Genomic DNA, 57,671 nt, shown 5'->3' with positions numbered 1-57,671 from the left:
TCGTGTACGCCAACCATCTCTGGCTGCACCACCCAGACTGGAACCGGATCCGCGGCTGGAACCTGGAAGAGCCGTCGTGAGGCGCGCGCTCGCCTCACTTGCCACACGGTTGGCGACGCTTGCCGGCCTGCTCGGGCCGGCAGTGCCGGCCTTCGCCATCCCGCAGGTGGTGCTGGTGCAGAACTCGGGCTGGATGGAGCCCTTCTACAGCGATCCGGCGTCCGCCTTCAAGCCGCTGGTGACGGAACTCGTCGCCAGCGTGGTGCAGCCCGGCGACGCCCTGGTGCTGGCCGCCTTCAACCAGTCGCTGCCGGGCGCGCCATCGCCGAAAGGGTTGCTGTCCGAGCAGGCCGACCCGAAGACCCTGCATGCCCACGTAGAGGCGGCGCTGGCCGGTTTGCAGACCGCGCGCAAGCCAGGCGCGGGCAGGTCGGGTGGCGCGGCCCTCGCCGACACCGACCTCGGCGAAGCCGTCGACGCCGCCCTGAACCAGGTCCTGGGAGGCAAGCCCGGCCTGATCTGGCTGGTGACGAACAACCGCAACAGTCCCAACAACGACCAGGCGACCGCCGCGCGCAACCGCGAGTTCTATGCGCTGATCCACCGCGGCGCCGCGATCGACAAGGCGCTGGCCTTCCCGCTGCGCATGCCGGTCAAGGGCGAGCACTACAGCGCGAACGGCCTGATGGTCTACGTGTTCGCGGCCGGGAAGGAAGGCGCCCGGGCGCTCGATGCCCTGCTGGCGTCCGGCCGCGTGCAGCGCGTGATCACCGAACCGCCGGCGCGCCTGAAACCGCTGGACCGCGACACCGTGCGCCTGGTGCCGCGCCGCGTCGAGGGCGCGGCCGGCGTCGCGCTGGCGATGGATGCCGGCGGCCGCCTGCATGCCGACGTCGAACCGGACGCGGTGGCGCCGAGCACCCGCATCCAGTGGCAGCTGGAGAACACGATTTATCCCTACACGATCGCCGGCGCCACCATCAGCGCGCGCTCGATGCTGGCCGGCGAGAACCGCCCGATCGAGCTGGCACGCAGCAGGATCGACCAGCTGGCCCCCGGCAAGGCCGAGCCGCTGGCGTCCAGCATGCAGCTGCCGGTGGCCAGGCTGCCGGGCAAATGGTCGATGGAGGCGATCAGGTCGGCCGGCTCGGCCTATGTGCTGCCGGGACGGATCGAACTGCACCTGGCCGGCCAGAAGCTGGTGCTGTCGCAGGCTTTCCGCGAACGGATGGCGGCGCTGTTCCCCGGCGATCCGCTGCCCGAGATCTTCACGCCACCAAGCGAGATCCAGGCCTCGACCGCTACCTTGCCGCTCGAAGTAAGGGTGCACTACGGCTCGGGGCCGCTGGTGGCGCTGATCGGCGCGGCGCTGGCCCTGCTGGCGGCGGGCGCCGGCGCAGCGTACGCCTATGCCCGTCCGCGCCGCGTGCAGCTGACCGTGGAGGACGAGCTGCGCATCATGCACACGCGCGCCGGCGCCACCCAACCGATCTACGACAAGGCGGGCAGGGAAGTGGCCCGCCTGAAGACGACGCTGTTCGGCCACCAGCTGATCGACCTGCGCGAAGGCGCCCAGGTCAGGCTGGGGCGATAGAACGAGAACAACCCCGAGAGGACCCCATGCAAGATCAGAAAACAAGTCCAACGTCGACCGACCCCGGCTTCAAGCTGCCGGCCCAGACGACGCCCACCACGCCGCAGGACGGGATGCCGAAGACGGCGCCCGATACCGCCAGCCAGCCGGTCGAGATCGCGCCGGGAGGCGCCACCAACACCAGCGCGGCGCCGCTGCGCGACACCTCGGCGCGCGACCTGGCCATCGGCGGCGCGGTGTTCGTGGTGCTGCTGGCGATTTACTTCTTCGTGCGAAACGCCTACGTGCACCACCTGGTCGTCAGGCGCGTGGCGCCGTCCTCGGCCGGCAGCGCGGGCTGGCTGATGTTCGTGGGCCTGGCCTTCCTGTCCTTCGCCGCGGTGCTGGCGATCATCAACGCGGCCAAGTACCTGACCCTGGCGATCACGGGCCCGCTGGTCGTGATCGGCGTGCTGGCCCTGATAGCGGCTTTGCTCATCGGCCGTCGCTAAGTGTACAAAATAAGTAAGGAAGCATGACATGGCAGATTTTCCCGATCCCTCGGCCCTGAACACCACCGGTGCAGCCGGCCGGGCCGAACTCAAAGTCGACCTGCGCCCGACCCTGTTCATCGGCGCCGGCGGCACCGGCATGGAAGTCATGATGCGGATCCGCCGCCGCATCCTGTCGGCGGTCTGGAACCGCCAGCACCCGACCCGCGTGGAGTCGATCGCCGACTTCCCGGTGGCGCGCTTCCTGCACTTCGACCTCGACAACCAGGCCATCATCGACGAAGGCAAGTCGCAGCGCACCGACCCCTGGTTCGAGCTGGTCAAGCTGACCGACGAGGAGCGCCTGGTCGAGCCGCTCGACCTGCCGCAGTACCACGAGTCCGACGACAGCCTGGCGCGCTTCCCCTTGATTGAACAATGGATGCCGCTGCGGCCGAAGAAGCTGCGCTCGCTGGGCATCGACCCGTCCAAGGGCGCGGGCCAGATCCGCGCGCTGGCGCGGCTCTACCTGTTCGACAAATATCCCAAGCTGAGGGGACGCATCAAGGGCGCGCTGAACTTCCTGAGTTCGAACGCCGGCATCGAGCGCAAGGAGAATTACCAGCGCCTCGGCCTGCAGGTCGATACCAGCAAGTTCCGCATCGTCGTCATCGCCTCCAATGCCGGCGGCACCGGGGCCGGCAGCGCCATCGACCTGGGCTGGATCGCCAAGGCCATCGCAAGCCAGGAGGTATCAAGCAGCCAGGTCGACCTGGTGATGTTCCTGCCTTCGGGCTATGCGAAGGCCAACAAGGAGCGCACCGAGGCCAATGCCTACGCGACCCTGATGGAGCTGGAGACCAGCATGCGCGACATGAATGCGCGCGTGCAGTGGATGGATCCGGACAGCGTGGTCGGCCGCGGCGCGCCCTTCGACGACGTCTATTTCGTCGATACCGCCAACCTGGCCAACAAGGCGACCCAGGATATCAAGGACGTCTACCAGATGGTGGCGGACACCCTGTTCGAGGATTTCGCCTCGGCCGATTTCGCCAACCGCAAGCGCTCGGTGGCGGTCAACCAGCAGCAGCACAAGCTCGGACCCTACAATCCGCGCGTGCCGGAACAGCGCTTCGGCGACATGCGGCTGTCCTATTCGAAGGTGTACTCGGCCTTCGGCCAGGCCGTGCTCGACACCCAGCAAAGCTTGCGCGACGATATCCGCGCTTACGAGCTGGCGGCGCTGATGGTAAAGGCCTTCTTCGGTCTCGCCAGCACCGACGGAACGGCAGCGCGCCGCGCCACCGATGCGGAACGCGACAGCTTCATGCGCGAGCAGATGGGCATGGGGGAGCATCCCTTCTCGGAATTCCCGGACTTCCGCAAGGGCACGGTGGACGTCACGCCCTTCCAGGAATACGCACTCACCGACATGCTCCTGATGGACAAGGACCAGCGCTCGCTGCTGGAACGGGTCGAAAGCAAGGTGCAGCTCGAGATCGACCGCATCATGGCGTCCTACGACCTCAAATTGTGGCGCGAGAAGGTGGTCGAGCTGCTGCCGAACCTGGAGCGCGACGCCATCCGCGAAGCCGGCGCCACCGCCGAGACCAGCGAAGACCGGATCAAGCGCAAGACCGGAGAACTGCTCGGAGAACTGAGGTTGAACGTGCGCGGCCGCCTCTACATGCTGCTGGACGACCGCAAGCAGGGTGGGCTGGAATTCGTGCTGTCGCTGCTGGAGCAGGTGAAGGCGAGGCTGGCCCAGCGCGACCTCGCCAACGCCCAGCGCAACGGCAAGCGCTACCGCGACATCCGCGATGCCCTGCGCACCCGCCAGGTCGAGGAATCGCTGAACAACCTGTCGCAGGCCTCCGGCCGCCTGTTCGGCAAGGATGCCCAGTCGCGCGAGGTGATGAATCACCTGAAGCGCGACATCGCCGACTACCTGCGCTTCCATCTGCTGGCGGTGGCATCCGGCCAGACCATCGATGTCATGAACAGCATGTCCGCCTGGCTCGGCAACCCGCAGGGCACCGACGAGCAGGGGCAGGCGCAGTGGAGCGGCATCGCCGGCGAATTCCAGGACGGCCGGCGTTCGGTCCAGGCCATGCTGGCCGCCTGCGACCAGCGCATCGGCCAGTTGCGCGCCGACGCCCGCCAGGAACACGCCACCTACATCAAGCTGGCCAGCGACGTGCTGCCGCAGCCGGTCCGTCTCACCAGCGACGTCGGCGGCTGGGCCGAAGAAGTGCTGCTGGAATTCGGCGGCTCGGCCAAGCTGTTCCCGCAGCTGGGCGACGAGCGCCTGCGCGCCGATCTGCTGCTGAAGCTGTTCCGCCGCGCGCAGACCCAGCTGTCGACGATGCAGGCGGCCGGACTGGAGCCGGCGCAAAGCATCGATCCGCTGCTCGAGCGCCTGAACGCCATGTCGCCCCAGGAGCGCCACCGCGTGTTCAGCGAATGGATCAAGAGCAGCATGCCCTGGATTAACGCGCGCTTCTCGGCCGAGTTCACGCCCAGCGCCGACCAGTTCAAGTGCTTCATCGGCGTCGGCGACCCATCCGCCTGGCGCAAGCTGGAACCCGAGATCCGCGCCGCCGTGCCGACCGGCTTCCTGCACGGCGACGCGGTCGCCATCGTCAACACCGGCGAGCCGGGGAGGGCGGTCTGCTACATCGAACTGTCCGGTTACCCGATGACGGTGCTGCGCGGCCTGCCGACCTGGCGCGCTTCCTACCAGATCGAGAACCCGAAGATCCCGACCCACCTGCATTTCGACTCGACCCGCTTCCGCCATCCGATCTCGCCTTCGATGGACGAGCTGAACCGCCTGGCCGACGACTACGAATGGTTCCTCCAGGCGGTGGCGCTGGGCGTCATCCGCCGCAAGCAGGATGCGGGCGACCGCGAGGCCGCCTTCCAGCCGCGCGGGCAATACCTGTTCGAGGTCGAGCCGGGTTCCGGCGAATGGCTACAGATCGGCAACGAGTACGCGATCCGCTCGAACGGCCTGCCGCCCTACTACCGCGAGCAGGTGATCGCCGGCGTGCGCCAGCGCCTCGGCACGATGGGCCCCTGCCGGCTGGCGCTGCTGGCGGCGCTGATGCGCCACTACCAGCTGCGCGTCTACGAGCCCAAGCTGGAAGTCGACGAGACCGGCGCCCAGCTGCCTTCGCCCTCGCTGCCGACCATCACCGCACGGCGCCTGTACGACCAGTGGATGCGGCGCGCCGCGACCATCCAGCCGGAGCTGTCGCCGGCCCAGGTCGAGGCGGCGCTGGCCCAGCTCGACCTGTGGAGCGAGACGGTGCCGGATTCCGCCAGCGACGCCTACCAGTGGGAAGTCGAGCGCCCGAGCGACAAGCGGGTGGTCCGGCCGGAGTTCCTGGCCAGCGAGGCGCGCGCGCTGCAGGCGCTGGAGCGGCGCTCGTCGGCGCCGGCCGTGGGCGGCCTGGCGGCGATGGAGTTGGCACATGCGGCGCACGCGGCGCCTGCCGCCGCCACCATCGTCAGTCCCTCGATGCCGGCGGCGCCGGCGGCGGCCGGCGTGCATCCGGCCGGCCTCGGACCGGCGGCATTCGTCGTCGGCGCGACCCCGATGTCCGCGCGCTACAAGCTGTTCGTGAACGGCGCCCAGCGCGGCCCGTATGCGCTGGGAGAGGTGGCGCAGCAGCTGGCGCGCGGCGAGATCGACTCCGGCACGCGCATCTGGAACATGCAGTGGAACCCGCGCCTGGACAAGTGGAAGACGGTCGGCGAGATCCCGGAACTGGCGGACGGTATTGACGCCGCGATCCCCGATCCGGACGACGGGATCCCGGATCCGCAATAAGGGAGCGCCGTGCAAGACGAAGCGATCTACCGCTGTATCAACGAGACCTGCGGCCGGCCGGCGCCGCGGCCCGTGAACTACTGTCCCTGGTGCGGGACGGCGCAGGCGCACGCCGGTACGCGCACACCGTCGGCCGCGACCGGCTCCGCCGCCGCGGTCGCTGCGGCCGCAGGGGCGAGCGCGGCGGCATCGCTGTCCGGCTGGTCGGATGCGCCGCCGCCCGCCATCGCGCCGGAGATCAAGCCCGAAGCAAAGCCCGAGTTCAAGCCGCCCGTGCCGCCCACCCCGAGCGCGACCGCCTTCGGCCACAGCGCCAAGGGCGCTTCCACACCGCCGCCTCCGCCAACGCCACCGCCAGCGCCGCCGCGCCAGGAAGTCCCACGCCCGCCATTGGCCGCGCACCCGCCCCGGCGCAAGCCGATCCGACTGCGCTGGTGGGTGCTGGCGCTGGTCGTGCTGTGGGGCGTGTGGTTGATGGCCAAGCCGTCGACCAAGAAGATCGACCGCCGCATCGACGCCGCGATCGCCCTGGCGCGCGAGTGCAAGGGCAGCGATGCCCAGGCCGAGCTGATCGCCCTGCGCAAGACCCGCGCCACGCCGGAACAGCTGCAGCGCCTGCAGCAGGCGCTGAACGACGAAGCGGCCATTTGTACGAAGCGGCGCCAGCGCGCCAGGGCATGGAGCGAGACCAGCGCCGCGGTCGAATCGGCGCTGGCGGCGGCCGGCTGGGACAAGGCACTCGCTCGCCTGCAGGCGTTCACGAAGCGCTGGGGCGAGGACGAGGACACGCGCGCGATGAAGGAAGGCATCGAGGCCGCACGCCGCGACGCCGCCCACCCGCTGGCCGTGCCGCGCAGTGCCGCCGGTTCTTCGGGCGGCGGGGCGACCGGCGCCGGTGGCGGCGACAAAGCCCAGTCCGCGTACAATCTGATCCAGAGCGCGCAACGCGACATGGCGAACGGCAATTACGGTGCCGCGGCCGACAAGATGACGCTATGCCTGACCATGGTCGATGCCGGCAACCGCGAGTGCCGGGCACTGAAGACCCAGGCCGAGCAGCAGGCAAAGTTCCCGTAACCGGAAAGGAGGAGTAGCATGAATCGCATATCGACTACAGCCATTTTGCTCGCGGCCTTGCTGGCCGGCTGCAATCAATCGACGTCCGGCGACGGCATCGGCCCGGCCCAGAAGGCCGGCAAGGCGGTCGACGATGCCGGCGCCAAGGTGCAGAGCGCGGTCCAGGACCAGGTGGTCAAGGCCGATGCGGCCGCCGAGAGGGCGCGCGACAAGGCGAAGGAAGCGGCTGCGGAAGCGAGCCGCAACCTGGATCATGTGACGGCGAAAGTCGGAGAGAAGGTCGAGAAGGCGGGCGAGAAGATGCAGGAAGCGGCGCGCTGAACGCTCGGCTCAGGAAACCGCCCGCAGCTCCGGCCAGTTGCCCTGCACCACAGACAGCTCGACGCTGCCGGCGCGCCACGCAGCCTCGATGTCCTGCTCGATCTGCTCCATGCTCATGCCGGTCTCGTGGGCGAAGCCCTGCACGCCGTAGGCGCGGTTGCGGCCGTGGCCCTTGGCCAGGTAGAGCGCCATGTCGACCAGGTTGACGGCGCGTTCCCAGGACATCGACTTGCCGCCCGGCGCCAGCGGGAAGGGCGCGAAGCCGATCGAGACGTTCACCGACAGCTGGATGCCCTGGTAGTCGATGGTGCGGGCCGGGATGCCGCTCAGCAGGCGGCGCGCCACATCGTCCAGGCTGCCGCGTGGTACCGCCGGCAGGAAGGCCAGGAATTCCTCGCCGCCCCAGCGCACGATCATGTCGGTCTCGCGCAGGATCTCGCGCAGGGCGTCGGAAATCTCGCGCAGCACCGCATCGCCGGCACCGTGGCCGTAGGTGTCGTTGATGTGCTTGAAGTGGTCGACGTCCATCAGGTACATCGCGCTGACCATCTCGTCGTTCGCGGAGGACGGGGCAATCTCCTGCTGGCCGCGCATGAATTCCTGGAAGTGGCGGCGGTTGTACAGGGCGGTCAGCGGATCGCGTGCGCTCTGCTGCTTGAGTTCCAGGTTCTTTTCTTCGAGCTGGGCGTTGGCCTGGCGTACCTTGCGGTAGAAGAAGTAGACGATCACCGAGGACAGCGCGAATACCAGCGCCAGCAGCCACCACACGCGCTGCTGCAGGCGGCGGTTGTCGATCTCGGTGGTCTTGACCTGGTTTTCCTGGCGCAGCAGCTCGATCTGGCGCTTGGCCTTGTCGGCCTCGTACTTTTCCTGCAGCTCCATCACCGCCTTCTGGCGCCGCTTTTCGAACAGCTCGTTCGACAGGGTGCGCTCGCGATGGTAGGCATTCAGGGCGCCGGGCAGGTCGCCGGCGCGCTCCAGCGCGTCGCCGTATTCGGCCAGCACGGATTGCAGCTGTGGCTTGTCGCCCGACTTCTCGTACCAGGCCATGCCTTCTTCGATGCTCTGCTTGCCTTCGGCCAGGCGGCCGAGGGCCAGGTAGGCCTGGCCGATGTTCACGCGCGCCGTCGCCATCGAGCTTTCTTTATTGATCAGGCGCGCCTGTTCCAGCGCCTGCTGGCCGTAGGAGAGGACATTACGATAATCCTTCTCCTTCAGGTAGAAGTCGGAGAGATTGACCAGTGCGGTCGCGACCATCGGGCCGGCGCCGATCTTGCGCTCCAGTTCCACCGCCTCCAGCAGGGCCTTCAGTCCGCGCCGGGTCTGGCCGGAGTCCATCGACAGCGCGTACTCGGTAATCTTGAGCGTCGCCAGGCGCCCCGGGGAGTCGATGCTCTCCGCGGCGCGGTAGGCCTCCTTTAGCGCGTCGAAGCCTTTTTCGTATTCGCGCATCTGGTCGTACAGATTGGCCAGCGAGTTGTAGGCGATCACCATCAGCATCGGCTGGCCGCTCTCGCGTGAGAGGTTGGCCGCAGCCTGCAGCCTGGTCAGCGCCATCGGGAAGTTGCCGTCCTCGCCGAAGGACTGGCCGGAAGAGATGGTGACGCGCACCCGCAGGTCCATGTCGCGGCTGCCGGCAGCCAGCTTTTCCGCCTGCCAGATCAACTGGTGGGACAGGGCCAGTTCGTTCATCGAGAACTGCACATAGCCCTTGGCCAGCAGGCCGCGCGCGGTGATCGTGTTGTCGGCATGCTGCTGGCCGAGCTGGATCAGCTCGTCGCACAGCCTGTCGGCGACGTCGTTCTGGCCCAGGCTGTTGTGCGTCTTGCAGGCAAGGTCGAGGAAGGCGGCTTTCTCGGCCAGCGGCGCGGCGCGGCTTTCCCGCTCCAGTTTCATCAGCTGCGGCAGGGCGCGCTGCGGAACGAAGCGGCCCACGTCCTGGAGCGCGGCAAGGCGCTGGGCCAGCGGCGCGGGAGCGTCGGCGAAGGCGAGGCTGGATGCCAGGAATAGCGCCGCCAGCAGCCCGAGGCTGCGCCGGTGATGCGATCCACGATGGTGGCCTGCCAACATAGTTCCTCAGGGCGTGACGGTCGTCCCGTGCGGGACTCAGCCGGTCATTGTACGCCGCTTGCTACAAAGAAATACATATTTTCCCGGGCATATGCGAAAAAGCTACATATGTATTCCATCGGCTCATGGGCTGTATAGACAGGCGCTATCCCCTTGTTCAAACCGCCAGCTGCTGCAGCAGGTAGAGGCGCTGGTACAGGCCGCCTTCGATGCGCATCAGCGCCTCATGGCTGCCGGCTTCGCTGATGCGGCCATGGTTCAGCACGATGATGCGGTCGGCGTCGCGGATGGTCGACAGGCGGTGCGCGATGGCGATCACGGTCACCTTGCCGCGCAGCCCGACCACGGCCTGCTGCACGATCTGCTCGGTCTGGCTGTCGATGCGCGAGGTCGCTTCGTCCAGCAGCAGGATGCGCGGCTTTCCGGCCAGGGCGCGCGCGATCGCGATCAGCTGCTTCTGGCCGGACGACAGGCGCGAGCCGCCTTCGCCCAGCGGCGTGTCGTAGCCCTGTTCGAGCGCCACGATGAAGTCGTGGGCATGGGCGGCGCGCGCCGCGGTCTCGATCGCCTCATTGGAGAGTCCGCGCCCCATGTCGATGTTCTCGCGCGCCGACGCCGCCAGCAGGAAGGGATCCTGCGGCACCAGCCCGACCTCGCTGCGGAAGCGTTCGTTGTCGATGGCGGCCAGCGGCTCGCCATGGATCTCGATGCTGCCGTTCCGTACCGGGTAGTAGCGCAGCAGCAGCGACAGCAGGGTCGACTTGCCGCTGCCGGTATGGCCGACGATGCCGAAGAAGGCGCCCTGCGGGATCTCGAGCGACAGGTGGTGCAGCACGGTCTGGCCTTCGACGTAGGCGAAGCTCAGGTCGCGCACCTGTACCGCCGGCGCATGCGGATCGATATTCGCCGGACCATCGGCCGGACGGCCGCCGCTGCCCGTACGCCTGCCGTGTTCGGGTGCGTTCGTCTCGTCCAGCAGGGCCGCCACGCGCGCGGTCGCCACCACCGCCTGCTGCAGGCCGCTGAACTGCATCGTGATCTGGATGAGCGGCTCGACCACCCGCGCGATATAGCTGATGAAGGCGTACAGCACCCCGACCTCGACCGCGCCCATGCTCTGGCGGCCGAAGCTGAAGATCACCACCGCCAGCAGGATCACGTTGAGGAAGTCGAGGGCGGGGCGCAGCAGGAAGGCATTGGCGCGCAGCTCGGCCACGCGCGCCGTGTAGTGCTGGTCGTTGGTGGCGGCGAAGCGCTCGCCGAAGCGGTGCTGGGCATTGTTCGCCTGCAGCACGCTCATGCCGCCGATCGATTCCGCCATCTGGGCGTTGATGTCGCTGCGCAGGGCGCGGGCGCGGGTGACGGCCGGCGCGGAAAGGCGCTGGTACAGCCAGATGATGCCCAGCACGGCCGGCAGCAGGGCCAGCACGATCAGCATCAGGTGCCAGTCGAGCCAGGCCATCGCGATCGAGGTCCCGACCAGCACGATGCTACTGTCGAGGATCACGAACAGCACCTGGATATACAGGGTCTTCACCGCCTCGGTGTCGTTGGTCACGCGGCTCACCAGCTGGCCGGTGATGGCGCGGTCGAAGAAGGCCATCGGCAGGCGCAGCACGTGGCCGTACACCCATTCGCGCAGGCGCTGCACCGAGCGCATCGCCAGGCCGGACAGGCGCACCAGCTGCAGGAAGCGGATCCAGGACGCGGCCCAGCCGGTGACCAGCACGCCGCCCAGCAGCAGTGCCATGCGGGTCCAGTCGAGATGATGGGGCAGAAGGTGTTCGTCGATCAGCTTCTTGCCCAGCAGGGGGCCGAGCACTTCGAGGCCGGCGGCCAGGATCAGCCAGCCGGTGGCCCAGACCAGGTGGGCGCGGTCCGGATGCGCGGCGCGGCGCAGCAGGCCGGCCGCCTGCTTCGCCTGGGTATTTTTATTGAACATCGAGGCTCGCCTCCAGTTGTTGATAGCGCCACTGGCTGGCGTACCAGCCGTCTTCGGCGAGCAAGGACTCGTGGGTGCCGGATTCGACGATGCGGCCATCCTTCAGCACGATGATGAGATCGGCCTTCACCACGGCCGACAGGCGGTGGCTGGCGATCACCGCCGACAGTTCCGGGCGATTCGCGCGCAGTTCGTCGAGGTGTTCGAGGATACGGGTCTCGGTGCCGGTGTCCACCGCCGACAGGGCATCGTCGAGCAGCAGCAGCGGGCTTTGCGCCAGCAGCGAGCGCGCGATCGCCACGCGCTGGCGCTGGCCGCCGGACAGGGTGATGCCTTTTTCGCCGACCGGGGTGTCGTAGCCGTCCGGGAAGCGCAGGATGTCGTCGTGGATGTCGGCCATCTTCGCCGCCTGCTCGATCGCGGCGCGCGAGGCGCTCGGACGTGCCAGTGCGATGTTCTCGGCGATGGAGGCCGAGAACAGGAAGGATTCCTGCGGCACCCAGCTGATCCCGGAACGCAGGGTGGCAAGCAGGTATTCGTCCAGCGCGTGGCCGCCCCAGGTGACCGTGCCGTGCTGGGGCTCGGCCTGGCGCAGCAGCACCCGCAGCAGGGTCGACTTGCCGGCGCCGGTGGGGCCGACCAGGCCCAGGGTCTGCCCCGGCGCCAGGCTGACCGACACCTGCTTCAGCGCCGGCTTCTCTTGTCCTGTGTAGGCAAAGCTCACATTGCGCAGCACCAGCGGCCCGCGCGCCAGCACGTCGACGGTGCCGTGGTCGTCGACCGTGAGCGGCGCATCCAGCAGCGGCTGCAGGCGCGCCAGGGCGGCGCGTCCGCGCTCGATCAGCGACAGCACCCAGCCGGCCGCGAACATCGGCCAGATCAGCTGGCCCAGGTACATCGTGAAGCTGGTCAGCGAACCGATGGTGAGCTGGTCGTTCCACACCAGGTAGCCGCCCAGGCCGAGGGTCAGGCCGGTGGCCGCGGTCAGGGTCAGGCCCACCGCCGGCTCGTAGGCCGCTTCCCATTTCTGGGCCGCCAGGCTGGCGTCGGCGGCGCGCGCGGCCAGTTCGCCGAACTGCTTTGCGCTGCGCTGTTCCAGGCCGAGGGCGCGCAGGGTGCGCACGCCGCTCAGGGTTTCCTGCACGTGGTCGTTGAGGGCGGAAAAGCGCTTCAGCGAATCGCTGGACGCGGTGTGGATGTGGCTCGAGATGCGCCAGAAGGCCAGCGCCATCAGCGGGAAGGGCAGCAGGGCGATCAGGGTCAGGCGCCAGTCTACGCCGAGGAACATGATCCCCAACACCATGACCAGGGTGAGGGTGCCGTCGAAGCCGGCCAGCATCGCCTCGCCGGCGGCCTGCTCGATGGCGTCGACGTCGTTGGTGGCGAGCGCCATCAGGTCGCCGGTGCGCTGGCGTTGGTAGAAGGCCGGGCCCTGTGCCGACAGCCGCGCATACAGCCTGGTGCGCAGCTCGACCCCGAGGCGGTAGGCGGCGGAGTACAGGCGCAGCCGCCAGGCCACGCGCAGGACGTAGATCGCCAGCCCGAGGCCGAGCAGCTGCAGCAGCTGGATCGTGAGTTCCTGTCCCTGGATGCGGTGCGCCGCCAGGGCGTCGATGGTGGCGCCGACCTTGCGCGGCACCAGCACCGAGCACAGGGCGACGCCGAACAGCATCACCGCCGACGACGCATACGAACGCCAGTGCCGGCGTACGAAGCCGCCGATCAGCCTTGCCAAACCCATTGCGTGTCCCGTTATTCGTTCTTGTTGCGAGGACCGCTACTGTACTATTTTTGGCAGGGGCCTGCCCTGGCTGCCTACTTCCTGCGCGAGTTGCGCGGCGGCCTGGCCGGGGCGATGCTTTCCGGCGGCGTCACCGGCGGCAGTTCGACCTTCGCTTGTGCTTCCAGCGGCACGGTGGAGGCGAGCGGATGCTCGGCGCCGGCCGGCATGGGCGAGACCTCGTGCAGTGCCTTGGCCAGCGGCTTCGGCTCGGCCGGCGGGAGGTCGTCGGCGATGGCGGTCTCGATGGCGGCTTCGGCCTGGGCCAGCCGGGCGTCGGCGGGCGCGGCTTTCGGCTGGGCGGCATCGAGCGCGGCTTCGGCATGCGCGGCGCCGATGTCCACGGCCGCGGCGGCGATCTCGCTGGTGATGGTGGCCGCATCGGCGGTGGCGATCGAGGCCTGTTCCATGATCTGCGAGTAGCTGGTCGGGACGTTGGCGGTCGGCGCCGGCGTGGCCAGCAGCGGGATGGTGGCCGGCAGCGCACGTGCGCCGACGGCGAGGCCGAACAGTTCGCGGCCGTAGGAGAACAGGGTATGCCATTGCCCTTGGGCGTCGGCGCCAAGGGCCATCAGGTCGCGCGGTTCGCGCGCTTCGAGCAGGTGCTTCACGGTGCCGGCCGCCTGTTCGATCGATGCGCGCGAGGTGCGCACGTTGAGCGCGGCGATCTGGCCGGCACTGTCGAGCGCACGGGCAGTAAGCTTGCGGAACAAGTCGAGCTGGGCTTCCCATTGAGCCTGGCGGACGGCGGACAACTGGTCGGAAAATGGAGTCATCTGGATCCCTTTTTATTCAGTTATGACGCACTGCAATAAAGCCTAGTGTAAAGCTGTTCGGTAGTGTTGGAAAGAAGTATTTTGTGTTGTTTTTGCAAGGAAATCTTGCGTCGCAGCATAGTTTCTTAATCCAGATCATTGACAGTACAATCAATTACCTCATCGGGAGACCGTATATGGACTTAGTTATCCGCAACGCCACCCTGGCCGATGGCCGCCATTCCATGGACATCGCCATCGACGGCGAACGCATCGCCGAGGTCGGCCCGCAACTGGCGCTGACAGGCAGGCGCGAGATCGACGCCGGCGGCGACCTGGTGAGCCCGCCCTTCGTCGACGCCCACTTCCACATGGACGCCACCCTCAGCTACGGCCTGCCGCGCGTGAACGAGTCCGGCACCCTGCTCGAAGGGATCGCGCTGTGGGGTGAACTGAAACCGCAACTGCTGCAGGAAGACCTGATCGAACGCGCGATGCGCTACTGCGACTGGGCGGTGGCGCGCGGCCTGCTGGCGATCCGCACCCACGTCGACGTCTGCGACGACCGGCTGCTGGCGGTCGAGGCCCTGCTCGAGGTGAAGCGGCGCGTGGCGCCTTACATCGACCTGCAGCTGGTCGCCTTCCCGCAGGACGGCCTGCTGCGCAGCCCCGGCGCCTTCGACAACCTGAAACGTGCGATCGCCATGGGCGTGGACGTGGTCGGCGGCATCCCGCACTTCGAGCGCACCATGGCGCAGGGCGCGGAATCGGTGCGCCTGCTGTGCGAGTTCGCAGCTAGGCAGGGGCTGATGGTCGACATGCACTGCGACGAGACCGACGATCCGCTGTCGCGCCACATCGAGACCCTGGCCTTCGAGACCCAGCGCCTGGGGCTGCAGGGCAGGGTGACCGGCTCCCACCTGACCTCGATGCATTCGATGGACAACTACTATGTCAGCAAGCTGCTGCCCCTGATTGCCGAATCCGGCGTGGCGGCGATCGCGAACCCGCTCATCAACATCACCCTGCAGGGCCGCCACGATACCTATCCGAAGCGGCGCGGCATGACCCGCGTGCCGGAGCTGCTGGCGGCCGGGGTGCCGGTTGCCTTCGGCCACGATTGCGTGATGGACCCCTGGTACGGCCTCGGTTCCGGCGACATGCTGGAGGTGGCCCACATGGGCCTGCACGTGGCCCAGATGACGGGCCAGGCCGCGATGCGCCAATGCTTCCAGGCGGTGACGGAAACGCCTGCGCGCATCCTCGGCCTGCGTGACTATGGTATCGCCCCCGGCTGCCACGCGGACCTGGTGCTGCTCGACGCCGGCAGCCCGGCCGAGGCGATCCGCCTGCGCGCTGCGCGCCGCCTGGTATTGCGCCGCGGACAGATCGTCAGCGAAGCGCCGCCGGCACACGCCAGCCTGCGCCTGCCGGGCCGGCCAGGCGTTGTAAATTTCCGTTTGACACGCAAGGAGTAAGAATGTTAGTCAACCATGTCTATACAAGGTAAACACAGGAGAAAATCGGTAAACACGGCGAACAAACATCCTAGAAATTCGGAAAAAGTTGCTTACTGTAATTCAGTTTCTTTGTGTAAATGCGGTTACATTTTTCCCTAGCCGTGCGGACAATTCCCGGTTTAGAATCTTGCGCTTTCGTTACATTCGAGCAGGCCTGCAGTGAGAGACATCCAGATTCGACCAGCACGCGACGCCGACTTCAGCGCCATGTGGACCATCTTCCAGGCGCATGTCGCCACCGGCGAGACATTCGCCCATGGTCCCGCCACCAGCCGTGAAGACAGTCACGACTACTGGTTCGCGCCCAGTGCGACGACCTTCGTGGCGGTGAAGGGCGGCGAGCGCATACTCGGGATGTACAAGCTGCAGCCCAACCATCTCGGACGCGGCGACCACGTGGCCAACGCCTCCTATATGGTCAGCCCGAACGCCCAGGGGGTGGGCATCGGCCGCATGTTGGGCGAGCACAGCATCGAGGAGGCGCGCCGCCAGCGCTACCTGGCGATGCAGTTCAATTACGTGGTCAGCACCAATTCGCCGGCCATCAATCTGTGGAAGCGGCTCGGCTTCTCGATCGTCGGCACCCTGCCCAAGGCTTACCGGCACCGCCGCCTGGGGTATGTCGACGCCTATGTGATGTACAAATTGCTGGAAGACCCGGCCCGCTGGGACCATCCGGAGGAAGACTGAACGCATGGAGATCGCTCGGACCGCGCGCCTGCGGCTGCGCACCGCAAACCTCGACGACACCGCCTTCTATTACACGCTGGTCAACGACCCGGCCTTCATCGAGCACATCGGCGACCGCGGCATCCGCAGCCTCGACGATGCGCGCCAGGCCCTGCTGGCCGGGCCGATCGCGATGCAGGAGACGCGCGGCCACTCGCTGTACATGGTCGAATTGAACGAAGAAGGGAGCCCGGACGGGCACGTCGCCATCGGCATGTGCGGCCTGATCAAGCGCGACACCCTGGACGAGATCGACATAGGCTACGCCTACCTGCCCGACTGGCGCGGCCAGGGCTATGCCTTCGAAGCGGCGCGCGCCGTGCTGGACTACGCGCCGACCATCGGCATCCGGCGCCTGCTGGCGATTACCTCACCGAACAACCTGGCGTCGAACGGCTTGCTGCGCAAGCTGGGGATGAATTTCGTGCACTTTACACATCTGGTGCCGGACGATGCGGGGAGTAATTTGTACAGCCTGGAACTATAACGTCGTTCCCGCGCTTAAACCCGTCGTCCCCGCGAAGGCGGGGATCCAAGTTTATGTGAGTACGTGCAAAGTTAAACGCTGGTGATACGCGACGAACTTGGGTCCCCGCCTCCGCGGGGACGACGTTTACATGGCGCGGGAACGACGTTGTAACGTTACTGCTTCGTGCTCCCCCAAGGGAAGAACCACGTAATCGGCTTCTCCACCCGCGCCGCCCAGGAAGCCTCGTTGTGCTTCCCGCCTTCGGCCTTGAAGAACATCAGGTCCTCGCTCTCCTTGTAGCCCTTGGCCCGCATGGCCTCGACCATCCTGGTCGTGTCGTCGAGGCCGTCGTCCCGGGTGCCGGCGTCGAGGTAGAACTTGACCGGCACGCGCGCCGGCAGCTTGGTGATGAGGGCGCCGTTGTTCCACCAGAAGGAGCTGGAGACGCCGCCCGCCTTCGAGAAGATGTCCGGATAGCGCTGCGCGATCGCGACCGAGGCGATGCCGCCCAGCGAGGAGCCCATGATCGCGGTATTCGCCTTGCCCGGCAGCGTGCGGTAGCTCCGGTCGATGTAGGGCTTGACGGTGTCGACGATGAAGGCGCCGTAGGCATCCAGCTTGCCGCCGCCGTATTTCGGGTCGCAGCAGGGCGTGTATTCGGGGATGCGATCCGGCGTGTTGTCGATGCCGACCACGATCACCTCGTCCACCGTGCCCATCGCCACCAGGCGATTCATGGTTTCGTCGACGCCCCATTCGACGCCGAAGGAGGCGGTCTTGGCGTCGAACAGGTTCTGGCCGTCGTGCATGTAGAGCACCGGGTAGCGCTTGGCCGGGTTCTCCGCATAGCTGGGCGGCAGGTAGACGCGCAGCGAGCGGCTGTTCTTCAGCTGGGGCGAGGCGAAGTCCTTCACGATCGTCACCTTGCCGAAGGGCGCGCCAAAGAAGGGATAGATGTCGACGGTGGCGCCGGCCGGCAGCTTGTAGGCGCCGCCGATCGAGACCTTGTCCGTGCCCAGCGTCGGCTTCATCTGCACCTCGCCCAGCTCGTCCGGCCAGGTATAGGTCCAGACGTTCAGCGGGCCCTCGGGCCGCTGGGCCGGCACGCTCTTCGACCAGCTCATCGCTCCCTTGTCGCCGATGATGTGGATCTCTTCCTTGCCGGCCGGGTAGTGCACCCGCACCGTGGTGGCGCCGGCCTGGGAGGCCGCCAGCGCCAGCAGCGCGGCCATTGCCGCCGCTGCCATCGTCTTCATGCTGATTCGTTTCATGGCTTTCCTGTTCAGCGCACGCGCAGCAGGCGCACGCCATAGATGTCGAAGCGGTTGGATGGGCCATCGAGGCCGCCGGCCGCGCTGAAGCTGCTGTTGCTCTGCAGGTAGCTCATATTGTAGAAGTCGCTCATCTCGACGCGGTAGGCGCCGTTCCCTTTCAGCTTCACCGCCAGCGGCGTCGAATACACCGTCGGCGTATGCGCCTTCTCGATGCGCGCGTGCGGCAGCTGCACCACGCCCTGCGCGACGATGGCGCCCGACTCATCCTTGACCGTCAGCCATTTTACGCCACCGCTGATGCCCAGGTTCACCTGGTTGGCGCCGTTGTGATAACGGACCTGCACGGCGTAGTCGCCGGCCGCCGGCACCTTGATGTCCCTGACGCTGAAGCGGTCCTGCGGCTTGCCCCAGCCGGCCAGGCGGGCTTCGTCGAAGCGGGCGTTCGGTGCAGCCAGCGCCACGTCCGCGCTCACGCGCTTGTCCGTGGCCGGGATCTCGACGCCGGCATCCATGCAGCGCGGCCGGCTGTGGTGGCTGCGGTTGCCCGAGCCCGTGAATTCCGCCTCGACGGCATAGCAGGCGGTGGCGGAGGCCTTGCCGTCGACCCAGGCGCCGGCCGGCAGCTTCGAGGCCACCAGCTTGCCGTCGCGGTAGACGTTGTAGCGCACATTGCCGGTGTCCTTTGCCTGGATGGTCAGCGCGGCATGGCCGGCGCCATCGCGCTTCAGGTCGGCGATGACCGGCTCGTGCGGGCCGAACACGGCCGGCGTCTCCACATAGGGATCGGCGTTCACGCGCCGGATCGCCTGCTCGCCGGTCTCCAGTTTGCCGAGCACGATCTCGATCCGGTTGTCCGCCGCCAGCGCGCCCCACGGGATGCTGCTGCCGGCCGGCTTGCCGTTCAGGAGGATGCGCTCGACGGTATATACGCCGTTCGCGCCGTTCGTGCCCGCCGCAGCGCGCGCGGGCAGGCGCAGGGTCACATCCAGCACATGGCCCTGCAGGCGCAGGTTGTTCAGCGAAGCCGCATCGCCGGCGGCGAACACCTTGGCGCCCAGCCTGGCCGTCACGAAGGGCTGCAGGGCGATGCCCTCATTGGTGGTCGAGACCCCGAACACGTTGCGCACCACCATGCCCAGGTAGGCGCCGACGGACCACAGCTGGCGCCGCGAGTTGATCACCGGCCCGATCAGGTTGGTATGGGCTTCGTCCAGCAGCAGCGGCTGGCCGGACAGCCACTCGAGGTTCTCCATGTTCGACATGTTCAGGGCCGCGCCGCGCATCAGCGAGTCGTAGGCGGCGTCGGCGACGGCCACGTTGCGGCCCGCTGCCGCGGCGCGCAGGCCATACGCCGTCACGAAGGGCCACATGGCGCGGTTGTGGTAGACCGGCATGTCGAGCTGCTGCGGCCAGATCACCGGCGCGCCCATCGGGCCGTGCGGATAGCTGGCCAGGATGCGGCGTGCGCGCTTGTCGTCGGCGATGCCGGTGAGGATGGCGAGCGATTGTCCCAGCCAGTCGAACTTGTGCATCGGCGCGCCGTCGAAATGGGCGGCGGTGAGGCTGCTGTACATGCCGGCGTCGTCCAGCCACAGGCGGGCGTTGACGGCGCGCTTCAGGTCTTTGGCCCAGCCTTCGTAGCGTGCCGCACGCGTCGGATCTCCCTGTTCGCGCGCCAGCCTGGCGGCCAAGCTCAGGGCCTTGTAGTGGCCGGCATTGGTCGACAGCGCCTTCGAACTCGCCATCGAGGCCAGGTCTTGCGGGATCCACGAAGCGTAGCTCTGGTCGCGCCAGTCGAGGAAGGATTCCTCGCCCGTGTACAAGCCGGTGGACTTGTCGAAGGCGGCGATGCGATCGTTGTCGATCGTGTTCGACAGGGCCTTCAAGGCGGTGGCCGCGAAGGCCTTGCGCTCGGCGGGCGGCAGCGACTTCAGCACTTCCTCGGCGGCGAAGGCCCAGGTAATGCGGTCGGTGCTGACCGGCCAGCTGCCGCCGCTGCCGGTGTCCTGCACGATCTGCAGGCCGTCCGGCGTGCCGGCGATATGCGGCGCCTTCGGCACGCCGTCGCGCCAGCCGGACAGCTTGAAGAGCAGGGAATTGCGCACCCGCTGCGGGTCGAGCATGGCCAGGCCGAGGTCGGCCGCATAGGACAGGTCGCGGGTCCAGACGTAGTGCCACTTTTCTCCGGTCTCGAAGCAGTCGCAGGGAATCGCGTTGTTGCCGTTGTAGTTACCGTCGCGGATCTCCTGCACGGAATCCTGGCGCATCTCGTGGGCGGCCAGGGCGAACAGGGCATCGAAGGCCAGGTTCCCGCTGCGCACGCGGGGAAGCAGCGGGTCTTCCCGATATGTCAGGTATTGCGGACCGGGATCGCGCAGCTGCATGGTGGTCGAGTGCGCGTAGCTGCGCAGCGGCGCCTGCGGATCCTTCACCGAGAAGCGCGCCGTCTCCTGTTTGCCGTCCCAGGTCGGGAAGCTGAGCGATGCGCTCGCGCCGGCGCCGGCGTGGGGATCGGCGGCCGGTCCGCTGGACGGCGTCTCGACGCGGCTGACGCTCAGCACCGGCCTGGCGGGATCGGAGGCGTCGACGCGGAAGCGGAAGGTCGCGGTCTGCCTGGTGAACAGATAGTCTTCGGGGCCGGCCTCGGTGGCGAGCGGATAGGCCTTGTCCGGCGCCACCGCCACGCTGGCCGACGGATTCGCGACCCACTCGGCGTTCCAGTCCTTGCTGCCGATCTTGAAGGCGTGGTTGCCGGGGCTGACCAGGATGTCGGTTTCGTAGATGCCCTTGCCCTGGTAGGCGAGCCGGTTGTCGGTGCCCCAGCCGTTGAAGGCGCCGCGGACGTAGATGTCGTAGCGCAGCGGCGGCGCTTCGGCGGCGATGGCGGGAAGGGTTTGCGCGGCGAAGGCCGCGGCGATGGCAAGAATGGTCGGCTTCATGGGTAGGGCGGGCACTACGTCAGAGTTCCAGGATGAGGGTCGATTTGGCCGGCAACCTGATCTCGTCCTTCAGGGAATAGGTCTTCCCGCTCAGGACATCCCGCCCGGACGCCACGCCCGACAGCATCTCGTGGAAGCGCCTCGCATCCAGCACGGTCTCCTTGTCGTTCGCATTGAAGGCCACCATCACCTTCTTGCTGTCGTCGTAGCGGAAGTAGACATAGGTATTGTTCTCCGGCCCATAGTGCATCAGCTTGCCGTGATGGATGACGGGGCTGTTCTTGCGCCAGTTGACCAGCTTCTTCACGAAGTCCTGGGCCTCGCGCTGGCGCGGCGTGAGGCCGGCGCCGGTGAAGGCGTTGACCTTGTCGCCGGCCCAGCCGCCGGGGAAATCGCGGCGGTAGCTGTTGTCGTCGCGTTCCTTGGTCGCGCTGGTCATCAGGATCTCGTCGCCGGTATAGAAGTGCGGGATGCGCGGCATCGTCATCACGAAGGCGATGTCCATCTTGTAGCGGTCGTAGTCTTCGCCCACGACGCTGTAGATGCGGGCCATGTCGTGGTTGGCCTCGAACAGCACCAGGCGGCTCGGGTCCGGATACAGGTAGTCGAGCGACAGGGTCTCGTAGACCTCGCTGAACCTGTTCCTGTTGTATTTGTTGTCGTCCGAAAGCGCGCTGCGCATGGCTTCCGTCAGCGGGAAGTCCATCATGCTCGGCATGTGGCTGACGTAGCCGTCGAAGTTCACCTTGCCGCGCTGCCAGTGCGAGACCACGGCCGGCAGCCTGCTCCATTCCTCGCCCACCATGTTCAGCTGCGGGTACTCGGCCATCAGGCGCTTCGTGTACTCGGTCAGGAAGGCGCCGTCGGAATAGCCGAAGGTGTCGATCCGCAGGCCGGAGAGGCCGGCGTATTCGATCCACCAGATATTGTTCTGGATGAGGTAATTGGCCACCAGCGGATTGGTCTGGTTCATGTCGGGCATGCCGGGGCTGAACCAGCCGGTGGTGAAGTTGCTGGCGTCTTCCTTCGAGGCGTAGGGATCCTGCACGGCGGTGCGGTGGTGCTGGGTCGCGACGAACTTGCCGGCATGGTTGATCCAGTCCGGCGTCGGCAGGTCCTTCATCCACCAGTGGTTCTTGCCGATGTGGGACAGCACCACGTCCTGGATCAGGCCGATGCCGTGCTTCTTCGCTTCCCTCGACAGGCGCAGGTAATCCTCGTTGCTGCCGTAGCGCGGGTCGATCTTGTAGTGGTCGGTGGCGGCATAGCCGTGGTAGGAGGCGGCCGGCATGTCGTTCTCCACCAGCGGCGTCGGCCACAGCTGGGTGAAGCCCATGCCGGCGATGTAGTCGAGGTGGTCGATGATGCCCTGGATGTCGCCGCCGTGGCGGCCGTGGCCCAGCTTGCGGTCCAGTTTGTCGGCCATGCCGGCCACGCTGTCGTTGGAGGGATCGCCGTTGGCGAAGCGGTCCGGCATGATCTGGTAGATCGCATCCTTGGTATCGAAGCCCTTGCGCTGGGCGGAGCCGTTCTCGCGCGCCAGCAGGCGGTAGTCATACGAGGTGCTGCGCGCCGCCGCGTCGCCCTTGCCGCGCAAGTCGATGCGCAGGCTGCCCGGCACGGCTTTGCTATCGACGACCAGGTCGATGAACAGGTAGTTGCGGTTGGCGACCCGCGTCACCTGGGCGATGCGCACGCCCGCATAGTCGAGCGCCGGCTCGAGGTCGGCGATGGCCGGACCGTGGATCATCAACTGCAGGCGCTGGTCGTGCATGCCGGTCCACCAGAAGGGCGGGTCGACGTGGTCGATGGCGGGCGCCTGGGCCCGCGCGGCGCCGCTGGCGAGGAAGGCGGTACCGATGAGGAAGCTGACGAGGGTGCGGCGGATGGTGGCGGGCATGAAAGGTCTCCGTAAGTAGCGCAACTACATCGGCTGGCGGACGCAAGCGTCCTGGAAAGTGTGCCGGCATTGCATTATTGCCCAGAGAATACACCAGCAAAGATGTGTCTTCAACGACAGTGATTATTTGAACCTCTAGTTTTGCTACACCATTTCTAAGGCATACATACGTGTCGCCGAGCACCTGTCTTGACATAGGCTGAAAATCTACTACGGAAATTTGCACCAAATTGGTGCGAAATCAAACATTCTTGGTGCAAAGTAATGTGTTTGTAGTACGACTACATCGTCTGTATGCGTGCTTTGTAGCTCGAATACAACGATATATGGCCTCACTCTAAGAAAAGCGCGTAAAAAATCGACATTCGCGTAGTCGAAGGCAAGTTCCGTTGACAGTGCATCTAGTTTTAGTACAGAATCGTTAGCAGAACGTCTAAGAACGTTTGCTTCTGGCTCCCGTAGTGATGGCTCTCCGGCTAGTGTTTTCGGGAAAAAACATAGATTTGAACGATTTGAGGGGACAAATGAACCTTATCAATAAGCGCGCGGCGCGCACTGTGCCGGGCAGCATTGCATTCAAGCTCAGCCCGGTTGCAGCAGGCTGCGCCGTCTTCATGGCCCTGAGCGGTCATGCCGCGCTCGCGCAGGAGACCAGCAGCCAGGACGCTGCCGCTACCGGCGCCACCAATTCCGGCATCTCGACCGTGACCGTGACGGGTATCCGCCGCGGCATCGAGGCTGCCATCTCCGTCAAGAAGAACAACGACTCGATCGTCGAAGCGATTTCGGCCGAAGACATCGGCAAGCTGCCGGACCAGTCGATCGCCGAGTCGATCGCCCGCCTGCCTGGCGTGACCGCCCAGCGCGACGCCCACGGCAACGCATCCGTCATCTCGATCCGCGGCATGTCCCCGGACTTCTCGACCGGCCTGCTGAACGGCCGCGAGCAAGTCTCGACCGGCGACTCGCGCGGCGTCGAATTCGACCAGTACCCGTCCGAGCTGCTGTCGGGCGTGGTGATCTACAAGACCCCGGACGGCGCCCTCGTCGGCCAGGGCCTGTCGGGCACCGTCGACCTGCAGACCGTGCGCCCGCTGGACTTCAACAAGCGCGTCATGGCGGTCAACTACCGCCGCGACAAGACCGGCCTGGGCATGGATAACGAAAAGGGCCACGGCAACCGCTTCACCTTCTCGTACATCGACCAGTTCATGAACCGCCAGATCGGCGTGGCCTTCGGCTTCGCTCGCCTGCAGGGCAAGAGCGGCGATACCACCCGCTTCGAAGGCTGGGGCAACGGCACCACCACCTACAACGGCCAGACCGTCAACGTCCCGTACAACGGCTTCAACTCCTGGACCGACAAGTACGAGCAGGACCGCAACGGCTTCATGGGCGTCGTGCAGTACCGTCCGAGCAAGGACTTCACCAGCACCGTCGACCTGTTCTACACCAAGTACAACAAGGACACCCGCACCCACGGCATCCAGATGCCGCTGTTCGACAATCCGGGCAATCCGCTGTACGACCGCCCGGGCCAGCTGGTCAACGCGACCCTGTCGGGCAACAACGTCACCGCCGGCACCGTCAACAATGTGCGCGCCGTCGTCCGCAACGACGCCGTGGCATGGAGCGACACCAGCAAGTCGATCGGCTGGAACAACAAGCTGCGCCTGAACCAGGACTGGACCGCGAGCCTCGACCTGTCGTTCAACTCGGCGGAGCGCACCGGCACCAACATCGAAACCTATGGCAGCTCGGCCGCGACCAACCTGGCCAGCGTCCAGTTCACCGCCGGCAGCCACACCTTCGTGCCGAACCTGAACTACGCCGACACCAATGTCGTCAAGCTGACCGACCCGCAGGGCTGGGGCGGCTCCGACATCCAGGCCGGCTACGTCAAGTTCCCGCATAACTACGACAAGATCAACGCGATCCGCCTGGACGCTACGCGCGACCTGCCGGAAGGTATGTTCTTCAGCAAGCTGACCACCGGCGTCAACGTGTCGAGCCGTTCGAAGACCCGCGAGTACACCGAGAACCTGATGTCCGTGAAGGGCGGCGCCGGCAATCCCTACGCCAGCATCGCGTTCCCGTCGGGCAGCGGTGCGGCCATGGCCGGCGACAGCGGCATCAACGTGCTGACCTTCGACCCGGTCGCCAACATCGGCAACCTGTATGACCTGAAGCGCAAGGATCACCCGGACATCTGGAACAAGGACTGGATCGTCAACGAGAAAGTCGCGACCGCCTTCGCCAAGCTGGGTATCGACTCGCAAGTCGGTTCGATCCCGCTGCGTGGCGCCCTCGGCCTGCAGATGATCCACACCAAGCAGGATTCGACCGCGTACTCGGTCGACAAGAACGGCGGCACCAGCGATGCCAATCGTCCGACCGCACCGGTTTCCGACGGCACCAGCTACAACGACTTCCTGCCGAGCCTGAACCTGATCGGCGACCTGGGCAACCAGCAAAGCCTGCGCTTCGGCCTGGCCAAGATCATGGCCCGTCCGACCCTGAACGACATGCGCGCCAGCGGCAGCTTCGGCCTCGACGCGACCCGCGGCATCTACAGCGGCAGCGGCGGCAATCCGAAGCTGGATCCGTTCCGCGCCAAGGGTGTCGACCTGTCGTACGAGAAGTACTGGGACAGCAAGGCCTACGTCAGCGCCGCGGTGTTCTACAAGAAGCTCGATACCTATGTCGTGAACGTTGCCCGCACCGTGGACTTCACGCCCTTCCTGCTGCCGAGCACCGTCAAGGCGCCGACCAATATCGGCCTGTTCACCTCGCCGGTGAACGGCAACGGCGGCAACCTGAAGGGTATCGAACTGGCCGCATCGCTGCCGCTGAACACCCTGACCCGTTCCCTGGACGGTTTCGGCGTGGTGGCCAACGCTTCGCAGAACGCCAGCGCCGTCAACCTGCCGGACATCGCCCAGGGCGGTTCGGGCACGATGGGCCTGCCGGGCCTGTCCAAGCGCGTCGCCAGCCTGACCCTGTACTACGAGAAGAACGGCTTCTCGGCACGTGCGGCTGAGCGCTACCGCTCGGACTTCATCGGCGAAGTCTCCAACAACACCGGCGACCGCGAACTGAGCTACATCCAGGGCGAGAAGGTGCTGGACCTGCAGTTCGGCTACGAGTTCCAGAGTGGTCCGATGAAGGGTCTGTCCCTGCTGCTGGAGATGAACAACCTCAACGACGCGCACTACATCCGCTATCGCAAGACCAAGGATAACGTCATCGAGGACACCCGCTTCGGCCGTACCGTGCTGTTCGGTCTGAACTACAAGCTGTAATCCTGTGTTGGCGTGAGCCGATAGGTCGTATATAAAGCCTCTTGCCCGGCGTCGCCGCGCAAGAGGCTTTTTCCATATGCTGGCAGAACAATGAAAACCGAGACCCCCCTGAAGAACATCGTCATCGTCGGCGGCGGCACCGCCGGCTGGATGACGGCCGCCTCGCTGTCGCATCTCCTGCGCGGCAAGTACGCGATCCGCCTGATCGAATCGGACGAGATCTCCACCGTCGGCGTCGGCGAATCGACGATCCCGATGATCCGCCTGTTCAATACCACCCTCGGCATCAACGAGGATGAATTCATGCGCGAGACGAAGGCCACCTTCAAGCTCGGCATCGAGTTCGCCGACTGGGGCAGGGCGGGCGAGCGCTACATGCACGGCTTCGGCGTCCTCGGCCAGCCCTTGTGGACACTCGAATTCTTCCAGTACTGGCTGCGCGCCTGGCAGGCCGGCAAGGCGCCCGACCTCGAGCATTACTCGCTCAACCGCATGGCGGCCAGGGCCGGCAAGTTCATGCGGCCGCAGCCCGAGATGCCGAATTCGCCGCTGGCCGACATTCCCTACGCCTTCCACCTGGATGCGGGCTTGTACGCGCGCTACCTGCGCAAGTTTGCCGAGAGCCGCGGCGTGGTACGGTCCGAGGGCAAGGTGGTCGAGGTGCGCCAGCACGACAATGGCTTCATCGAATCGGTGGTGATGGAGAACGGCCTGGCGATCGGCGGCGACCTGTTCATCGACTGCTCGGGCTTCCGCGGCCTGCTGATCGAACAGACCTTGAAGACCGGCTTCGAGGACTGGAGCCACTGGCTGCCCTGCGACCGTGCCTGGGCCGTGCCCTGCGAGTCGAACGGGAAGCTGCAGCCCTATACGCGCGCCACCGCGCGCCCGGCCGGCTGGCAATGGCGCATCGGCCTGCAGCACCGCACCGGCAACGGCCACGTGTACGCGAGCCGCTTCATGAGCGACGACGAAGCCGCTTCCATCCTGATGAAGAACCTGGACGGCAAGGCCCTGGCCGAGCCGCGGATGCTGCGCTTCACGGCCGGCAAGCGCAAGCAGGTGTGGAACAAGAACGTGGTCGCGGTGGGCCTTTCGTCCGGCTTCCTGGAGCCGCTGGAATCCACGTCCATTCACCTGATCCAGTCGACCGTCTCGCGCCTGCTGAACTTCTTCCCGGACACCGGCTTCGACCAGGCCGACATCGACGAATTCAACCGCCAGTGCGAATTCGAGGTCGAGCGCATCCGCGACTTCATCATCCTGCACTACCACGCGACCGAACGCGGCGACACGCCGTTCTGGGACCATTGCCGTACCATGGACATCCCGGACACCCTGCGCCGCAAGCTGGAGCTGTACAAGTCGAACGGCCGCGTGATCCGCGAGAACAACGAGCTGTTCACGGAAGTCGGCTGGCAGCAGGTATTCCACGGCCAGGGCGTGCGCCCGCGCGGCCACCATCCGCTGGCCGGCCTGCTGGACGAGAAGGACCTGCTCGGCTTCCTCGGGAATATCGAGCAGGTGATCGGCAAGTGCGTCGACGTGATGCCGACGCACGACGATTTCATCGCCGCTATCGTTGCGGCGGCCCCGCCAGATACTGCTCGTCGCTGACCTTCTCCAGCCACACCACGTTCACGCCGTCCAGCGCCTCCTGGATGGCGATGTGCGTCATCGAGGTAGTCGTCGATGCGCCATGCCAGTGCTTGTGGCCGGGCGGACACCAGACCATGTCGCCGGCGCGGATCTCGACGATGTCCTCTCCCTCGCACTGGGTCCAGCCGCAGCCGGCGGTCACCACCAGGGTCTGGCCCAGCGGATGCGTGTGCCAGGCCGAGCGCGCGCCCGGTTCGAAGGTGACGCTGGCGCAGGACACCCGCGAGGGTTCGGGCGCGCTGTTGAGCGGGTCGATGCGGACGGTGCCGGTGAAGTACTGTTCCGGGCCCTTCATCGAGGGCTGGGAACCGACGCGTTTGAGATGCATGATCATTCCTTTCGTTTTGCGAAGACGTCCTTGAAGACCGGCATGGCCGAGAACACGTTCGGCCAGCCGGCATAGAAGGCGAGCTGGGTCAGCGCCTCGGACGCCTGCGCCTCGAGCAGGCCGTTGTCCATGGCGCGGTTGAGGTGGTAGGTGACCTGGGCGACCTGGCCGTTGGCGACCAGCGCGCTGACCGTGACCAGGCTGCGGTCGCGCGGCGCCAGGCCGGGACGCAGCCACAAGTCGCGGAACAGGGCTTCGGTCGTGTACTGCACGACACCCGGCGCCACCTTGCCGAAGTTTTCCTCGACGCCCCTGGCGCGCGCCGCCTCCGCCTTTTCGTCGAGCGGCAGCGGTGCAGGCCTGGCCGGCGGCAGCTGGGCCATGTCGATCTTCCGCTCCGCGAACACGGCGCGGGCGGCGGCATCGGCGGCGGTGGCGTTGGCCCAGCCCGAATAAAAGGCCAGGTGGGCGATCAGTTCGGCGATCTCGCCCGGCTCGAGGCCGCTGTCGAGCGCGCGGTTCAGGTAGAAGGGCAGTTCGTGGGCCTGGTTCTTCGCGACCAGCACCGACAGGGTGACGATGCTGCGGTCGCGCGCCGACAGGCCGGGGCGCCGCCACAGGTCGCCGAGTAGCAGGTGCCGGGTATAGTGGTCGAGTGCGGGTGTCATCGTGGATTTCTCCTTCTTGATCGGCGCGGCATGCCCGTCGGGCTGCATGAGGGCGCAGCAGAGCAGGGCCGCCAGGGCGATGCTGTTTGCCGTCATGAGCGGCTCCTGGCTGAAAATGCCACTATAGCCAGCGCCGACTCATGAGAGTAGTCGCTACTTATTCAATAGCGATATGAAGAAATTTCACTAATCCGCCCGATAACGCAGTGCGTCGACCACCAGCGCAAAGGCCGGCGACGCTTGCCGCCGGCTCGGATAGTAGAGGTGGTAGCCGGGATAGGTGGGACACCAGTCTTCCAGCACGCGCACCAGGCGGCCGGCGGCGACGTGTTCGAGCACCATGTCGTCCGGCAGCGTGGCCAGGCCGGCGCCGTCCAGCGCCGCCTGCAGCTTCTGCGGCGTGGTATTGAAGATGGCCTGGCCCTCGACCTGCACCTGCAGCGGCTTGCCGTCCCTGGTGAATTCCCACGGCGCCAGCCCGCCATGGGTCGCCAGGCGAAGGTTGATGCAGTTGTGGCGGGTCAGGTCCTGCGGCGTTTGCGGCAGCGGCCGTCCGGCCAGGTAGGCGGGACTGGCAACCACGGCCCGCTTCATGTCCGGCGAGATGCGCACGGCGATCATGTCCTTGGCCACCTGGTCACCTAGGCGCACGCCGGCATCGAAGCGCTCGGCGACGATGTCGATCAGGCCGTAGTTGATGCTGATCTCGACCCTGAGGTCCGGATAATCGGCGAGGACCTTCGACAGCTTCGGCCACAGGATGGTGCCGGCCGCGTGGTCGTGGGTGGTGATGCGGATGGTGCCGGCCGGCTTGCCGCGCGCATCGCCCAGCGCCGCCAGCCCGGCTTCGATGCCCTCGTAGTGCGGCTCCAGCGAGGCGTACAGCTTTTCGCCGGCCTCGGTCGGGGACACGCCGCGGGTGGTGCGGGTCAGCAGGCGCACGCCGAGTTTCGATTCCAGCGCGCGGATCGTGTGGCTGAGCGCCGACTGCGACACGCCCAGCTGGGCCGCGGCGCGCGTGAAGCTGCGCTCGCGGGCGACGAGGATGAAGGCTTGCAGGTGGTTGAAATCGGGACGGGACATGGCAGCTAGGGTGGACGGCTCGATCGCGAAGAGATGAATTATCGTAAAGCATCTGCCGTCCACGCGTGGGCGGCGCGAACGTTGTTGCGGCGCGCACTTCGGCGAAAAAGCCGCCCGCCCGACGTAAATAATCGCGCTTCGCAAGCCATGAAAGAGTAAACTGTAGGTTTGCCTTCGATTTTTAAGAGAATTTCCTACATGCATGAAACCCCGCTCCCGACGTTTGCCGACCTGAACCTTCCCGCGCCCGTCCTCAAGGCGCTGAAGGACGTCGGCTACGAAACGCCGTCGCCGATCCAGGCCGCCACCATTCCCCTCCTGATGGAAGGCCGCGACGTGCTGGGACAGGCCCAGACCGGCACCGGCAAGACCGCCGCCTTCGCGCTGCCGGTCCTGTCGCGTATCGACGTCAAGAACCCCGCCGTGCAGGCGCTGGTGCTGGCGCCCACGCGCGAACTGGCGATCCAGGTGGCCGAAGCCTTCCAGAGCTACGCCACGCACATGAAAAACTTCCACGTGCTGCCGATCTACGGCGGCCAGGCCTACGGTCCGCAGCTGTCGGCGCTGCGCCGCGGCGCGCAAGTCGTGGTCGGTACGCCGGGCCGCGTCATCGACCACCTGGACAAAGGCACGCTCGACCTGTCCCAGCTGACCACCCTGGTGCTGGACGAGGCCGACGAGATGCTGCGCATGGGCTTCATCGACGACGTCGAGCGCATCCTGCAGGAGACGCCGGAGTCGCGCCAGACCGCGCTGTTCTCGGCCACCATGCCGCCGCAGATCAAGCGCATCGCCAACACTTACCTGAACGAGCCGAAGGAAGTGACGGTGGCCGCCAAGACCACCACCGCGGTCAACATCACCCAGCGCTACTGGCTGGTGGCCGGCCTGCAGAAGCTGGAGGCGCTGACCCGCATCCTGGAAGCCGAGCCCTTCGACGGCATGATCATCTTCGCCCGCACCAAGCTCGGGACCGAGGAACTGGCCTCCAAGCTGCAGGCGCGCGGCTTCGCGGCCGCCGCCATCAACGGCGACCTGGCCCAGCAGCAGCGCGAGCGCACCATCGAGCAGCTCAAGAACGGCAAGATCGACATCCTGGTCGCCACCGACGTCGCCGCGCGCGGCCTGGACGTCGAGCGCATCACCCACGTGATCAACTACGACGTGCCGTCCGATCCGGAAAGCTACACCCACCGCATCGGCCGCACCGGCCGCGCCGGCCGCAGCGGCGACGCCATCCTCTTCATCACGCCGCGCGAGCGCGGCCTGCTGAAGGCGATCGAGCGCGCCACCCGCCAGCCGGTCGCCCCGCTGACCCTGCCGACCATCAAGGCCGTCAACGAAGTCCGCATCGCCAAGTTCAAGGACCAGATCGGCGAGGCCCTGGCCGCCGGTGGCCTGGAGATCTTCCGCCAGCTGATCGAAGACTACGAGCGCGAGCAGAACGTGCCGGCGATCGACATCGCCGCCGCCCTGGCCAAGCTGAACCGCGGCGACGAGCCGCTGCTGCTGGAGAAGCCGGACCGCGAGCCGAAGCCGGAGTGGAAGGAGCGCGAGCCGCGCCCGGAATGGCGCGAAGATACGCGTCCGGCCCGCGCCGGCCGTGAAAGCTTCGGCCGCGAAAACTTCGGCAACGACGAGCGCCCCGCGCGCCCGACGCGCGAAGGCTTCGCCCAGCCGCGCGAGAGCTTCAAGAAGGAGCGCGTGATGCGCGCGCCGGAACCGGGCATGGCGACCTACCGTATCGAAGTCGGCCACGCGAACAGCGTCAAGCCGGGCAATATCGTCGGCGCGATCGCCAACGAAGGCGGCATCCCGTCGAAGGAAATCGGCCGCATCGAGATCTACGACGACTACTCGACCCTCGACATGCCGGCCGACCTGCCGCAGGACCTGCTGCAGCACCTGCAGAAGGTGTGGGTGGCGGGCCGCCAGCTGAACATCACGCGTGACGGCGAGGAGCCGATCAAGGCGGCGCCGAAGAAGAAGTTTGGCGAAAAGAAGCCGTACAAGAAGGGCTGAGTTACCAGTCATTCCCGCGAAAGCGGGAATGACGTTTACACCTTGCTGGTCCGTTTTACACTTCAGTAGTCTGTTGTTTGACTACAAAATCACCCCGCTATCCTAGGTGTTGTCCTGATTGACACTCAACAATCCCCATGTTACTTTGCTACATGGAGGTAGTTCGGCACGAGTCCGGGCACCGTTAGGGGACACAGATGGAAATGCACACTCATTCGCTCAAGCCGCGCCTGTCGTTCTGGCAGTTGTGGAACATGAGCTTCGGCTTCTTCGGCATCCAGTTCGGCTTCGCCCTGCAGAACGCCAATACCAGCCGGATCTTCTCGACCCTTGGCGCTTCGCCCGACGACCTGGCGCTGTTCTGGCTCGCCGCTCCCGTCACGGGCCTGCTGGTGCAGCCGGTGATCGGCTACCTCAGCGACAATACCTGGCACCCGACCTGGGGCCGCCGCCGTCCCTTCTTCTTCATCGGCGCCATCCTTGCCGCGATCGCCCTGTTCCTGATGCCGAATTCCGCCGCCGTCTGGATGGCGGTGGCCGTGCTGTGGATGATGGATGCCGCGATCAACGTGTCGATGGAGCCCTTCCGCGCCTTCGTCGGCGACAAGCTCGATCCGTCCCAGCAGACCGCCGGCTTCGCGATGCAGACCTTCTTCATCGGCTGCGGCGCGGTGATCGCTTCGCTGCTGCCGCAGATTTTCGCGCATTACGGCGTCTCGAACGTCCCGCTGAACGGCGCGATTCCGGATACGGTGAAGTACTCCTTCTACGTCGGCGGCGCCGTGTTCCTGGCAGCCGTCAGCTGGACCGTGTTCACCGCCACCGAACTGCCGCCGCCCGACCTGGACAGCTTCAAGGTCCAGCGCCAGCATGCGCGCAGCTTCGGCGTGGCCCTGCGCGAGATCGTCGGCGGCTTCAGCCAGATGCCGAAGACCATGGTGCAGTTGGCCTTCGTCCAGTTCTTCACCTGGATCGCGCTGTTCGCGATGTGGATCTACACCGGTACCGCGATTGCCGACAACGTCTACGGCACCGTCGACGCGCAATCGGTGGCCTACCAGGACGCCGGCAACTACGTCGGCGTGATGTTCGCGGTGTACAACGGCGTGTCGGCGCTGGCCGCCTTCCTGCTGCCGGTCCTTGCGCGCGCCACCAGCCGCAAGACCTGCCACACGATCTGCCTGGCGCTCGGCGGCCTGTCGCTGGCCAGTATCTTCCTCATCCACGACAAGCAGGCCCTGATGCTGCCGATGATCGGCGTCGGCATCGCCTGGGCCAGCATCCTGACCATGCCGTATGCGATCCTGGCCGGCGCGCTGCCCGCCAACCGCATGGGCTACTACATGGGCCTGTTCAACTTCTTCGTCGTGATCCCGCAGATCGTCAGCGGCCTGCTGCTCGGCTTCTTCACCAAGCACTTCTTCGGCGGCCACACGGTGCTGACCCTGATGCTGGGCGGCGCCTGCATGGTGCTGGCGGCCGTATTGACGATGTTTGTCACGGATCAGGCCGAGAAGTAAGCCTGCGCCATCATTTCGGCTCCTGTCCTATCATGAAGGTTTGACAACAAACCACGCATCGATACAGGAGCACGAGATGACGATTCAGACAGTAGCGACCACGCCGTTCGCCGGGCAGCGTCCCGGCACCTCGGGTCTGCGCAAGAAGGTGACCGAGTTCCAGCAGCCCGGCTACCTCGAAAACTTCGTCGAGGCGATCTTCCTGACCCTGGGCGACTGCAATGGCCGCACCCTCGTGCTCGGGGGCGACGGCCGTTATTTCAACCGCGACGCGATCCAGACCATCCTCCGCATGGCCGCCGCACACAAGGTGGCGAAAGTGCTGGTCGGACGCGGCGGCATCCTCTCCACCCCGGCGGTGAGCTGCGTGATCCGCAAGCGCGGCGCCTTCGGCGGCATCGTGCTGTCGGCCAGCCACAATCCGGGCGGCCCGGAGGGCGACTTCGGCATCAAGTACAACATCGGGAACGGCGGCCCGGCGCCTGAAAAGATCACCGAGGCGATCTTCGCGCATACCCAGCTTCTCTCGGAATACCGTATCAGCGACGCCGGCCCGGTCGACCTCGACCGGATCGGCGCCAGCCGTCTCGAAGAGATGGACGTCGAGGTCATCGACTCCGTCGCCGACTACGCCGAATTGATGAGCCGCCTGTTCGACTTCAACGCCATCCGCGCGCTGTTCCGGGGCGGCTTCACGATGCGCTTCGACGGCATGAGCGCGGTCTCCGGCCCCTACGCGAAAGCCATCATCGAAGGCATGCTCGGCGCACCCGCGGGCACCGTCATCAACGCCGAGCCGCGCGAGGATTTCGGCGGCCACCATCCGGACCCGAATCCGGTCAACGCGGCCGAGCTGGTGGCGCTGATGAACGGCCCCGACGCTCCCGACTTCGGCGCCGCCTCGGACGGCGACGGCGACCGCAACATGATCGTCGGCAGGAACCTGGCGGTGGCGCCCTCGGACAGCCTGGCCATCATCGCCGCCAACGCCACCCTGGCGCCGGGCTACCGCGACGGCTTGAAGGGCATCGCGCGCTCGATGCCAACGTCAACGGCGGCCGACCGCGTGGCCGCAGCGCTGGGCATCTCCTGCTTCGAGACCCCGACCGGCTGGAAGTACTTCGGCAACCTGCTCGACGCCAATCTCGCCACCCTGTGCGGCGAAGAGAGCTACGGCACCGGCTCGAATCACATCCGCGAAAAGGATGGCGTGTGGGCCGTGCTGTTCTGGCTGAACCTGATCGCCGCGACCGGCAAGCCGGTCAACCGGATCGTGCAGGAACACTGGGCCCGCTTCGGCCGCAACTATTATTCGCGCCACGACTACGAAGCCGTCGATGCGGCGGCCGCCGACCGCATGATGGTCGACCTGCGGACAAAGCTGGAATCGCTGGCCGGCCAGGTCTTCGGGAATTTTCGCGTTTCGCAGGCCGACGACTTCGTCTACACCGACCCGGTCGACCAATCGGTCGCCACGCGCCAGGGCATCCGCATCATCATGACCGACGGATCGCGCATCGTGCTGCGCCTGTCCGGCACCGGCACCGAAGGCGCGACCGTGCGCGTCTACCTCGAACGCTACGAGGCGGACCCAAAGCGCCATGATCTCGATACCCAGGACGCGCTGGCGCCCTTGATTGCGATTGCGGAGCAGGTGTCGGAACTGAAGCAGCGTACCGGGCGTAACGAACCAAGTGTTATCACATGATCCGTCATTAACCATAAAGGACCCTGAATGAAATTCTCCGCCCTTGCCGTTTCCCTGATGCTCGCCTTCGGCTCCGCGTCCGCCGCTCCGGACCTGTCGCCCATGAAAGGCAAGCCCTTCACCTGGGAGAATGCGACCGTCTACTTCCTGCTGACGGACCGCTTCAACAACGGCAACCCGGCCAACGACCACGCCTATGGGCGCAAGGACGACGCCGCCGTCGCCCGCGGCTTCATGGGCGGCGACCTGGCCGGCGTGACGCAGAAAATCAAGGAGGGGTACTTCGACGACCTGGGCGTGGACGCGATCTGGATCACGCCGCCGGTCGAGCAGATCCACGCCGGCACCGACGAGGGCACCGGCAAGTCCTACGGCTTCCACGGCTACTGGGCGCGCGACTTCACCAGCCTCGACGCCAACCTCGGGACTGAGAAAGACATGCACGAGCTGGTGGATGCCGCCCACGCGCGCGGCATCCGCGTGCTGCTGGACGTGGTGATGAACCACACCGGCCCCGTCACCGCGGAAGATCCGGTGTGGCCGGCCGAGTGGGTGCGCACCTCGCCGACCTGCACGTATAAAGACATGGCGACCACGGTCAGCTGCACCCTGGTGAAGAACCTGCCGGACTTCCGCACCGAGAGCAACGAGAAGGTCGACGTGCCGCCGGCGCTCGCCGCCAAGTGGAAGCAGGAAGGCCGCTACGAGCGCGAAACCAGGGAACTGGACGACTTCTTCAAGCGCACCGGCTATCCGCGTGCGCCGCGCTACTACCTGATGAAATGGCATGCCGACTGGGTGCGCAAGTACGGCTTCGACGGCTTCCGCGCGGACACCGTCAAGCACACCGAGCCCGGCGTGTGGAAGGACCTGAAGAAGGTCGCGGGCGCCGCCTACGAGGACTGGAAGCGCACCCCGGCCGGGAAGCAGGCGGTGGCGAAGCTCGGCAACCTGCCGTTCTTCATGACGGCCGAGACCTATGGCTACTCGATCAAGGCCGGACGCGAGTTCAGCTACGACGGCGGCACCAGGGTCGACTATTACGACAATGGCTTCGACAGCATGATCAACTTCAGCATGGCGCGCGACGCGGCCGGGGGCTACGAACAGCTGTTCTCCGGCTATTCGGCGGCGCTGAACGGCCCGCTGAAGGGTGTGTCGGTGCTGAACTACCTGGATTCCCACGACGACGGCCATCCTTTCGACGCCATGCGCGAACACCCGATGGAAGCGGCCAACAAGCTGCTGCTGGCGCCGGGCGCGGCCCAGATCTATTACGGCGACGAGACCGCGCGCGTGCTCAAGATCGAGGGCGCGGAAGGCGACGCCAACCTGCGCTCCTTCATGAACTGGGACCAGCTGAAGAACAACAGCCGCGTCGGCCTGTTCGGCGTGGCCGAAGTGCGCGATCACTGGGCGCGCCTGGGCCGCTTCCGCCACGCGCATCCGGCGGTGGGCGGGGGCGTGCACCAGATGCTGCAGTCCAGCCCCTACGTCTTCAAGCGCACGTATGAAAAGAATGGCGTGAGCGACCGCGTGGTGGTGGCGCTCGGGCTGCCGCAGGACCGCCCGGTGGCGATTCCGGTGGCCGGCGTGTTCTCGGACGGCCAGACGGTGCGCGACTGGTACACCGGCAAGTCCGCCATGGTCTCGGGCGGCAAGGTGAAGTTCGAGCTGGCGGCGCCGGTGGCGCTGATCGCGCTGGACTGATCCGCGCTTCGATCCTCGTATTCGCAGTTGGGGGCACAAAAGCGGCGCTTCGTTCCGCCGTTCTTGTGCCCCCTTGCCGTTTTCCCTACCTTGGGATGCATGACGATCCCACACTTGCTGAACATCCTCGTCCACGTCCTGGCCGGCAGCGCCGCCATCGTCCTCGGCATGTATGTGCTGTGGAAGCCGAAGGACGCAATCCTGCACCGCCGGCGCGGGCGCGTGTTCGTGCTGCTTACCGCGGTGGTCTGCCTGAGCGCCGCGATCGGCAATGCGGTGTTCCGCTCCCTGCCCCTGTTCGCGGTGCTGACCGTGCTGGTGTCCTACCAGCTGCTGAGCGGCTGGCACGTCATCTACACGCGCGGCGCCGGCCCGGACAGGCTCGATGCCGGCCTGCTGCTGGGCGCCGCCGCGCTCACCGCCATGCTGGTGCGCCGCCTGTTCGCCGATGGCGCCATGGTGGGCGCGTCGGCATCGGTCCTGTATTCGACCCTGGCGGCGGTGGCGATGCTGCTGGCTTACGATGCGGCGCGCTGGCTGTTCCCGAAGCGCTGGCATGCCAGCCTGTGGCGCTACGAGCATATCTACAAGATCCTCGGCTGCCTGTTCGGGATGCTCTCGGCGGCCGTCGGCAATACGGTCAGGGTAGGGCAGCCCTGGTCCCAGCTGGCGCCGACCGCGATCGGCCTTGCCGTGGTGGCGGTGTGCTGGGTAAGGACCCATCGCGCACAGCGCCGTATCGACGTGCTCTCCGATCCGGCTTTTCGACAGGCTGGACTGCGAAAATAGCATTCTGTCCTCATCGCCGTTGAGCTCCTTCTCTCTTCTCTCTACATTGACCGGCTACGACAACACCGTTCGAAAGGGGGAAGAGGATGGGCAAGTGGACCAAGTGGGGCTGGGGACTCGTCGCGGCGGTGCCGCTCGCAGTGCCTCTGACTGTGCAGGCGCAGTCGCCGATCGACCTGACGGCGCTCGACCGCGACATGACCGGAGCGCGCGCCCAGGTACTGGTGCTGGGCACCGTACACCTGCGCACCATGCCGAAGAGCTTCGACCCGAAAGCGCTGGACGGTGTGCTGGACAAGCTCGCGGCGTTCAGGCCCGAGATCATCACCGTCGAGAACGAGCCCGGCGAGGAATGCGACCTCGCGCTGCGCCATCCCGCCAAATACGGCGCCGGCTATTGCGACGCGCCCGAGGCGGCAAGAAAGGCCACCGGTCTGGACATCCCCGCCGCGCTTGCCGAGATCGCGAAGACGCTCAAGGCCTGGCCGGCGCAGCCGTCGCCGCCCACGCCGGCCCAGCGGCGCCACCTGGCCGCGTTGTTCCTGGCGGCGCACGAACCCGTCTCCGCCTATGTGCAGTGGCTGCGCCTGCCCGAGGCCGAGCGCCGCGGCGGCGACGGCCTCGACGCCGCGCTGGTCGAGCAGCTGGCGCAGATCGGCAAGCGCAACAACGAGAGCTACCAGATCGCCGCGCGCCTGGCCGCGCGCCTAAGCCTGGAGCGCGTCCACGCGGTGGACAACCATACCGGCGACAACATCGACGTGGCGGACGTCAAGGCCTACGTCAAGGCGCTCGAAGCCGCGTGGGCCTCCGACCGCGCGGAGCTGAACGCGCTCGAGAAACGCGAGGACGTCCTCAAGCAGGCGCCCGACCTGCTGCCGCTGTACCGTTCGGTCAACGACCCGAACAATCTGCGGGTCCTTGCCGAGAACAACGTCGTTCCGTCGATGCGTTCACAATCGCCGGAAGGCTATCCGCGCATGTTCGTCGGCGGCTGGGAAGTGCGCAACCTGCGCATGGTCGCCAACATCCGCGAGACCTTCCGCGAACGCCCGGCTGCGCGCGTGCTGACCATCGTCGGCGCTTCGCACAAGCCCTGGTTCGACAGCTGGCTGGGCCAGCTGCAGGGCGTCGATATCGTCGATGCGGAAGCGGTGCTGAAGTGATTGCGCGGATAGGCTAGACTCGCAGGCATCGCAATCCGCCGAGGAAGCACGATGCCTGTCCATGTCCGTTCCACCGCACTGCTGTTGAGCCTCGTCCTGGGCGCCGCGCGGGCCGCCGAACCCGCCTACGGCCCCGAGCTCGAGGGCTTCGACTATCCCTACCCGGTGCAGCAGTACCGTTTCACCTCGCAAGGCCTACCGATGCACATGGCCTATATGGACGTGAAGCCGGCCACGCCGAACGGCCGCACCGTGGTCCTCCTGCACGGCAAGAACTTCTGCGCGGCTACCTGGCAAGCGTCGATCGAGGCCTTGAGCAAGGCCGGCTACCGCGTGGTGGCGCCGGACCAGATCGGCTTCTGCAAGTCGACCAAGCCCGAGCATTACCAGTACAGCTTCCAGCAACTGGCCGCCAACACGCATGCGCTGCTGGAAGCGATCGGCGTCAAGAAGGCGACCGTCATGGGCCACTCCACCGGCGGCATGCTGGCGGTGCGCTACGGCCTGCTGTATCCGGACCAGACCGAGCAGCTGGTGCTGGCCAATCCGATCGGCCTCGAGGACTGGAAGGCGCTGGGCGTGCCTTCGCTGGGCGTCGACAAATGGTACGAGCGCGAGCTGGGCCAGAACGCCGACAAGATCCGCAACTACGAGAAATCGACCTATTATGTGAACCAGTGGAAGCCCGGGTACGAGCCCTGGGTGCAGATGCTGGCCGGGATGTACCGCGGGCCGGGCAAACAACTGGTGGCCTGGAACTCGGCCCTGCTGTACGACATGATCTACACCCAGCCGGTGGTCTACGAGTTCCCGCTCTTGACCATGCCGGTGCTGCTGCTGATCGGGACCAGGGACAACACCGCCATCGGCAAGGATGCCGCCCCGGCCGAGCTGCGGCCCAGGCTCGGCAATTATGCGGAGCTGGGCAAGCGCACCGCGAAAGCGATCCCGCATGCGACCCTGGTCGAGTTCGAGAACATGGGCCATGCGCCGCAGATGCAGGATCCGGCGGCCTTCCATATGGCCCTGCTGAAGGGCCTGGCGGGCAAGTAAGGAGAAACCTCATGTTCGTCAACGCAGACTTTTCGCGGCGCGTCATCGTCGAACCCGGCCAGTACGAATGGGTCGCGTCGCCGCAGGCGGGCGTCGAGCGGATGATGCTGGACCGGATCGGCGAGGAGAAAGCCCGCGCCACCAGCATCGTGCGCTATGCCCCGGATTCGCGCTTCCCGCCGCATGCGCATCCGGGCGGGGAAGAGATCCTGGTCCTGTCGGGCACCTTCTCCGACGAGACCGGGGACTTCCCGGCCGGCTGGTATCTGCGCAATCCGCCGGGGACTTCCCACCAGCCCTCCAGTGCCGAGGGCGCGCTCATCTTCGTCAAGCTGCGGCAGATGATGCCGCATGACGAACGGCGCGTGCGCATCGATACGCGCGATTCCGCCGCCTGGCGGCGTGAAGGCGACAGGATGGTCTGTCCGCTGTTCTCGAGTCCTGCCGAGCAGGTATGCCTGCAGCGCCTGGAAGCGGGGCAGGTGGTCTTGAACGGGGTCGTTGGAGGCGCCGAACTGCTGGTGCTCGACGGCGAGATCGCCGATGGCGAGCGGCGTTATGGGCCAGGCAGCTGGATCCGCCTGCCTGCCGGCGAACAGGGTGACCTCATCGCCGGCCGGCAGGGAGTGAGCTTCTATTTGAAGACCGGACACCTGGCAAAGCCGGCGTGAAACGCAGGGCATCGACGACGAGGGCAAACGCGGACGACGGCTGGCGGCGGCTCGGATAATAGAGGTGGTAGCCGGGGAAGACGGCGCACCAGTCCTCGAGCACCCGCACCAGCCTGCCGTCGGCGACATGGGTCTGCACGCTGTCTTCCAGCATGAAGGCCAGTCCCATGCCGCCCAGGACTGCCTGCAGCACCTGCGGAAAACCGTTCAGGATGAGCTGCCCTTCGACACGCACGTTCAGTTCGCGCGTCCCCTTCTTGAAATCCCAGGGCAGCAGGCCGCCGTGGGTGGGCAGGCGCACGTTGATGCATCTGTGATCGGTCAGATCCTGCGGCTTCGTGGGGGCAGGATGCCCGGCGAGGTAGGCGGCGGAGGCGACCACCGCCATCCTGGCGTCGGGTCCGATGGGCACGGCGATCATGTCCTTTGCCAGGTGCTCGCCCAGGCGCACGCCGGCATCGAAACGCTGCTCGACGATGTCGATCATCCGGTAGTCGGTGTTGATTTCGAGTTCGATATCCGGATAGCTGGCCAGCAGCGGCATCAGCTTCGGCAGCAGGATCGTATCGGCGGCATGTTCCGATGCGGTGATGCGGATCGAGCCGGCGGGCTTGTCGCGCAGTTCGCTGAGTGCGGCAAGGTCGTCCTCGATGCCGTCCAGTCGCGGCCCCACCGTCATCAGCAGCCGTTCTCCGGCCTCGGTCGGCGCCACCTTGCGCGTGGTGCGCGTCAACAGGCGCAATCCCAGCCTCTCTTCCAGCGCCCGGATGGTCTGGCTCAGGGCCGACTGCGACACGCCGAGCTGCGCGGCCGCTTTCGTGAAGCTGCCTTCGCGCGCAACCAGCACGAAAGCCACGAGGTCATCCAGATCCGCTTTCATGATTCATTAGGTGAGCTAATCAAGGCATGCCGATTATACCGTCTTATCAAGCAATGCCTGCCTGGGTACAGTAGCCGGTACAGGAGGAAAAACGATGCAACAACGTGAACTTGGCAAGAGTGGTTTGAAGGTATCCGCAATCGGTCTTGGCTGCATGGGCCTCAGTTATGGCTACGGCCCGGCCGCGGACCGTGACGTGGCAATCGCATTGATCCGCGCCGCGGTCGAGCGCGGTGTCACCTTCTTCGATACGGCCGAAGCCTATGGCGCGAACGAAGAACTGGTCGGCGAAGCGCTGGCGCCGTTCCGCGGCCAGGTCGTGATCGCGACCAAATTCGGATTCCGAAATGGCGATGCGCATGCGGGCCTGGACAGCCGGCCGGAGCGCATCCGTGAAGTGGCGGAGCAGTCCCTCCGGCGCCTGAAGACCGAGCGGATCGATTTGTTTTACCAGCACCGGACCGACCCGAACGTGCCGATCGAAGATGTGGCCGGCGCGGTGCAGGACCTGATCCGCCAGGGCAAGGTCAAGCACTTCGGCCTGTCGGAAGCCGGCCCGCAGACGATCCGCCGCGCCCATGCCGTGCAGCCGGTGACGGCCCTGCAAAGCGAATACTCGATGTGGTGGCGCGAGCCGGAAGCCGAAATTCTGCCGCTGCTGGAAGAGCTGGGCATCGGCTTCGTGCCTTTCAGCCCGCTCGGCAAGGGCTTCCTGACCGGCGCCATCAGCGCGGCGACGCAGTTCGATCCGACCGACTTCCGCAACACCGTGCCACGCTTCAGCCAGGGCGCGCGCGCCGCGAACCAGACCCTGGTCGATCTGCTCGCACGAATCGCCGGCGAAAGGAACGCGACCCCGGCCCAGATCGCGCTGGCCTGGCTGCTGTCGCGCAAGCCGTGGATTGTCCCGATTCCAGGCACCACCAGGCTGCACCGGCTCGACGAGAACATCGGTGCTGCGCCGCTGCAGCTGGAGGCCGGTGAGTGTCGCGATCTGGACGCGGCGCTGTCGACGATTGCTGTGCAGGGGGCGCGTTATTCCGCCGATCGTCAGGCCCTGGTCGGCAAATGAAAGGAGCAAGGACTATGCAGTATGTAGAGCTTAACAATGGCTTGCAGATGCCGGTAATGGGATTCGGCGTCTTCCAGATTCCCGATCCGAAGGCGTGCGAACGGGCGGTCGTCGATGCGATCGAGACCGGCTATCGCCTGATCGATACCGCAGCTTCCTACATGAACGAAGCGGCGGTCGGGGAGGGCGTGAAGAACGGTGGCGTGGATCGCGAAGAGCTGTTTATCACGAGTAAACTCTGGGTCCAGCACACCGGCTATGAACGCACGAAGGAAGCGATCGGGAATTCGCTGCGGCGGCTGCGGGTGGATTACATCGACCTGTTCCTGATTCATCAGCCGTTTGGCGACGTCCACGGTTCCTGGCGCGCGATGGAAGAGGCATATGGTGCGGGCAAACTGCGCGCCATCGGCGTCAGTAATTTTCATCCGGACCGGCTGATGGATATCATCGCCTTCAACGAGATTCCGCCGGCGGTCAACCAGGTCGAAATCAACCCCTTCCATCAGCAGGCCGAGGCCCTGGCTTTCATGCGCGAGCACGGCGTTCAGGCCGAGGCTTGGGCGCCGTTCGCGGAAGGCCGTAACGGGCTCTTCGAGAACGGCGTTCTGATGGCGATCGCCGCCAGGCACGGCAAGACGGTCGGTCAAGTCGTGCTGCGCTGGGTGACCCAGCAAAACGTGGTCGCCCTGGCCAAGACCGTGCGCCGCGAGCGGATGCTTGAAAACCTCGACATCTTCGATTTCACGTTGACCGCTGACGATATGTCTGCGATCGCGGCGCTGGAAACCGGCAGCAGCTGTTTCTTCTCCCACCGCGATCCGGACATCGTGAAGTGGATGAGCGAACGAAAGCTCGACATTTGAAAGGAGCGGTAATATGAAAGAAGTCGTCGTCGTCATCGGCCCGGGATCGATCGGCCAGGCCATCGCCCGCCGCGTCAGCCTGGGCAAGCTGGTGCTGCTGGCCGACCTGCGCGCGGAAAATGCGGACGCCGCAGCCAGGACCTTGGGCGAAGCCGGCTTCGAGGTGCAGACCGCGCAGGTGGACGTGTCCTCACGTGACTCCGTGCACGCGCTGGGCGGACTGGCGGCCTCGCTCGGCGCGGTGAAGGGCGTGATCCATGCGGCCGGCGTCTCGCCGACCCAGGCCACGCCGGAAACGATCCTGAAGGTCGATCTCTACGGTACCGCCGTGGTGCTGGAGGAATTTGGCAAGGTCATCGCGCCGGGCGGATCGGCTGTCGTCATCGCCTCGCAGTCCGGGCACCGCCTGCCGGCGCTGACGGAAGAGCAGAACCGGGCGCTGGCCCTGACGCCGGCGGACCAGTTGCTGGCCCTGCCCATGCTGCAGCCGGACCAGGTCAAGGATCCGCTGCACGCCTACCAGGTATCGAAACGCGGTAATTCATTGCGCGTCATGGCCGAAGCGGTCCGCTGGGGCAAGCGCGGCGCGCGCGTCAATACCATCAGCCCGGGGATCATCTTCACGCCGCTGGCGAAGGACGAATTCGCCGGCCCGCGCGGGCCGGGCTACCGGCGCATGATCGAGGTGTCGGCGGCGGGACGTGTCGGTACGCCCGACGAGGTGGCGAACGTCGCGGCCCTGCTGATGGGCCCCGATGGGGGCTTCATCACGGGCAGCGACTTCCTGATGGATGGCGGCGTGACGGCCGCCTGGCGGTACGGCGAGCTGGCGCTGAAGTGAGTAAACGCGCCGCTTGGGCTCAGCAGGCGCTCGGCTTCACCCGCTCGACCTCGAGGCCGAACAGCGGACGCAGGCGGGTGCCGAAGACGTTGCCGGCAAACGCGGCCACCAGCCACAGCCAGCCGTGCAGGCTGCCCGACACGATGCCGCTGAAGTAGGCGCCGATGTTGCAGCCATAAGCGAGGCGGGCGCCGTAGCCCAGCAGCAGGCCGCCGACGACGGCCGCGATCAAGGAGCGCAGCGGCAGCTTCCACACCGGCGAGTAGCGGCCGGCCAGCGCGGCCGCCAGCATTGCGCCGAGCACGATGCCGATGTCCATTACCGACGTCACGTCATGCGAGACCGGCGCGGCCAGCGCGGCGGCGTTGGCCTTGGTCGACCAGTAGGCCCAGCTGGCGGTGTCGATGCCGATGCTTGACGCCGCTTTCGCGCCCCACAGCGCGAAGGCCGAGGTCACGCCCCAGGGACGGCCGGACAGCGCCAGCGTGGCGAAGTTGAGCACGACCAGCGCCAGGGCGCCGGCCACCAGTGGCCAGGGGCCGTGCAGCCAGGTGGCGGCGCGGTCCGCCGGCAGCTGCGGAGCGACCAGGCGGCCGTGACGACGCTTCTCGACGACGACGGTGATGGCCGCGATGGCCGCGAACACCAGCCAGTTGAGCAGCAGCGCGGGCGCCAGGCCCAGGGTCTTCACCAGCGAGACCGGCTTGAGCTGGGGCAGCGAAGTCCAGAAGGGCATGTGCGCGGTGGCGATCACGGAGCCTGCGATGAAGGCGGCCAGGGTCACGATCATGCGCGTGCTGCCGCCGCCCACCGTGTACAGGGTGCCGGATGCGCAGCCGCCGCCGAGCTGCATGCCGATGCCGAACATGAAGGCGCCGATGACGACGGAGGTGCCGGCCGGCGACACCAGGCCGGTGACGGGATTGCCGAACAGCGTGCCGCTGGCCAGGGCCGGGAAGAACAGCGCGACGCCGACGGCGAGCATCAGCATCTGCGCGCGCAGGCCGGCGCCGCGGCCGTCGGCGATGAACACGCGCCACGACGAGGTGAAGCCGAAGGCCGCGTGATACAGCGAGAGGCCGAGCAGCGCGCCGACCACGAACAGCGCGGAAATTTTGGCACTGACCGCCTGCGCGAGATACAGCGCGCCGAGGACGATCAGTAGCAGCGACACGCCGAGCGGCGCCGGATTCATCGCCGCGCGGCGGGGGACAGTCGAAGAAGCTACATTGGACATGGCGGAAAAGTATGGTCCTTGAATTCGTAAGTTCTTATTTTCGCTCGTTTTTTTGTTTTCTGCTGGGAGAGTACCTATCCCGGTGCCGGCGCATGTATGGACCTTGTTTTCGCTTACCATGAATGCAATCTCATATTCGTGGAACCATGGCCGTGCTGGATGAATCGCTTGTCGACTGGATCAGGGAGCGTGCGGAAGCACTCGATACGCGTGCCGATGAAGGGGATGGTTTGCTCGCGCGTTTGGCGCAATCCGGCCTGTTCGCAGCCGGTACGCCGGGCAGCGCCGTGCGCGTGGTCGCGGCGCTCGCCGAACATTCGCTCAGCGCCGCCTTCGTGTTCTGGGCGCAGCGCGCCTTCATGGAATGCCTGCTCGCCAGCCCGAACCGGGAACTGGCCGCACGCCTCATGCCGGATCTGCAACAGGGACGGCTCGCCGGCGCGCCGGGGCTGTCGAATGCGATGAAGTTCCTGGGCGGCCTGGATCGCCTGCGCACGTCCTTCACGACCGGACCCGGGGGCGTGCGCCTGCACGGCGCCGTGCCCTGGGCCAGCAACCTGCGCCGCCAGGGCTTCGTCGCCGCGATCGCGGCCGGGGATGCGCAGGGCGACAATCCCGCCGTGTTCGCCGTGCCGCACGATGCGCAGGGCCTGCGGCGGACGCCGGACCTCGAGCTGCTGGCGCTGCGCGGCACGAATACGGCGGCGCTGCACCTGGACGAGGTGCCGGTCGAAGAGTCCTGGCAACTGCATCCGCAGGCGCGGGTCTTCCTGCCCGCCATCCGTCCGGTCTTCGTCGGGCTCCAGTGCGGACTGGGGCTGGGCCTGGCGCGCGCATCGCTGCGGGCCGCGCGGGAGGCGCTCGCCGGCGCGCAGTCCGCCGAGCTGGCGGCACTCGAATCGGCAACGCAGGATCTTGACGCGGCCCTGCTTGCGGGCCTGGACGGGGGCCGCCTGCGCGAACGGCCGCGCGAACTGCTGGAGCTGCGCCTGCGCATGGTCGAGATGGCGGCGGATGCGGTGCGGCTGGAGCTGCAGGCCCTCGGCGGACGCGCCCTGCTGGGCAGCGAAGGCAGGGACTTTGCCCGGCGCTCGCGCGAAGCGGCTTTCCTGAACGTCGTGACGCCCACCGTGGTGCAGCTCAGGAAGGACCTGGCGAAGCTGTGCTAGTCCTTGTAGCGGATCGCCTCGATCACCAGCGCCAGCGCGCGCGAGTTCTGGCGCCGGCTCGGATAGTAGGCGTGCAGGCCCGGGAAGCTCGGGCACCAGTCTTCCATCACGCTTTGCAGGCGTCCGGCGCGCACGTGGACGCCGGCCAGGTCTTCCGGGATGAAGGCCAGGCCGCAGCCGTCGAGCGCCGCATGCAGGATCTGGTAGGCGCTGTTGAAGGTGAGCTGGCCGCGCACCCGCACTTCCATGTCGCGGCCTTCGTGGCGTAGCTCCCAGGCATACAGGCCGCCGCTGCTGGCCAGGCGCAGGTTGATGCAGTTGTGCTTCATGAGGTCCTGGGCCGAGCCTGGCACCGGCCGGTGCGCGAAATAGGCGGGGGCGCCGACCACCATCATCTTCATGTCCGGCGTCAGGCGCACCGCGATCATGTCCTTGTCGACCTGGTCGCCCCAGCGTACGCCGATGTCGTAGCGTTCGGCGGCGATGTCGACCAGGCGATAGTCCGAACTCATTTCCACGTGCAGGTCGGGATACTGCGGCAGCAGCGGCGCCAGGCGCGGCCACAGCACGCTGTCGACCACGTGGTCGATGGCGGTGATGCGCACCAGGCCGGCCGGCTTGTCGCCCAGGTCGCTGACGGCGGCGATCTCGGCCTCGATCTCTTCCAGCCGCGGTCCCACGTTCTGCAGCAGGCGCTCGCCGGCATCGGTGGGGGAGACGCTGCGCGTGGTGCGGGTCAGCAGGCGCACGCCCAGGCGTTCCTCCAGCCCGCGGATGATGTGGCTGAGCGCCGATTGCGTCATGCCGAGCTTGGCCGCCGCGCGCGTGAAGCTGCGTTCGCGCGCGACGGCGAGGAAGACGAGGATATCGTTGATGTTTTCGCGGGCCATTGATGACAGTTTAGCGTTAATTAACCATCCGATTCATGAGCTGCATTCATAAGCCCATGCAATTCCGGCACCGTTTTGTGGTTCTGTTTGCTCGTATCATGCGCTCTTTGCGAACGAAAGGAACCAGCATGACTGTGAAAGCCTATGGTGCTTATGCCAGCGACAAGCCGCTGGAATCGATGGACATCACCCGCCGCGCGCCGGGTCCGCACGATGTCCAGATCGACATCGCCTTCTGCGGCGTCTGCCATTCCGACCTGCACACCGTGCGCGCCGAATGGGCCGGGACACTGTTTCCCTGCGTGCCGGGCCACGAGATCGTCGGGCGGGTGTCGGCGGTTGGCGATCACGTACACACGCACCAGGTCGGCGACCTGGTCGGCGTCGGCTGCATGGTCGACAGCTGCCAGCACTGCGCCGACTGCGACGAAGGCCTGGAGCAGTACTGCGACGGCATGGTCGGCACCTACAACGGCCCGACCCGGGACGCCCCCGGCCATACGCTGGGCGGCTACTCGCAGCAGATCGTCGTGCACGAGCGCTTCGTGCTGAGCGTGAAGCACGCGGAAGACCAGCTGGCCGCCGTCGCGCCGCTGCTGTGCGCCGGCATCACCACGTATTCTCCGCTGCGCCACTGGAAGGCCGGCCCCGGCAAGCTGGTTGGCATCGTCGGCATCGGTGGCCTCGGCCACATGGGCATCAAGCTGGCGCGCGCGATGGGCGCCCACGTGGTCGCCTTCACGACCTCGGAATCGAAGCGCAAGGACGCGGAAGCGCTGGGCGCGCATGAAGTGGTCGTGTCCAGGGACCCGGCAGCGATGGCCGCGCGTGCCAAGACGCTCGACCTGATCGTGAATACCGTGGCGGCGCCGCACGACCTCGACGCCTACCTGAACCTGCTGAAGCGCGACGGCACCATGGTGCTGGTCGGCGCGCCGGCCACGCCGCACCCGTCGCCGCAGGTGTTCAACCTGATCACCAAGCGCCGCGCACTGGCCGGCTCGATGATCGGCGGGATCCCGGAAACCCAGGAGATGCTGGACTTCTGTGCCGAGCACGGCATCGTGTCCGACATCGAGATGATTCGCGCGGACGAGATCAACGCCGCCTACGAGCGCATGCTCAAGGGCGACGTCAAGTACCGCTTCGTGATCGACAGCGCGACCCTGGCGGCTTGAGGAGACGGCTATGGACATGCGACTCCCTGCCGCTGCGGCGGAAGTGGAAGACAAGCCGGCGGCATGGGGCGCGGTGTTCGCGATGGCGCTCGGCGCCTTCGTGCTGGTGGCTTCCGAATTCATGCCGGTCAGCCTGCTGACGCCGGTGGCCGCCGACCTGCACATCAGCGAAGGCCAGGCCGGCCAGGCGATCTCGGTGTCCGGCGCGTTTGCGTTGGTGACGAGTTTGTTCATCGCGCCGCTGGCCGGACGGCTGGACCGCAAGGTGCTGCTGCTGGCCCTGACCCTGATGATGATGGTGTCGGGTACGGTGGCCGCCTTCGCGCCCGACTACACGGTCTTCATGGTCGGCCGCGCCTTCATCGGCGTGGCGATCGGCGGCTTCTGGTCGATGTCGGCGGCAACCGCGATGCGGCTGGTGCCGGAGCGCGCGGTGCCGAAGGCGCTGGCGATCGTCAACGGCGGCAACGCACTGGCGACCGTGGTGGCGGCGCCGCTGGGCAGCTTCCTGGGCGGCGTCATCGGCTGGCGCGGCGCCTTCTTCGCCGTGGTGCCGGTGGCCGCCATCGCCTTCGGCTGGAAGTTCTTCAGCCTGCCCAAGATGCATGCCGCGGGCGGGGCAGGGGCGGGCGCCGCCTTCCGGCTGCTGAAGCGTCCGGTGGTGGCGCTGGGGATGGCGGGCACCGCGCTGTTCTTCATGGGACAGTTCGCGCTCTTCACCTACCTGCGGCCCTTCCTGGAGAACGTGACCCATGCGGGCGTGTCGATGGTCTCGGGCCTGCTGCTGATCGTCGGCGTGGCCGGCTTCATCGGCACCACCCTGATCGGCGCGGTGCTGGAAAGGCAGCTGTACCGCACCCTGGTCGTCATCCCGCTCGTCATGGCGGCGATCGGCCTGGCCCTGATGGCCTTCGGTTCCTCGCTGCCCGCCACCGCCGTGCTGCTCGGCCTGTGGGGCCTGGTCGCCACCGCCGCGCCGGTCGGCTGGTGGACCTGGCTGGCGCGCACCCTGCCGCGTGATGCGGAGGCGGGGGGCGGCCTGATCGTGGCGGTGGTGCAGCTGGCGATCGCCTCCGGCGCGACCATCGGCGGCATCCTCTTCGATGCCAGCGGCTACCGGGCCAGCTTCAGCCTGAGCGCGGCGGTGCTGGTGGCGGGCGCGGTGCTGGCCTGGCTGGCGGGAAGGCAGGCGGGGAAGGGTGAACGCTAGCGCTGAATTCACGGGTCTTGTCGTAAGATGAGCCCATGACCCAGAATCCGCACGCCACCTCGCCCGCGCCGGTTTCCGAGAAGGAGATCCGCGCCGTCTACTTCGCCCTGATGGCCGTGCTCGGCCTGGGCGCCCTCGACCAGAGCATCGTCGCCACCGCGTTGCCGCGCATCGTCGCCGACCTCGGCGGCATGGCCCACCTGTCCTGGGTGGTGACCGCCTACGTGCTGGCCTCGACCGCCACCATGCCGCTGTACGGCAAGATGGCCGACCAGTACGGCCGCCGTCCGATGATCTTCACGGCCCTCGCCACCTTCCTGGTCGGTTCGGTCCTGTGCGGCCTGGCCGGCGGCATGACGGAGCTGATCGTGTTCCGCGCCATCCAGGGCATGGGCGCCGGCGGCTTCATGCCGCTGGCCCAGATCATCATCTCCGACCTGGTGGCGCCCAAGGACCGCGCCAAGCGCCAGGGCTCGATCGCCATCGTGTTCGCCGTCACCAGCGTGCTCGGCCCGGTGTTGGGCGGCCTGATGACGGACCTGCTGTCCTGGCACTGGATCTTCTTCATCAACCTGCCGGTGGGCGCCTTCGCCTGCTGGTCGATCGCGCGCTCGCTGCGCAAGCCCGTCGTCACGCACGCGCACCGCATCGACTACCTCGGCTCGGTCCTGCTGACCGGCAGCATCGTCTCGCTGCTGCTGATCCTGGCCCTGGGCGGCACCGAGTGGGCCTGGAGCGCGCCGGAGATCAAGCTTTGCGCCGCGCTCACGGTGGTGCTGGGCGCCTGGCTGGTCGTGCACCTGCGCCGCGCCGCCGAGCCGGTGCTGCCGCCCGACCTGTTCGGCAACCGCGTGTTCAACCTGGCCAGCGCGGTGATGGCGCTGAGCTTCGTCGGCCTGATGGGATCGAGCGTGTTCTTCCCGCTGTTCTTCCAGCTCGTGATGGGCAGCAGCCCGGCGAATTCCGGCATGCTGACGGTGCCGATGATGGCCGGGATGATCCTGTCGTCGGCGGTGATCGGCCGCCTGGTGGCGCGCGCCAACAGGTACAAGGAGGTGCAGGTGGTGGGGCTGGCGGTGTCAGTGGCCGCCTTCGGCATGCTGGCCTGGGCCATGGGCAGCGGCCGCGGCTACCTGTTCATCGAACCGCCGATCTTCCTGCTGGGCGCCGGCCTGGGCCTGGTGATGCCGAACATGACCATCGTCGTGCAGAGCGCGCTGCCGGTGGCGCGGCGCGGCGTCGGCACCGCCATGCTGACCTTCTTCCGCTCGCTCGGCGGCCTGCTGGGCGTGACCGGCTCCGGCGCGATCCTGGCCCACCAGTTGCACGCCCACGGCATCGAGGCGGCGGCCAGCGCCGGCACCGGAACGGTGCTCGACCCGGCCATGCGCGAGGTCTACCGGCACGCCATCGCCAACATCTTCGGCGCCGGTACCGCGATCGTGCTGGTGGCGCTGCTGATTTTGCTGTTCATGCCGGATGTGCGGGTGGAGGGGGCTTCGGTGCCGCAGCCGGCGCAGGCGGAGTAGTTAATAGCTCGTCGTCCCCGCGAAGGCGGGGATCCAAGTTTGTTTGCGTTTCGATAGCGCTGAGAGAACTTGGGTTCCCGCCTTCGCGGGAACGACGAGCGAGGCGTTTTGGTGCCAATCAATCAATGGTATCCTAGCGCAATGACCATCGAGCCCGACACCACCGAACAAAAGCAACCCCGCGCAGCCTATTCCGACGGGCCCCGCCTGCTGGCCGACATCGGCGCGACCCATGCGCGCTTTGCGCTGGAGAGCGCGCCCGGCGTGCTGCGCAACGTCGCCGTGCTGCTGTGCGACGACTATCCCGGCATCGTCGCGCTGCTGAACGCCTATCTGGCGCAGACCAGCGGCGTGCGCATCAGCCATGCCGCCTTCGCGCTGGCGAATCCGATCAGCGGCGATTTCATCCGCATGACCAACCGCGACTGGCAGTTCTCGACCGACGAGGTGCGGCGCGCGCTCGGCCTGACCACGCTGCTGATCGTGAACGACTTCACGGCGCTGGCGATGGCGCTGCCGGGCTTCAAGCCGGAAGAGCTGCTGCAGATCGGCGGCGGCAAGCCGCAGCCGCATGCGGTGGCCGGCGTGCTGGGGCCGGGTACGGGTCTCGGTGTGTCGGGCGTGATCCCGACCGTCGACGGTTTCGTCACTCTCGGCAGCGAGGGCGGCCACGTCAACTTCGCACCGGCCGACGAGCGCGAATTCGCGATCCTGCAGTACGCCTGGCGCGAGTGGCAGCACGTGTCGAACGAGCGCCTGATCTCCGGCCCCGGCATGGAGATCATCTACCGCGCGCTGGCGCTGCGTAACAAGGCCGACGCGCCCAGCCGCAACGCCGCGGAGATCGTCAGCTGCGCGCTCGAGCAGAACGACCCGCTGTGCCTGGAAGTGCTGGAATGCTTCGCCGGCATGCTGGGCGGCGCCGCGGCCAACCTGGCGGTGACCCTGGGCGCCTTCGGCGGCATCTTCATCGGCGGCGGCATCGTGCCGCGCGTGGCGCAGTGGTTCGCCACGTCGCCGTTCCGCGCCCGCTTCGAAGCCAAGGGCCGCTTCTCGGATTACCTGGCGCAGATCCCGACCTACGTCATCATGACGCCGAATCCGGCCTTGTACGGCGTGGCGAGCATCCTCTCCGAGCACCTGCGCGGCCGCACCGGCGCCAACACCCTGATGGAGCGCGTGCAGCACCTGCAGCACGAGCTGTCGCCGGCCGAGCAGCGCGTCGCGACCCTGGTGCTCGAGCATCCGCGCAAGGTGCTGTCCGAGCCGATCGCCGAGATCGCGAAGCTGGCCGACGTCAGCCAGCCGACCGTGATCCGCTTCTGCCGCTCGCTGGGCTTTTCCGGCCTGGCCGACTTCAAGCTCAAGTTCGCGGGCAGCCTGACCGGCACCATCCCCGTGCGCCACAGCCAGGTGCGCATGACCGACAGCACCCACGACCTGTCGGCGAAAGTCATCGACAACACGGTATCGGCGATCCTGAAGTTCCGCGACCAGCTGGACGTGAACTCGATCGACCGCGCCATCGAGATTTTGCGCCGCGCCAAGCGGGTCGAGTTCTACGCGATGGGCAATTCGCGCGTGGTGGCGCTGGACGGCCAGCACAAGTTCTTCCGCTTCCGCATTCCGACCTCGTCCTATGGCGACTCCCACCTGTTCGGGCTGGCCGCCGAGCTGCTCGGTCCGGGCGACGTCGTGATCGCGATCTCGACCACCGGCCAGCTGCCCGAGCTGCTGTCGGCCGTCGACACCGCGCGCGCGGCGGGCGCCGACGTCATCGCCATCACCAGCAGCAAATCGGCGCTGGCGCGGAAGGCCAGCATCTGCCTGGCGGTCGACCATAGCGAAGACAGCACGACCTTCCTCTCGATGATCTCGCGCATCCTGCAACTGCTCCTCATCGACATCATGGCGGTCGGGATCTCGCTGGGACAGGAGACCGGCGACAGCGGCGAAGGCGACAGCGAGCGCCGGCGCCTGCTGATCTCCCACCTGGACATCTGATCGACGGGTCCGGCTGGATCAAGAACGTTTCCGTATGGCATTCCACAATGAGGGATCTTCCCTCATTGGAGACTGCCATGATGCATCCGGATGACATCAAGCGGCTGGCGATCATGGCCACGCTGATCATGCTGTGCGCATTCTGTCCCGGCCCGGGCAGGGCGGCGGAACAGCCGTCCTCCGCTCCTTCAGAAGCTGGACTCGAGGGTCAGCTTCAGGCTCGGATGGCCGATGTTGGCGATCCGGTTGCGTAGGGTCGTCCCGCCGGCGAGGTCGGTGTAGCTGCGCTCGTTGACCATGTCCATTCCCAGCAGGTTGGCGGCGCTGATGCGCAGCCGGCTGCGCCTGTCGACCGGCCACAGCGCGTACAGTTCGAGATCGCGCTGTACGTGCAGCCAGGCCGCCTGGTTGGCCGCCACCGCCACCCGCCCGCCCTTGCGAAAGCCGAAGTTCGCACCTGCCGTCATCCGTTCGCCCTGGTAGTCGGCGCCGAGATTGGCCGACAGCGGCACCTGCTCGTCGAGCCGGTTATCGGGTCCCGGCACCCCATCCACATTGGACCAGTTGCGCGCGACGTTGGCGCGCAGTTCGAGCGGCGGCGCGCCATCCATCAGCGTCCGTAGCGGGAAGACCGTCTCCACTTGCAGCGTACGGGTGCGCGCCTTGCCGACGTTGACGGGCAGGGCGATCCAGCGCGCGCCGTCGAACACCACCAGCGAGCGCGTGTAGTCGTCGATGCGGCGCGTGGACGCGCTCAGCGCCAGCATCGCGCCTTCCGCCCAGCGGTGTTCCCAGGCGGCGTCGATGCCGAGCGCCAGTTCCGGTCTCAAGCTCGGGTTGCCCTCGGTATCCGGCTCGGCCGGGTTGTTGTTGACCGAGGTGTAGCGGTGCGGCAGCAGCTGGTCCATGCCGGGCGCCTTGTAGGTGCGCGCCACGGCCAGCCGCAGCTGGTCGTCTTTCATGCCGGGCGGCTTGTACAGCACCTGCAGCACCGGGCTGAAGACGCCGGAGCGCGAGCGCGCCGTGCCGAAGGTGTTGCCGTCGGCCTCGATGCGCACGCCCTCCCAGCGCGCGCCGAGGTAGAGCGAGAGTTGCGGTGTGAGCGTCCACTCGTCCTGGGCATAGCCCGCCAGGCGCGCCACGTGGCCGCTGTCATGTTCGTCGCCGGCGGGAATGGGCGCCGCGGGGTCGAGGTAGTCGCGCTCGCGCCGCGCATCGCTGCGGCGGTCCCAGGCGCCATCCCAGCCCAGCGCCAGCGCATGGCCGTCGAACAGCGGCACCGTATATTTGCCGGTCGTGCTCAGGCCGCGGTCGCGGCCGCGCGAATCGATGCTGCGCGTGAGCGGCCCGACTGCCGGATTGCCGCCGGCCGTGCGCCGGGTCGTGTTGTCGGTGCGGCTGGCGGAGACGCCGAGCCTGGCCTCCAGCCGCGCGCCGGACGCCAGCGCATGCGTCCATTCCAGGGTGCTGCGCAGGACGTCGTTGTCGTTGGCCATCCCGAACTGCTTGTCCGGATAAGGCGGAAGCTCGCCGAGCACGGTGGCGGTGGGCGCATTCACGCCGATGCGGAAGCGGTTCAGGTTCAGGAAGGTCTCCAGGCCGAGCGTATCGCCGCCGTCGAGCTTCCACTGCAGTTTGGGTGTCAGGTTCAGGGTCGTCATCCTGCCGTCCTCGTGGCCGGCCGTGGTGCGCAGCAGGGTCCGGCGGCCGGCGGCGTCGGTGGCTTCCTCGCGGCCCGGCGCCTCGCCGCGAAAGCCGTCGTGCACCAGGCTGCCCGCCAGTTCGTAGCCGAAGGCGCCGTCGCGGTCGGCCAGGCGCAGGCTGGCGTTTGGACTACGGGTGTCGCGCCCGATGCCGTAGCCGATCTTCAGCTCGCGTTCGGGCTTGCGCACCGTTTTCTTCAGCACGATGTTGATGGTGCCGGCGATGCCCTCCATCGAAAACTCGGCGCTGGCGGCGCGCATCACTTCGATGCGCTCGACCATCTCGGGCGCCAGGGTGTCGACCTGCATGCCGGCGGGCGGGCGTTCGCCGTTCACCAGCAGCTGCGTGTAGCCGCTGCCCAGGCCCTGCATGCGCACCTCGCCGCCACGGCCGGCGGCGCCGTTCACGGTCACGCCCGGGATGCGCTTCAGGACCTCGAACAGCCTGGTGTCGCCGTAGCGTACGATCTCGTCGTGGCGGACGACGGTCTTCATGGCGGTATCGTCGCGGCGCGCATCGTAGGCGGCCGTGCTGCCTTGCACCTGCACCTGCTGGACCGCCGCGCCGACGCCGGTTTGCTGGGCATGGGCGGAAAGTGCGGCGCCCAGGGCGGCGGGCAGGAGGGCGAGGCGCGACAGGCGGCGCTGAAGCATGGGGACAGGTCGGGCAGGCGGCATGGGCGGATTCTCCTTGTTGGAATGGCATTGCGTGACAAATGTAGCGTTAACTTCCATGTAATAGCAATATAAATTTCTATCACATGGAAGGTAGCCACTTCGCCCCCGGCCAATCCCGTTTCGCCACAAAGTGTTTGCCCGGCCGTCCGGCTTCCTGCATCCTTGTTGCGAACAAACCAACAACGAGGGATGAAGCATGAAACGACGCGAGGTTTTGAAAGCTTCCCTGGGTGCCGCGCTGGTAGCGGGCGGCCTGCCCGGACTGGCGCGGGCGCAGGCGAAGGGGAAGGCGGTGCTGTACCGCGTGCGCCCCGGTACGCCCGGCTGGCCAGGCGCCGCCGACTGGGAAGGCCTGCGCCGCGCCACCTCCGGACGGCTGCTGAAGCTGGCCTCGCCCTTCGCCGGCTGCGCCACCGATGCCAGCGCCTGCGCGGCGACCCGCGAGCAGCTGAAGAATCCATACGCCGTCGGCGACAATCCCGCGTTGACCCAGACCAGCGGCTGGCAGGACGCCTGGCTGTCGCAGCCGAGCGCCTATGCGGTCGCGGCGCGCAATGCGCTTGACGTCGCCGCCGCCGTAAACTTCGCCCGCACCCACAAGCTGCGCCTGGTGGTCAAGGGCGGCGGCCACAGTTACAAGGGCGGCTCGAACGCGCCGGATTCGCTGCTGGTGTGGACCCGCGCCATGAACGACGTCACCCTGATCGACGCCTTCGTGCCGCAAGGTGGCACGCAGGCCGAGGCGCTGCCGGCGGTGAGCGTCGGCGCCGGCGCGATGTGGATCGACGCCTACACGGCCGTGACCACCAAGGCCGGCCGCTACGTGCAGGGCGGCGGCTGTACCACGGTGGGCGTGGCCGGGCTGGTGACGGGCGGCGGCTTCGGCAGCTTCTCGAAGCGCTACGGCACCGCCGCGGCCAGCCTGCTTGAAGCGGAAATCGTCACCGCCGACGGCCAGGTCCGGATCGCCAACGCGCACACCAATCCCGAGCTGTTCTGGGCCCTCAAGGGCGGCGGCGGCGGCACCTTCGGCGTGGTCACGCGGCTCACCCTGCGCACCCACGAACTGCCGCCGACCTTCGGCGGCGTGTTCGGCGACATCACGGCGGATTCGGACGCGGCATTCAAGGCCCTGGTCGCACGTTTCATCGCCTTCTACCGCGAGCGCCTGTTCAACGAACACTGGGGCGAGCAGGTGTCCCTGCGCGAGGGCAGGAAGCTGCACCTGGCGATGGTCTTCCAGGGCCTGGACGGCGCCCAGGCGAAGGCGGTCTGGGCACCCTTCCTCGACTGGGTGCGCGCCAGCGGCGACTACAGCTTCAAGGAGCCGACCATCATGGCGGTGCCGGCGCGCCGCTTCTGGGACGCGGCGTTCTGGGAAAAGACCGCGCCCGCCATCATGGCGCGCGACGACCGCGAAGGCGCGCCTGCCCATCACGCCGTGTGGCAGGGCGACCGCGGCCAGGTCGGCTGGTATATCCACGGCTACGAATCGAGCTGGCTGCCGGCTGCCTTGCTGGAAGAGGGCGCCCAGGCGCGGCTGGTGGACAGCCTGTGCGCGGCTTCGCAGCAGTGGTGGGTCGAGCTGCACTTCAACAAGGGGATCGCCGGCGCGCCGCCGCAGGCGCTTGCGACGACCCGCGATACGGCGACCCACCCCGGCGTGGTCGATGCCTTCGCACTCGCCATCATTGCCGGCGGCGGCGATCCGGCCTATCCCGGCATGCCGGGCGCGAACGTCGACGAACAGGAAGCGCGCCGCCGCGCCGCCAAGATCCGCCGGGCGATGGACCCGCTGCGCAAGGTGGCGCCGAATGCCGGCACCTATGTCTCGGAAAGCGACTTCTTCCAGCAGCGCTGGCAGGATACCTACTGGGGACCCAACTATCCGAAGCTGCTGCAGGTGAAGGAGCGCTACGATCCGGACGGCCTGTTCACGGTCCGCCATGGCGTGGGCAGCGAGCAATGGAGCGCGGACGGTTTCACGCGCAAGGCCTGAGCGATGCGCATCGATCGTAAGCACTTGCTCAACGCCGCGCTGGCGGTTCTCGGCGGGTTGA

The 57,671-nt window shown here is 66.9% G+C and carries 43 protein-coding genes (2 of these 43 running past the window's edge); 29 read left to right on the top strand and 14 right to left on the bottom strand.

Translation table 11 applies throughout. The features are described from left to right. The 6 genes in view from AC1DOP_RS21450 to AC1DOP_RS21425 are tightly spaced (at most 28 nt apart) and all read left to right on the top strand, a layout consistent with a single transcriptional unit that may run on beyond the window. Positions 1 to 80: the 3' end of a hypothetical protein gene (locus tag AC1DOP_RS21450; RefSeq protein ID WP_477253221.1), read on the top strand. The gene continues 1,414 nt to the left of window position 1, outside the view; 80 of the gene's 1,494 nt are visible here — the last part of the coding sequence; its start codon lies beyond the left edge, outside the window; its stop codon occupies positions 78 to 80. Continuing rightward, positions 77 to 1,594, top strand: a complete 1,518-nt coding sequence (locus tag AC1DOP_RS21445; protein WP_477253219.1) for a hypothetical protein — start codon at positions 77 to 79, stop codon at positions 1,592 to 1,594. The genes AC1DOP_RS21450 and AC1DOP_RS21445 overlap by 4 nt, the downstream gene beginning before the upstream one ends. A 26-nt stretch (positions 1,595 to 1,620) precedes the next feature. Next, complete coding sequence (locus tag AC1DOP_RS21440) at positions 1,621 to 2,085, top strand: hypothetical protein (RefSeq protein ID WP_442123613.1); 465 nt, start codon at positions 1,621 to 1,623, stop codon at positions 2,083 to 2,085. Between the two features lie 28 nt (positions 2,086 to 2,113). Beyond that, positions 2,114 to 5,899, top strand: coding sequence for a tubulin-like doman-containing protein (locus AC1DOP_RS21435; protein ID WP_477253217.1), 3,786 nt, complete (start codon positions 2,114 to 2,116; stop codon positions 5,897 to 5,899). 9 nt (positions 5,900 to 5,908) lie between these two features. Further along, complete coding sequence (locus AC1DOP_RS21430; RefSeq protein WP_477253215.1) at positions 5,909 to 6,976, top strand: hypothetical protein; 1,068 nt, start codon at positions 5,909 to 5,911, stop codon at positions 6,974 to 6,976. A gap of 18 nt (positions 6,977 to 6,994) precedes the next feature. Continuing rightward, positions 6,995 to 7,297, top strand: coding sequence for a hypothetical protein (locus tag AC1DOP_RS21425; RefSeq protein WP_442123610.1), 303 nt, complete (start codon positions 6,995 to 6,997; stop codon positions 7,295 to 7,297). A 9-nt stretch (positions 7,298 to 7,306) separates the two neighbouring features. Here the strand turns inward: AC1DOP_RS21425 and AC1DOP_RS21420 are convergent, their stop codons facing one another. The 4 genes from AC1DOP_RS21420 to AC1DOP_RS21405 form a co-directional block, all read right to left on the bottom strand. Continuing rightward, positions 7,307 to 9,367: a tetratricopeptide repeat-containing diguanylate cyclase gene (locus AC1DOP_RS21420; protein WP_442123609.1), complete on the bottom strand. Its 2,061-nt coding sequence runs from the start codon at positions 9,365 to 9,367 to the stop codon at positions 7,307 to 7,309. Positions 9,368 to 9,524: 157 nt separating this feature from the next. Next, positions 9,525 to 11,309 (bottom strand): ABC transporter ATP-binding protein, encoded by a 1,785-nt coding sequence (locus tag AC1DOP_RS21415; protein WP_442123608.1) that lies wholly within the window; start codon positions 11,307 to 11,309, stop codon positions 9,525 to 9,527. Further along, positions 11,299 to 13,050, bottom strand: coding sequence for an ABC transporter ATP-binding protein (locus AC1DOP_RS21410; protein ID WP_442123607.1), 1,752 nt, complete (start codon positions 13,048 to 13,050; stop codon positions 11,299 to 11,301). Before AC1DOP_RS21410 ends, AC1DOP_RS21415 begins: the two co-directional genes overlap by 11 nt. A gap of 74 nt (positions 13,051 to 13,124) precedes the next feature. Beyond that, entirely contained in the window at positions 13,125 to 13,865 is a 741-nt protein-coding gene (locus AC1DOP_RS21405; protein WP_442123606.1) for a phasin family protein, read from the bottom strand. 176 nt (positions 13,866 to 14,041) lie between these two features. Between AC1DOP_RS21405 and AC1DOP_RS21400 the strand changes: the two genes are divergently transcribed. The 3 genes from AC1DOP_RS21400 to AC1DOP_RS21390 all read left to right on the top strand — a co-directional run bounded on the left by AC1DOP_RS21400 (position 14,042) and on the right by AC1DOP_RS21390 (position 16,580). Further along, positions 14,042 to 15,322 (top strand): amidohydrolase family protein, encoded by a 1,281-nt coding sequence (locus tag AC1DOP_RS21400; protein ID WP_477253211.1) that lies wholly within the window; start codon positions 14,042 to 14,044, stop codon positions 15,320 to 15,322. A 201-nt stretch (positions 15,323 to 15,523) separates the two neighbouring features. Beyond that, entirely contained in the window at positions 15,524 to 16,054 is a 531-nt protein-coding gene (locus tag AC1DOP_RS21395) for a GNAT family N-acetyltransferase (protein WP_442123604.1), read from the top strand. A 4-nt stretch (positions 16,055 to 16,058) separates the two neighbouring features. Continuing rightward, complete coding sequence (locus AC1DOP_RS21390) at positions 16,059 to 16,580, top strand: GNAT family N-acetyltransferase (RefSeq protein ID WP_442123603.1); 522 nt, start codon at positions 16,059 to 16,061, stop codon at positions 16,578 to 16,580. Positions 16,581 to 16,735: 155 nt separating this feature from the next. On the opposite strand, the gene AC1DOP_RS21385 is transcribed toward AC1DOP_RS21390, so the two are convergent. Genes AC1DOP_RS21385 through AC1DOP_RS21375 form a run of 3 tightly spaced genes read right to left on the bottom strand, consistent with a single transcriptional unit; the run spans position 16,736 to position 22,675 of the window. Then, the gene (locus AC1DOP_RS21385) at positions 16,736 to 17,833 is read right to left on the bottom strand and encodes an alpha/beta hydrolase (protein ID WP_477253208.1); all 1,098 of its coding nucleotides are present in this window, start codon (positions 17,831 to 17,833) and stop codon (positions 16,736 to 16,738) included. A gap of 11 nt (positions 17,834 to 17,844) precedes the next feature. Next, a complete protein-coding gene (locus AC1DOP_RS21380) occupies positions 17,845 to 20,775 on the bottom strand; it encodes an MGH1-like glycoside hydrolase domain-containing protein (RefSeq protein WP_477253206.1) in 2,931 nt (976 codons plus the stop codon). A gap of 19 nt (positions 20,776 to 20,794) precedes the next feature. Next, positions 20,795 to 22,675 carry a glycoside hydrolase family 13 protein gene (locus AC1DOP_RS21375; protein WP_477253204.1) on the bottom strand — a complete coding sequence of 627 codons (1,881 nt, stop codon included), beginning with the start codon at positions 22,673 to 22,675 and terminating at the stop codon, positions 20,795 to 20,797. A 524-nt stretch (positions 22,676 to 23,199) separates the two neighbouring features. Between AC1DOP_RS21375 and AC1DOP_RS21370 the strand changes: the two genes are divergently transcribed. Both AC1DOP_RS21370 and AC1DOP_RS21365 read left to right on the top strand, forming a co-directional pair. Further along, complete coding sequence (locus tag AC1DOP_RS21370) at positions 23,200 to 25,977, top strand: TonB-dependent receptor (RefSeq protein ID WP_477253202.1); 2,778 nt, start codon at positions 23,200 to 23,202, stop codon at positions 25,975 to 25,977. Between the two features lie 90 nt (positions 25,978 to 26,067). Next, the gene (locus tag AC1DOP_RS21365) at positions 26,068 to 27,594 is read left to right on the top strand and encodes a tryptophan halogenase family protein (RefSeq protein WP_442123598.1); all 1,527 of its coding nucleotides are present in this window, start codon (positions 26,068 to 26,070) and stop codon (positions 27,592 to 27,594) included. Here AC1DOP_RS21365 and AC1DOP_RS21360 read toward each other — a convergent pair. The 3 genes from AC1DOP_RS21360 to AC1DOP_RS21350 form a co-directional block, all read right to left on the bottom strand. Next, positions 27,554 to 27,964, bottom strand: a complete 411-nt coding sequence (locus tag AC1DOP_RS21360) for a (R)-mandelonitrile lyase (RefSeq protein WP_477253199.1) — start codon at positions 27,962 to 27,964, stop codon at positions 27,554 to 27,556. The genes AC1DOP_RS21365 and AC1DOP_RS21360 overlap by 41 nt on opposite strands. A gap of 2 nt (positions 27,965 to 27,966) precedes the next feature. Further along, positions 27,967 to 28,728 carry a carboxymuconolactone decarboxylase family protein gene (locus tag AC1DOP_RS21355; RefSeq protein ID WP_477253197.1) on the bottom strand — a complete coding sequence of 254 codons (762 nt, stop codon included), beginning with the start codon at positions 28,726 to 28,728 and terminating at the stop codon, positions 27,967 to 27,969. A gap of 90 nt (positions 28,729 to 28,818) precedes the next feature. Continuing rightward, positions 28,819 to 29,715: a LysR family transcriptional regulator gene (locus AC1DOP_RS21350; RefSeq protein WP_477253195.1), complete on the bottom strand. Its 897-nt coding sequence runs from the start codon at positions 29,713 to 29,715 to the stop codon at positions 28,819 to 28,821. Positions 29,716 to 29,913: 198 nt separating this feature from the next. On the opposite strand from AC1DOP_RS21350, the gene AC1DOP_RS21345 reads away from it, so the two are divergent. The 8 genes from AC1DOP_RS21345 (at position 29,914) to AC1DOP_RS21310 (ending at position 40,354) form a co-directional block, all read left to right on the top strand. Continuing rightward, positions 29,914 to 31,737 carry a DEAD/DEAH box helicase gene (locus tag AC1DOP_RS21345; protein WP_442123594.1) on the top strand — a complete coding sequence of 608 codons (1,824 nt, stop codon included), beginning with the start codon at positions 29,914 to 29,916 and terminating at the stop codon, positions 31,735 to 31,737. Between the two features lie 197 nt (positions 31,738 to 31,934). Beyond that, on the top strand, positions 31,935 to 33,257 hold the full coding sequence (locus AC1DOP_RS21340; protein ID WP_477253193.1) for an MFS transporter: 1,323 nt from the start codon (positions 31,935 to 31,937) through the stop codon (positions 33,255 to 33,257). Positions 33,258 to 33,333: 76 nt separating this feature from the next. Next, a complete protein-coding gene (locus AC1DOP_RS21335) occupies positions 33,334 to 34,965 on the top strand; it encodes an alpha-D-glucose phosphate-specific phosphoglucomutase (RefSeq protein WP_477253191.1) in 1,632 nt (543 codons plus the stop codon). Between the two features lie 27 nt (positions 34,966 to 34,992). Further along, positions 34,993 to 36,675 (top strand): alpha-amylase family glycosyl hydrolase, encoded by a 1,683-nt coding sequence (locus AC1DOP_RS21330; protein WP_477253189.1) that lies wholly within the window; start codon positions 34,993 to 34,995, stop codon positions 36,673 to 36,675. Between the two features lie 99 nt (positions 36,676 to 36,774). Beyond that, positions 36,775 to 37,464, top strand: coding sequence for a DUF2306 domain-containing protein (locus AC1DOP_RS21325; RefSeq protein ID WP_442123590.1), 690 nt, complete (start codon positions 36,775 to 36,777; stop codon positions 37,462 to 37,464). 86 nt (positions 37,465 to 37,550) lie between these two features. After that, positions 37,551 to 38,630 carry a DUF5694 domain-containing protein gene (locus tag AC1DOP_RS21320; RefSeq protein WP_477253187.1) on the top strand — a complete coding sequence of 360 codons (1,080 nt, stop codon included), beginning with the start codon at positions 37,551 to 37,553 and terminating at the stop codon, positions 38,628 to 38,630. Between the two features lie 51 nt (positions 38,631 to 38,681). Continuing rightward, entirely contained in the window at positions 38,682 to 39,683 is a 1,002-nt protein-coding gene (locus tag AC1DOP_RS21315) for an alpha/beta fold hydrolase (RefSeq protein WP_477253185.1), read from the top strand. Positions 39,684 to 39,694: 11 nt separating this feature from the next. Continuing rightward, entirely contained in the window at positions 39,695 to 40,354 is a 660-nt protein-coding gene (locus AC1DOP_RS21310; RefSeq protein ID WP_477253183.1) for a cupin domain-containing protein, read from the top strand. On the opposite strand, the gene AC1DOP_RS21305 is transcribed toward AC1DOP_RS21310, so the two are convergent. After that, entirely contained in the window at positions 40,290 to 41,234 is a 945-nt protein-coding gene (locus AC1DOP_RS21305; RefSeq protein WP_442123586.1) for a LysR family transcriptional regulator, read from the bottom strand. The two genes, AC1DOP_RS21310 and AC1DOP_RS21305, sit on opposite strands and share 65 nt — an antisense overlap. Positions 41,235 to 41,328: 94 nt before the next feature. On the opposite strand from AC1DOP_RS21305, the gene AC1DOP_RS21300 reads away from it, so the two are divergent. Genes AC1DOP_RS21300 through AC1DOP_RS21290 form a run of 3 tightly spaced genes read left to right on the top strand, consistent with a single transcriptional unit; the run spans position 41,329 to position 44,013 of the window. Then, positions 41,329 to 42,306 (top strand): aldo/keto reductase, encoded by a 978-nt coding sequence (locus tag AC1DOP_RS21300; RefSeq protein WP_442123585.1) that lies wholly within the window; start codon positions 41,329 to 41,331, stop codon positions 42,304 to 42,306. 14 nt (positions 42,307 to 42,320) lie between these two features. Further along, positions 42,321 to 43,172, top strand: coding sequence for an aldo/keto reductase (locus tag AC1DOP_RS21295; protein WP_442123584.1), 852 nt, complete (start codon positions 42,321 to 42,323; stop codon positions 43,170 to 43,172). A 13-nt stretch (positions 43,173 to 43,185) separates the two neighbouring features. Continuing rightward, entirely contained in the window at positions 43,186 to 44,013 is an 828-nt protein-coding gene (locus tag AC1DOP_RS21290) for an SDR family oxidoreductase (RefSeq protein WP_442123583.1), read from the top strand. A 19-nt stretch (positions 44,014 to 44,032) separates the two neighbouring features. Here AC1DOP_RS21290 and AC1DOP_RS21285 read toward each other — a convergent pair whose 3' ends face one another. Beyond that, positions 44,033 to 45,250, bottom strand: a complete 1,218-nt coding sequence (locus AC1DOP_RS21285; protein ID WP_442123582.1) for a YeeE/YedE family protein — start codon at positions 45,248 to 45,250, stop codon at positions 44,033 to 44,035. Between the two features lie 146 nt (positions 45,251 to 45,396). Here AC1DOP_RS21285 and AC1DOP_RS21280 point away from each other — a divergent pair, with 146 nt between their 5' ends. Further along, entirely contained in the window at positions 45,397 to 46,419 is a 1,023-nt protein-coding gene (locus AC1DOP_RS21280; RefSeq protein WP_442123581.1) for an acyl-CoA dehydrogenase, read from the top strand. Here the strand turns inward: AC1DOP_RS21280 and AC1DOP_RS21275 are convergent. Then, positions 46,416 to 47,309, bottom strand: a complete 894-nt coding sequence (locus tag AC1DOP_RS21275; RefSeq protein ID WP_442123580.1) for a LysR family transcriptional regulator — start codon at positions 47,307 to 47,309, stop codon at positions 46,416 to 46,418. The two genes, AC1DOP_RS21280 and AC1DOP_RS21275, sit on opposite strands and share 4 nt — an antisense overlap. Before the next feature lie 128 nt (positions 47,310 to 47,437). Here AC1DOP_RS21275 and AC1DOP_RS21270 point away from each other — a divergent pair, with 128 nt between their 5' ends. From AC1DOP_RS21270 to AC1DOP_RS21255, 4 genes are all read left to right on the top strand, one after another. Next, positions 47,438 to 48,487 carry an NAD(P)-dependent alcohol dehydrogenase gene (locus AC1DOP_RS21270; protein ID WP_442123579.1) on the top strand — a complete coding sequence of 350 codons (1,050 nt, stop codon included), beginning with the start codon at positions 47,438 to 47,440 and terminating at the stop codon, positions 48,485 to 48,487. Positions 48,488 to 48,497: 10 nt separating this feature from the next. After that, entirely contained in the window at positions 48,498 to 49,697 is a 1,200-nt protein-coding gene (locus AC1DOP_RS21265; protein WP_477253179.1) for an MFS transporter, read from the top strand. A 35-nt stretch (positions 49,698 to 49,732) separates the two neighbouring features. After that, positions 49,733 to 51,226 (top strand): MDR family MFS transporter, encoded by a 1,494-nt coding sequence (locus AC1DOP_RS21260; RefSeq protein ID WP_442123577.1) that lies wholly within the window; start codon positions 49,733 to 49,735, stop codon positions 51,224 to 51,226. Between the two features lie 141 nt (positions 51,227 to 51,367). After that, positions 51,368 to 53,230 carry a glucokinase gene (locus tag AC1DOP_RS21255; protein ID WP_477253176.1) on the top strand — a complete coding sequence of 621 codons (1,863 nt, stop codon included), beginning with the start codon at positions 51,368 to 51,370 and terminating at the stop codon, positions 53,228 to 53,230. A gap of 188 nt (positions 53,231 to 53,418) precedes the next feature. Here the strand turns inward: AC1DOP_RS21255 and AC1DOP_RS21250 are convergent, their stop codons facing one another. Then, complete coding sequence (locus tag AC1DOP_RS21250) at positions 53,419 to 55,587, bottom strand: TonB-dependent receptor plug domain-containing protein (protein ID WP_477253174.1); 2,169 nt, start codon at positions 55,585 to 55,587, stop codon at positions 53,419 to 53,421. A gap of 220 nt (positions 55,588 to 55,807) precedes the next feature. On the opposite strand from AC1DOP_RS21250, the gene AC1DOP_RS21245 reads away from it, so the two are divergent. Further along, entirely contained in the window at positions 55,808 to 57,610 is a 1,803-nt protein-coding gene (locus tag AC1DOP_RS21245; protein WP_477253172.1) for an FAD-dependent oxidoreductase, read from the top strand. Positions 57,611 to 57,613: 3 nt separating this feature from the next. Next, positions 57,614 to 57,671 carry the start of a nitrilase-related carbon-nitrogen hydrolase gene (locus AC1DOP_RS21240; protein WP_477253170.1) on the top strand. The gene runs 1,400 nt beyond the window's last position, so 58 of the gene's 1,458 nt are visible here — the first part of the coding sequence; it begins with the start codon at positions 57,614 to 57,616; its stop codon lies beyond the right edge, outside the window.

Source organism: Massilia sp. 01N410 (assembly GCF_056399665.1).
The sequence above is the reverse complement of the archived record's forward strand: the minus strand, read 5'-3'. Positions and strand labels throughout refer to the sequence as shown.

Excerpts from the sequence above, each read along its gene's own strand:
- AC1DOP_RS21440 (WP_442123613.1), top strand. The coding sequence starts at position 1,621 with ATGCAAGATCAGAAAACAAGTCCAACGTCGACCGACCCCGGCTTCAAG.
- AC1DOP_RS21435 (WP_477253217.1), top strand. The coding sequence starts at position 2,114 with ATGGCAGATTTTCCCGATCCCTCGGCCCTGAACACCACCGGTGCAGCC.
- AC1DOP_RS21425 (WP_442123610.1), top strand. The coding sequence starts at position 6,995 with ATGAATCGCATATCGACTACAGCCATTTTGCTCGCGGCCTTGCTGGCC.
- AC1DOP_RS21420 (WP_442123609.1), bottom strand. The coding sequence starts at position 9,367 with ATGTTGGCAGGCCACCATCGTGGATCGCATCACCGGCGCAGCCTCGGG.
- AC1DOP_RS21415 (WP_442123608.1), bottom strand. The coding sequence starts at position 11,309 with ATGTTCAATAAAAATACCCAGGCGAAGCAGGCGGCCGGCCTGCTGCGC.
- AC1DOP_RS21410 (WP_442123607.1), bottom strand. The coding sequence starts at position 13,050 with ATGGGTTTGGCAAGGCTGATCGGCGGCTTCGTACGCCGGCACTGGCGT.
- AC1DOP_RS21405 (WP_442123606.1), bottom strand. The coding sequence starts at position 13,865 with ATGACTCCATTTTCCGACCAGTTGTCCGCCGTCCGCCAGGCTCAATGG.
- AC1DOP_RS21400 (WP_477253211.1), top strand. The coding sequence starts at position 14,042 with ATGGACTTAGTTATCCGCAACGCCACCCTGGCCGATGGCCGCCATTCC.
- AC1DOP_RS21390 (WP_442123603.1), top strand. The coding sequence starts at position 16,059 with ATGGAGATCGCTCGGACCGCGCGCCTGCGGCTGCGCACCGCAAACCTC.
- AC1DOP_RS21385 (WP_477253208.1), bottom strand. The coding sequence starts at position 17,833 with ATGAAACGAATCAGCATGAAGACGATGGCAGCGGCGGCAATGGCCGCG.
- AC1DOP_RS21380 (WP_477253206.1), bottom strand. The coding sequence starts at position 20,775 with ATGAAGCCGACCATTCTTGCCATCGCCGCGGCCTTCGCCGCGCAAACC.
- AC1DOP_RS21375 (WP_477253204.1), bottom strand. The coding sequence starts at position 22,675 with ATGCCCGCCACCATCCGCCGCACCCTCGTCAGCTTCCTCATCGGTACC.
- AC1DOP_RS21370 (WP_477253202.1), top strand. The coding sequence starts at position 23,200 with ATGAACCTTATCAATAAGCGCGCGGCGCGCACTGTGCCGGGCAGCATT.
- AC1DOP_RS21365 (WP_442123598.1), top strand. The coding sequence starts at position 26,068 with ATGAAAACCGAGACCCCCCTGAAGAACATCGTCATCGTCGGCGGCGGC.
- AC1DOP_RS21360 (WP_477253199.1), bottom strand. The coding sequence starts at position 27,964 with ATGCATCTCAAACGCGTCGGTTCCCAGCCCTCGATGAAGGGCCCGGAA.
- AC1DOP_RS21355 (WP_477253197.1), bottom strand. The coding sequence starts at position 28,728 with ATGACGGCAAACAGCATCGCCCTGGCGGCCCTGCTCTGCTGCGCCCTC.
- AC1DOP_RS21350 (WP_477253195.1), bottom strand. The coding sequence starts at position 29,715 with ATGTCCCGTCCCGATTTCAACCACCTGCAAGCCTTCATCCTCGTCGCC.
- AC1DOP_RS21345 (WP_442123594.1), top strand. The coding sequence starts at position 29,914 with ATGCATGAAACCCCGCTCCCGACGTTTGCCGACCTGAACCTTCCCGCG.
- AC1DOP_RS21340 (WP_477253193.1), top strand. The coding sequence starts at position 31,935 with ATGGAAATGCACACTCATTCGCTCAAGCCGCGCCTGTCGTTCTGGCAG.
- AC1DOP_RS21335 (WP_477253191.1), top strand. The coding sequence starts at position 33,334 with ATGACGATTCAGACAGTAGCGACCACGCCGTTCGCCGGGCAGCGTCCC.
- AC1DOP_RS21330 (WP_477253189.1), top strand. The coding sequence starts at position 34,993 with ATGAAATTCTCCGCCCTTGCCGTTTCCCTGATGCTCGCCTTCGGCTCC.
- AC1DOP_RS21325 (WP_442123590.1), top strand. The coding sequence starts at position 36,775 with ATGACGATCCCACACTTGCTGAACATCCTCGTCCACGTCCTGGCCGGC.
- AC1DOP_RS21320 (WP_477253187.1), top strand. The coding sequence starts at position 37,551 with ATGGGCAAGTGGACCAAGTGGGGCTGGGGACTCGTCGCGGCGGTGCCG.
- AC1DOP_RS21315 (WP_477253185.1), top strand. The coding sequence starts at position 38,682 with ATGCCTGTCCATGTCCGTTCCACCGCACTGCTGTTGAGCCTCGTCCTG.
- AC1DOP_RS21310 (WP_477253183.1), top strand. The coding sequence starts at position 39,695 with ATGTTCGTCAACGCAGACTTTTCGCGGCGCGTCATCGTCGAACCCGGC.
- AC1DOP_RS21305 (WP_442123586.1), bottom strand. The coding sequence starts at position 41,234 with ATGAAAGCGGATCTGGATGACCTCGTGGCTTTCGTGCTGGTTGCGCGC.
- AC1DOP_RS21300 (WP_442123585.1), top strand. The coding sequence starts at position 41,329 with ATGCAACAACGTGAACTTGGCAAGAGTGGTTTGAAGGTATCCGCAATC.
- AC1DOP_RS21295 (WP_442123584.1), top strand. The coding sequence starts at position 42,321 with ATGCAGTATGTAGAGCTTAACAATGGCTTGCAGATGCCGGTAATGGGA.
- AC1DOP_RS21290 (WP_442123583.1), top strand. The coding sequence starts at position 43,186 with ATGAAAGAAGTCGTCGTCGTCATCGGCCCGGGATCGATCGGCCAGGCC.
- AC1DOP_RS21285 (WP_442123582.1), bottom strand. The coding sequence starts at position 45,250 with ATGTCCAATGTAGCTTCTTCGACTGTCCCCCGCCGCGCGGCGATGAAT.
- AC1DOP_RS21280 (WP_442123581.1), top strand. The coding sequence starts at position 45,397 with ATGGCCGTGCTGGATGAATCGCTTGTCGACTGGATCAGGGAGCGTGCG.
- AC1DOP_RS21275 (WP_442123580.1), bottom strand. The coding sequence starts at position 47,309 with ATGGCCCGCGAAAACATCAACGATATCCTCGTCTTCCTCGCCGTCGCG.
- AC1DOP_RS21270 (WP_442123579.1), top strand. The coding sequence starts at position 47,438 with ATGACTGTGAAAGCCTATGGTGCTTATGCCAGCGACAAGCCGCTGGAA.
- AC1DOP_RS21265 (WP_477253179.1), top strand. The coding sequence starts at position 48,498 with ATGGACATGCGACTCCCTGCCGCTGCGGCGGAAGTGGAAGACAAGCCG.
- AC1DOP_RS21260 (WP_442123577.1), top strand. The coding sequence starts at position 49,733 with ATGACCCAGAATCCGCACGCCACCTCGCCCGCGCCGGTTTCCGAGAAG.
- AC1DOP_RS21255 (WP_477253176.1), top strand. The coding sequence starts at position 51,368 with ATGACCATCGAGCCCGACACCACCGAACAAAAGCAACCCCGCGCAGCC.
- AC1DOP_RS21250 (WP_477253174.1), bottom strand. The coding sequence starts at position 55,587 with ATGCTTCAGCGCCGCCTGTCGCGCCTCGCCCTCCTGCCCGCCGCCCTG.
- AC1DOP_RS21245 (WP_477253172.1), top strand. The coding sequence starts at position 55,808 with ATGAAACGACGCGAGGTTTTGAAAGCTTCCCTGGGTGCCGCGCTGGTA.